The organism is Agrobacterium sp. D14, assembly GCF_001526505.1.
In the GTDB taxonomy this organism is placed as follows: domain Bacteria; phylum Pseudomonadota; class Alphaproteobacteria; order Rhizobiales; family Rhizobiaceae; genus Agrobacterium; species Agrobacterium leguminum.
Genome location: NZ_ASXX01000018.1, coordinates 1 through 56,804 on the forward strand (window position 1 = coordinate 1; position 56,804 = coordinate 56,804).

51 protein-coding genes and 1 pseudogene (1 of these 52 running past the window's edge) are annotated in these 56,804 nt (G+C 61.1%); 25 read left to right on the forward strand and 27 right to left on the reverse strand.

Going from position 1 to position 56,804, the window contains the following annotated elements:
- The first annotated feature begins 204 nt into the window (after positions 1-204).
- Positions 205-1,518 carry an MFS transporter gene (locus L901_RS13135; protein WP_059757366.1) on the forward strand — a complete coding sequence of 438 codons (1,314 nt, stop codon included), beginning with the start codon at positions 205-207 and terminating at the stop codon, positions 1,516-1,518.
- Positions 1,519-1,577: 59 nt separating this feature from the next.
- Here L901_RS13135 and L901_RS13140 read toward each other — a convergent pair whose 3' ends face one another.
- Positions 1,578-2,543 carry an MBL fold metallo-hydrolase gene (locus L901_RS13140; protein WP_059757368.1) on the reverse strand — a complete coding sequence of 322 codons (966 nt, stop codon included), beginning with the start codon at positions 2,541-2,543 and terminating at the stop codon, positions 1,578-1,580.
- A gap of 87 nt (positions 2,544-2,630) precedes the next feature.
- Here L901_RS13140 and L901_RS13145 point away from each other — a divergent pair, with 87 nt between their 5' ends.
- On the forward strand, positions 2,631-3,584 hold the full coding sequence (locus tag L901_RS13145; protein ID WP_020808472.1) for a LysR substrate-binding domain-containing protein: 954 nt from the start codon (positions 2,631-2,633) through the stop codon (positions 3,582-3,584).
- A gap of 323 nt (positions 3,585-3,907) precedes the next feature.
- On the opposite strand, the gene L901_RS13150 is transcribed toward L901_RS13145, so the two are convergent.
- The 5 genes from L901_RS13150 to L901_RS13170 form a co-directional block, all read right to left on the reverse strand.
- Positions 3,908-4,321, reverse strand: coding sequence for a GNAT family N-acetyltransferase (locus tag L901_RS13150; protein ID WP_059757371.1), 414 nt, complete (start codon positions 4,319-4,321; stop codon positions 3,908-3,910).
- Positions 4,322-4,410: 89 nt separating this feature from the next.
- Positions 4,411-6,504 (reverse strand): hypothetical protein, encoded by a 2,094-nt coding sequence (locus tag L901_RS13155; RefSeq protein ID WP_059757373.1) that lies wholly within the window; start codon positions 6,502-6,504, stop codon positions 4,411-4,413.
- Position 6,505: 1 nt separating this feature from the next.
- Positions 6,506-9,316 carry a DUF4159 domain-containing protein gene (locus L901_RS13160; RefSeq protein ID WP_059757374.1) on the reverse strand — a complete coding sequence of 937 codons (2,811 nt, stop codon included), beginning with the start codon at positions 9,314-9,316 and terminating at the stop codon, positions 6,506-6,508.
- Positions 9,313-10,239: a DUF58 domain-containing protein gene (locus L901_RS13165; RefSeq protein ID WP_003523086.1), complete on the reverse strand. Its 927-nt coding sequence runs from the start codon at positions 10,237-10,239 to the stop codon at positions 9,313-9,315. The genes L901_RS13160 and L901_RS13165 overlap by 4 nt, the downstream gene beginning before the upstream one ends.
- Before the next feature lie 25 nt (positions 10,240-10,264).
- On the reverse strand, positions 10,265-11,275 hold the full coding sequence (locus tag L901_RS13170; RefSeq protein ID WP_059757377.1) for a MoxR family ATPase: 1,011 nt from the start codon (positions 11,273-11,275) through the stop codon (positions 10,265-10,267).
- Between the two features lie 175 nt (positions 11,276-11,450).
- On the opposite strand from L901_RS13170, the gene L901_RS13175 reads away from it, so the two are divergent.
- From L901_RS13175 to L901_RS13185, 3 genes are read left to right on the forward strand one after another with little or no spacing between them, the layout of a single operon-like run.
- Positions 11,451-12,080, forward strand: a complete 630-nt coding sequence (locus tag L901_RS13175) for a DUF1285 domain-containing protein (protein ID WP_059757379.1) — start codon at positions 11,451-11,453, stop codon at positions 12,078-12,080.
- Complete coding sequence (locus L901_RS13180) at positions 12,077-12,715, forward strand: CoA pyrophosphatase (protein WP_059757382.1); 639 nt, start codon at positions 12,077-12,079, stop codon at positions 12,713-12,715. The genes L901_RS13175 and L901_RS13180 overlap by 4 nt, the downstream gene beginning before the upstream one ends.
- Positions 12,712-13,968, forward strand: coding sequence for a CCA tRNA nucleotidyltransferase (locus L901_RS13185; protein ID WP_059757384.1), 1,257 nt, complete (start codon positions 12,712-12,714; stop codon positions 13,966-13,968). Before L901_RS13180 ends, L901_RS13185 begins: the two co-directional genes overlap by 4 nt.
- 21 nt (positions 13,969-13,989) lie before the next feature.
- Here the strand turns inward: L901_RS13185 and L901_RS13190 are convergent, their stop codons facing one another.
- From L901_RS13190 to hemF, 3 genes are all read right to left on the reverse strand, one after another.
- Positions 13,990-14,175, reverse strand: a complete 186-nt coding sequence (locus L901_RS13190) for a DUF1059 domain-containing protein (protein WP_003523091.1) — start codon at positions 14,173-14,175, stop codon at positions 13,990-13,992.
- Positions 14,176-14,402: 227 nt separating this feature from the next.
- Positions 14,403-14,669 (reverse strand): hypothetical protein, encoded by a 267-nt coding sequence (locus tag L901_RS13195; RefSeq protein WP_059757387.1) that lies wholly within the window; start codon positions 14,667-14,669, stop codon positions 14,403-14,405.
- A gap of 123 nt (positions 14,670-14,792) precedes the next feature.
- Entirely contained in the window at positions 14,793-15,704 is a 912-nt protein-coding gene (gene hemF, locus L901_RS13200; RefSeq protein WP_059757389.1) for an oxygen-dependent coproporphyrinogen oxidase, read from the reverse strand.
- Positions 15,705-15,833: 129 nt separating this feature from the next.
- On the opposite strand from hemF, the gene L901_RS13205 reads away from it, so the two are divergent.
- The gene (locus L901_RS13205) at positions 15,834-16,109 is read left to right on the forward strand and encodes a hypothetical protein (protein WP_003523094.1); all 276 of its coding nucleotides are present in this window, start codon (positions 15,834-15,836) and stop codon (positions 16,107-16,109) included.
- A gap of 34 nt (positions 16,110-16,143) precedes the next feature.
- Here the strand turns inward: L901_RS13205 and L901_RS13210 are convergent, their stop codons facing one another.
- Together L901_RS13210 and L901_RS13215 are read right to left on the reverse strand one after the other, a co-directional pair.
- The gene (locus L901_RS13210; protein WP_059757393.1) at positions 16,144-17,796 is read right to left on the reverse strand and encodes a Na/Pi cotransporter family protein; all 1,653 of its coding nucleotides are present in this window, start codon (positions 17,794-17,796) and stop codon (positions 16,144-16,146) included.
- A 172-nt stretch (positions 17,797-17,968) separates the two neighbouring features.
- Positions 17,969-18,442 carry a tRNA (cytidine(34)-2'-O)-methyltransferase gene (locus L901_RS13215; RefSeq protein ID WP_082710622.1) on the reverse strand — a complete coding sequence of 158 codons (474 nt, stop codon included), beginning with the start codon at positions 18,440-18,442 and terminating at the stop codon, positions 17,969-17,971.
- 234 nt (positions 18,443-18,676) lie between these two features.
- On the opposite strand from L901_RS13215, the gene L901_RS13220 reads away from it, so the two are divergent.
- The 3 genes from L901_RS13220 (at position 18,677) to L901_RS13230 (ending at position 23,993) form a co-directional block, all read left to right on the forward strand.
- On the forward strand, positions 18,677-19,552 hold the full coding sequence (locus L901_RS13220) for a phosphodiesterase (protein ID WP_059757396.1): 876 nt from the start codon (positions 18,677-18,679) through the stop codon (positions 19,550-19,552).
- A gap of 380 nt (positions 19,553-19,932) precedes the next feature.
- Positions 19,933-21,783: an ABC transporter ATP-binding protein gene (locus L901_RS13225; protein WP_059757400.1), complete on the forward strand. Its 1,851-nt coding sequence runs from the start codon at positions 19,933-19,935 to the stop codon at positions 21,781-21,783.
- 200 nt (positions 21,784-21,983) lie between these two features.
- Positions 21,984-23,993: an ABC transporter ATP-binding protein gene (locus L901_RS13230; protein WP_371259715.1), complete on the forward strand. Its 2,010-nt coding sequence runs from the start codon at positions 21,984-21,986 to the stop codon at positions 23,991-23,993.
- A gap of 9 nt (positions 23,994-24,002) precedes the next feature.
- Here the strand turns inward: L901_RS13230 and L901_RS13235 are convergent, their stop codons facing one another.
- Positions 24,003-24,935 carry an endonuclease/exonuclease/phosphatase family protein gene (locus L901_RS13235; protein WP_059757403.1) on the reverse strand — a complete coding sequence of 311 codons (933 nt, stop codon included), beginning with the start codon at positions 24,933-24,935 and terminating at the stop codon, positions 24,003-24,005.
- A gap of 309 nt (positions 24,936-25,244) precedes the next feature.
- On the opposite strand from L901_RS13235, the gene petA reads away from it, so the two are divergent.
- The 5 genes from petA (at position 25,245) to L901_RS13260 (ending at position 29,189) form a co-directional block, all read left to right on the forward strand.
- Positions 25,245-25,823: a ubiquinol-cytochrome c reductase iron-sulfur subunit gene (petA, locus tag L901_RS13240; protein WP_035239587.1), complete on the forward strand. Its 579-nt coding sequence runs from the start codon at positions 25,245-25,247 to the stop codon at positions 25,821-25,823.
- A 14-nt stretch (positions 25,824-25,837) separates the two neighbouring features.
- Positions 25,838-27,160 carry a cytochrome b N-terminal domain-containing protein gene (locus L901_RS13245; protein ID WP_003523102.1) on the forward strand — a complete coding sequence of 441 codons (1,323 nt, stop codon included), beginning with the start codon at positions 25,838-25,840 and terminating at the stop codon, positions 27,158-27,160.
- Between the two features lie 22 nt (positions 27,161-27,182).
- The gene (locus L901_RS13250) at positions 27,183-28,067 is read left to right on the forward strand and encodes a cytochrome c1 (protein ID WP_003523103.1); all 885 of its coding nucleotides are present in this window, start codon (positions 27,183-27,185) and stop codon (positions 28,065-28,067) included.
- A 94-nt stretch (positions 28,068-28,161) separates the two neighbouring features.
- The gene (locus L901_RS13255) at positions 28,162-28,554 is read left to right on the forward strand and encodes a GFA family protein (RefSeq protein WP_059757503.1); all 393 of its coding nucleotides are present in this window, start codon (positions 28,162-28,164) and stop codon (positions 28,552-28,554) included.
- 92 nt (positions 28,555-28,646) lie between these two features.
- Positions 28,647-29,189, forward strand: a complete 543-nt coding sequence (locus L901_RS13260; RefSeq protein ID WP_003494623.1) for an adenine phosphoribosyltransferase — start codon at positions 28,647-28,649, stop codon at positions 29,187-29,189.
- A gap of 43 nt (positions 29,190-29,232) precedes the next feature.
- Here L901_RS13260 and L901_RS13265 read toward each other — a convergent pair whose 3' ends face one another.
- From L901_RS13265 to ychF, 3 genes are all read right to left on the reverse strand, one after another.
- Positions 29,233-29,700: a MaoC family dehydratase gene (locus L901_RS13265; RefSeq protein ID WP_059757406.1), complete on the reverse strand. Its 468-nt coding sequence runs from the start codon at positions 29,698-29,700 to the stop codon at positions 29,233-29,235.
- A complete protein-coding gene (locus tag L901_RS13270) occupies positions 29,697-30,170 on the reverse strand; it encodes a MaoC family dehydratase (protein WP_059757409.1) in 474 nt (157 codons plus the stop codon). Before L901_RS13270 ends, L901_RS13265 begins: the two co-directional genes overlap by 4 nt.
- A 299-nt stretch (positions 30,171-30,469) precedes the next feature.
- Positions 30,470-31,573 (reverse strand): redox-regulated ATPase YchF, encoded by a 1,104-nt coding sequence (ychF, locus tag L901_RS13275; protein ID WP_035260423.1) that lies wholly within the window; start codon positions 31,571-31,573, stop codon positions 30,470-30,472.
- A gap of 241 nt (positions 31,574-31,814) precedes the next feature.
- Between ychF and clpS the strand changes: the two genes are divergently transcribed.
- Complete coding sequence (gene clpS / locus L901_RS13280) at positions 31,815-32,126, forward strand: ATP-dependent Clp protease adapter ClpS (protein ID WP_035260429.1); 312 nt, start codon at positions 31,815-31,817, stop codon at positions 32,124-32,126.
- A gap of 3 nt (positions 32,127-32,129) precedes the next feature.
- Here the strand turns inward: clpS and L901_RS13285 are convergent, their stop codons facing one another.
- From L901_RS13285 to L901_RS13305, 5 genes and pseudogenes are all read right to left on the reverse strand, one after another.
- A complete protein-coding gene (locus L901_RS13285) occupies positions 32,130-32,582 on the reverse strand; it encodes a GNAT family N-acetyltransferase (protein ID WP_059757412.1) in 453 nt (150 codons plus the stop codon).
- 7 nt (positions 32,583-32,589) lie between these two features.
- A pseudogene (gene pth, locus L901_RS13290) lies at positions 32,590-33,305 on the reverse strand (aminoacyl-tRNA hydrolase).
- Between the two features lie 106 nt (positions 33,306-33,411).
- On the reverse strand, positions 33,412-34,125 hold the full coding sequence (locus L901_RS13295; RefSeq protein ID WP_059757506.1) for an ABC transporter substrate-binding protein: 714 nt from the start codon (positions 34,123-34,125) through the stop codon (positions 33,412-33,414).
- Positions 34,126-34,142: 17 nt separating this feature from the next.
- Positions 34,143-36,530, reverse strand: a complete 2,388-nt coding sequence (locus L901_RS13300) for a bifunctional diguanylate cyclase/phosphodiesterase (RefSeq protein ID WP_059757415.1) — start codon at positions 36,528-36,530, stop codon at positions 34,143-34,145.
- 297 nt (positions 36,531-36,827) lie between these two features.
- Positions 36,828-37,436 (reverse strand): 50S ribosomal protein L25/general stress protein Ctc, encoded by a 609-nt coding sequence (locus L901_RS13305; RefSeq protein ID WP_004430287.1) that lies wholly within the window; start codon positions 37,434-37,436, stop codon positions 36,828-36,830.
- Between the two features lie 305 nt (positions 37,437-37,741).
- Between L901_RS13305 and L901_RS13310 the strand changes: the two genes are divergently transcribed.
- The 3 genes from L901_RS13310 (at position 37,742) to adh (ending at position 42,582) form a co-directional block, all read left to right on the forward strand.
- On the forward strand, positions 37,742-39,826 hold the full coding sequence (locus L901_RS13310) for a bifunctional diguanylate cyclase/phosphodiesterase (protein WP_059757418.1): 2,085 nt from the start codon (positions 37,742-37,744) through the stop codon (positions 39,824-39,826).
- Between the two features lie 105 nt (positions 39,827-39,931).
- Positions 39,932-40,891, forward strand: a complete 960-nt coding sequence (locus tag L901_RS13315; RefSeq protein WP_003522885.1) for a helix-turn-helix domain-containing protein — start codon at positions 39,932-39,934, stop codon at positions 40,889-40,891.
- 173 nt (positions 40,892-41,064) lie between these two features.
- Complete coding sequence (gene adh / locus L901_RS13320; protein WP_059757421.1) at positions 41,065-42,582, forward strand: aldehyde dehydrogenase; 1,518 nt, start codon at positions 41,065-41,067, stop codon at positions 42,580-42,582.
- A gap of 132 nt (positions 42,583-42,714) precedes the next feature.
- Here adh and L901_RS13325 read toward each other — a convergent pair whose 3' ends face one another.
- Positions 42,715-44,979, reverse strand: a complete 2,265-nt coding sequence (locus L901_RS13325) for a methyl-accepting chemotaxis protein (RefSeq protein ID WP_059757424.1) — start codon at positions 44,977-44,979, stop codon at positions 42,715-42,717.
- Positions 44,980-45,168: 189 nt separating this feature from the next.
- Here L901_RS13325 and L901_RS13330 point away from each other — a divergent pair, with 189 nt between their 5' ends.
- Genes L901_RS13330 through L901_RS13345 form a run of 4 tightly spaced genes read left to right on the forward strand, consistent with a single transcriptional unit; the run spans position 45,169 to position 48,637 of the window.
- Positions 45,169-46,008 carry a glycosyltransferase family 2 protein gene (locus tag L901_RS13330; RefSeq protein WP_059757426.1) on the forward strand — a complete coding sequence of 280 codons (840 nt, stop codon included), beginning with the start codon at positions 45,169-45,171 and terminating at the stop codon, positions 46,006-46,008.
- A gap of 20 nt (positions 46,009-46,028) precedes the next feature.
- A complete protein-coding gene (locus L901_RS13335) occupies positions 46,029-46,316 on the forward strand; it encodes a lipid-A-disaccharide synthase N-terminal domain-containing protein (RefSeq protein ID WP_031233742.1) in 288 nt (95 codons plus the stop codon).
- On the forward strand, positions 46,291-47,799 hold the full coding sequence (locus tag L901_RS13340; protein ID WP_059757429.1) for a glycosyltransferase family 39 protein: 1,509 nt from the start codon (positions 46,291-46,293) through the stop codon (positions 47,797-47,799). Before L901_RS13335 ends, L901_RS13340 begins: the two co-directional genes overlap by 26 nt.
- On the forward strand, positions 47,789-48,637 hold the full coding sequence (locus L901_RS13345; protein WP_059757431.1) for a phosphatase PAP2 family protein: 849 nt from the start codon (positions 47,789-47,791) through the stop codon (positions 48,635-48,637). Before L901_RS13340 ends, L901_RS13345 begins: the two co-directional genes overlap by 11 nt.
- Positions 48,638-48,886: 249 nt before the next feature.
- Here the strand turns inward: L901_RS13345 and L901_RS13350 are convergent, their stop codons facing one another.
- The 6 genes from L901_RS13350 to lgt form a co-directional block, all read right to left on the reverse strand.
- On the reverse strand, positions 48,887-49,819 hold the full coding sequence (locus L901_RS13350; RefSeq protein WP_003522877.1) for a ribose-phosphate pyrophosphokinase: 933 nt from the start codon (positions 49,817-49,819) through the stop codon (positions 48,887-48,889).
- Between the two features lie 221 nt (positions 49,820-50,040).
- Positions 50,041-50,790, reverse strand: coding sequence for a hypothetical protein (locus L901_RS13355; protein WP_059757434.1), 750 nt, complete (start codon positions 50,788-50,790; stop codon positions 50,041-50,043).
- A gap of 89 nt (positions 50,791-50,879) precedes the next feature.
- Positions 50,880-52,031: a Xaa-Pro peptidase family protein gene (locus L901_RS13360; RefSeq protein ID WP_059757437.1), complete on the reverse strand. Its 1,152-nt coding sequence runs from the start codon at positions 52,029-52,031 to the stop codon at positions 50,880-50,882.
- A 1-nt stretch (position 52,032) separates the two neighbouring features.
- The gene (gene pgeF, locus L901_RS13365; protein WP_059757440.1) at positions 52,033-52,827 is read right to left on the reverse strand and encodes a peptidoglycan editing factor PgeF; all 795 of its coding nucleotides are present in this window, start codon (positions 52,825-52,827) and stop codon (positions 52,033-52,035) included.
- A 151-nt stretch (positions 52,828-52,978) separates the two neighbouring features.
- Positions 52,979-54,079, reverse strand: coding sequence for a class I SAM-dependent methyltransferase (locus L901_RS13370; RefSeq protein ID WP_059757442.1), 1,101 nt, complete (start codon positions 54,077-54,079; stop codon positions 52,979-52,981).
- A 15-nt stretch (positions 54,080-54,094) separates the two neighbouring features.
- The gene (gene lgt, locus L901_RS13375) at positions 54,095-54,907 is read right to left on the reverse strand and encodes a prolipoprotein diacylglyceryl transferase (RefSeq protein ID WP_059757445.1); all 813 of its coding nucleotides are present in this window, start codon (positions 54,905-54,907) and stop codon (positions 54,095-54,097) included.
- Positions 54,908-55,215: 308 nt separating this feature from the next.
- On the opposite strand from lgt, the gene L901_RS13380 reads away from it, so the two are divergent.
- From L901_RS13380 to proC, 3 genes are all read left to right on the forward strand, one after another.
- Positions 55,216-55,479: an accessory factor UbiK family protein gene (locus L901_RS13380; RefSeq protein ID WP_003522871.1), complete on the forward strand. Its 264-nt coding sequence runs from the start codon at positions 55,216-55,218 to the stop codon at positions 55,477-55,479.
- Between the two features lie 428 nt (positions 55,480-55,907).
- A complete protein-coding gene (locus L901_RS13385; protein ID WP_003522870.1) occupies positions 55,908-56,408 on the forward strand; it encodes a YbjN domain-containing protein in 501 nt (166 codons plus the stop codon).
- 1 nt (position 56,409) lies between these two features.
- Positions 56,410-56,804, forward strand: the start of a protein-coding gene (gene proC, locus L901_RS13390; protein WP_059757448.1) for a pyrroline-5-carboxylate reductase. It continues 424 nt past the right edge of the window; 395 of the gene's 819 nt are visible here — the first part of the coding sequence; its start codon is at positions 56,410-56,412; its stop codon lies off the right edge, out of view.

Consider the following 56,804-nt stretch of genomic DNA (forward strand, 5'->3'; position numbering starts at 1 on the left):
ATACGTCCACACAAGTCCGGCATGACGGAAGGGGCGTTGCGCGCTATGGCAAACATCGAGACTGCCGTGCACGTCTTTTTATGTGGTAAAATCTTCTTCCGATGGTCTGTCTCGAAACAACGCCTCTCCTTCCACAGAATTCAATTCCGTTTCCTCCCCCTATACGATAGCAAGTCAAAGTCGATTTCTGCAAAGGGGCGGGGCATGACGGCTATCACCATGAACGATGCGCTGGAGCGCGCGGGCGCAGGCGCCTATCAGCGGCGGCTGATGGGCATATTCGGCCTCGTCTGGGCCGCGGATGCCATGCAGGTTCTCGCCGTCGGCTTCACCGCCGCCTCGATTGCCGCAACCTTCGGGCTGACGGTGCCGCAGGCGCTGCAGACCGGCACGGCGTTCTTTTTCGGCATGTTGCTTGGTGCTGCCGGTTTCGGGCGGCTGGCGGATCGTTACGGGCGTCGCCGTGTGCTGATCGTCACCGTGGCCTGCGATGCGCTGTTCGGCGTGCTTTCGGTGTTCGCGCCCGATTTCACCATCCTGCTTGTTTTGCGTTTTTTGACCGGGGCCGCCGTGGGCGGCACGCTGCCGGTGGATTATGCGATGATGGCCGAGTTCCTGCCCGCCAAAAATCGCGGCCGCTGGCTGGTTTTTCTCGAGGGTTTCTGGGCTGTCGGAACGCTGATCGTGGCACTGGCTGCCTGGGGCGCCAGCCTTGCCGGTGTCGCCGATGCCTGGCGTTATATTTTCGCCGTGACGGCATTTCCGGCGGTTCTCGGCCTTGGCCTACGCTTTCTGGTGCCGGAATCGCCGCTTTACCTGCTGCGCAGCGGGCGGTTGGAGGAAGCCAAGGCCGTCGTCAACCGCATGCTGGTGACGAATGGGCGTGCGCCGCTCGATGCCGGGACCGGGCTTTTCCAGCCTGACGTGGGCAAGGGGCAGGGGATATTTTCGCCGGCGCTCCGGCAGCGCAGCATCATGATCCTCGCCATCTGGTTCCTTGTTTCCGTTTCTTATTACGGCGTCTTTACGTGGATGCCGGCGAAACTGGCCGGAGACGGGTTCGGTTTCGTGCGCGGTTATGGTTTTCTGGTGCTGGTGGCGCTGGCGCAAATCCCCGGTTATGCGCTTGCCGCCTATGGCGTCGAAAAATGGGGCCGCAAGCCGACGCTGATCGGTTTCTGCCTGCTCTCCGCGCTCGGTTGCCTGCTCTTCACGTTGGCTTCGGCGGGCGCGATGATCGCCGCCTCGCTTCTTATCATGAGTTTTGCGCTGCTCGGCACCTGGGGTGCGCTTTATGCCTATACGCCGGAGCTTTACCCGACGGAATCGCGGGCGACCGGCATGGGGGCCGCAGGCGCCATGGCAAGGCTCGGCGGCCTGCTGGCGCCGTCGCTGCTCGGTTATGCCATAGCGCAGGGTTTTGGCGTCGCAATCGGCATTTTCGCCGGTCTGCTGGTGCTTGCCGCGATTGCGGCGACGATGATCAATGCGGAAACGCGGCAGGTGGCGCTGACCTGACGCGCCCTTCCCGCGCAATGGCCTGACCCTTTGAGGATCAGGCCATGCTATTTACCACCCTACAGCGCCGTGTAGTTGACCGGCAACCAATCGTAATTGGTGCTGTCGGTGCGCACATGGCCGATGCCGGGGAAGGCGATATGCGCGCCGGCCACCAGATATTTGCCCTCTACCGCCTGCCGGAATGCCAGATCGCGCGCGACAACGGCGGCCTTCTGGTCGACGTCGAATTCGATGGCCACGTCAGGCTCATCGAACTGGAGGATATCGCCATGGGTGATATCGCCCCAGAAAACAATTTTCTGGCCGTCGCTTTCGAGAACGACAGCGCTGTGGCCGGGCGTGTGGCCGGCGTAAAGAATAGAGCCAAGGCCGGAAACCGGCGCGGCATTGTCGCCGAATGTCTCGAACTTGCCGGCATCGATATAGGGCTGGATGCTTTCCTTCGCTTCGGCATAACCCTTCTTCAGCGCTTCAGGGGCCGCCTTGGCCTTTGCCGCATCGAGCCAGAAAGCGGCTTCACGCTCGTTGACGTGCAGGGTCGCATTGGCAAAGACGCGTTTGCCATTGGCTGAAAGCCCGCCGGAGTGGTCGGTATGGATATGGGTGAGGATAACGTCATCTATATCCGCGGTTTTATAACCGGAGGCCTCGATATTGGTGACGAGCCTGCCGAGGGATGGGCCGAGATAAGCGCCGGTGCCGGCGTCGATCAGCACCAGCCTGTCGCCGGTGTTGACGAGAAAGGCGTTGACCGAGGTGGGCGTCTCTTCCGGCAGGAAGGCGTCCTGCAAGACTTTCGCCGCATGTTCCGGCGTGGTGTTGGTGTAAATCTTGGCAAGCGGCAGCGCGATGACGCCGTCCGAAAGGGCGGTGACTTCCACCTTGCCGACCGTCAACCGGTAAAAGCCGGGTGCCTGCGTGGCGGCAAACGGCGCCTTGGCGAATGCGACGGTGGGGGCAACGAAAGGGGCGGCGAAGATGGCGCTGGCGGCGCTTTTGAGAAGTGAGCGACGGGACGGCATTGGGAGCTCCTGGGTTGAGGGAATGTCTTGAAACTTTCCGCACTCCAGCTAAGTGTAGGCAGGCCAGCAATCAAATCGATGTGACTTATGCAAACTATCGATCATTTCAATCTCCGCTCCTTCGACCTCAATCTTCTCATCGCTTTCGATGCGATGATGGAGGAGATGAACGTTACGCGCGCCGCGCGGCGGCTGAAAATCCAGCAACCGGCCATGAGCCATAATCTCTCCACCCTGCGCACCCTGTTTCAGGATGAGCTTTTCATCCGCGTGGGGCAGGAGATGAAGCCGACGGCGCGGGCGCTTAATCTGGCCGGCCCGGTGCGGCAGGCGCTCAGGCAGGCGCAGGCGGCGGTGATGACGGCGGATGTGTTCGATCCGGCCACCGAGCGCCGCACATTCCGGCTGGGCATGTCGAGCGAGGTGGAGCTGTTGCTTTTGCCGGATCTGACGGCGCGGCTGCGGGAGATCGCACCCGGCATCCGCATCCTCGCCCGCAGCGGGCAGGAGCAGGAAATTACCGCGATGCTCGATACGGGCGTGATCGACATGGCTGTCGGATGCACCTATTCGAAGGAGCAGCGCCACCATTGCGAGCCGCTTTATTCCTCCAGCGTGCTTTGCTGTTTCAACCCGGCCTTGCTCGATCTGCCCAATCCCGTCGGGCTGGACGCCTATATGGAGGCCAAACATGCGGTCATATCGCAGACGGACAGTCTGCATGGCTGCATCAAGGATGCGCTGGAACTGAGCGGCTTGGAAATCGACGTCGTTGCGGCCGCGCCGGATTTCCTCTCGGTGCTGGCGACGGCGCGATCCTCGGCGGTGCTGGCGACCGTGTCCTCACGCATCGCGCTGCGTTATGCGCCCATGCTGGGACTTGAAATAAGCCCGGTGCCGGTGACGCTGAGTTTCCCGCCCGTCGCCATGGTCTGGACACTACAGACAGATGCGGATGCCGGAGCCGTGTGGCTTCGCCAGCAAATCCGCGAGGCCATGGGCCGAACGGTCGACGGTGGGGTATCGGGGATCGCCGCCTAAAGCATGTCTCCCAAAACTGTGCAGTGGTTTTGGTAGATATGCATAAAAACAAAGAGATAAAGCGCGTCGCATTTAATCTGCTTCCACAGTACACGACAGTTGAAATCATCGACGGCGCTGGGTGTCGTTACCCCCCTCTGTCCTGCCGGACATCTCCCCCTCAAGGGGGGAGATCGGCAAGAGGCTTTCTCGCCGCTTCATTCTCCACCGTCGAAAGGTGCGAGACATCGCCACGGAACAATCTCCCCCCTTGAGGGGGAGATGTCCGGCAGGACAGAGGGGGGTAACGACGTGCGTGATCGTCGACGATTTTCAACAGCCTGCTAGAAGCGTTTCTCCAGCCATGTGATCGTCTGGCCCGTGGAAAGCGGCGCAAGCGAGCCAATCTTCGTGAAACCGTAGCGTTCGTAGGTTCTCAGGGCATCCGGGTTCATCGTGTCGATATAGGCGCCCATGCAGCCGCGCTTTCTCGCTTCCGCCTCCGCCATGGCAAGCAGCTTCGGGCCTGTGCCCTGACCGCGCATGGTTTCCGGCACGAAAAGAAGCTGCACGTAAAGCCAGCCGCGAGCGGTATATCCCACCAGACCGCCGGTGACGGTATTGTCGTCATCGCGAATGGTGATGTTGAGTTCGCGTTTGTCGCTTTCGCCGAAACGGGCGAGATTATAGGCCACCAGCGGATCGCGAATGGCCTTTTCGACTTCCGCATCCGCGACGTCGCTCAAAACGAAATTCATGTTGATCTTCCCGGGCCGCCGGGCGGCGGCCGTTTCCTCGTTTCCAATCCGAGACGTGAAGCGCCTTAAGCTCTTCGCTGGAAACGCCCTTACCGGCCCTCACGCCACCACAGCGCGGAGAAGGCGAGCAGCAGGGCGGCAAGCCCGGCAAAACCGGCAAAACCGGCAAAGAGCGGCAGGGTGTTGACGCCTTTCAGCACCGTCTCGTCGGTCATGCGTATCAGCATGCGATCCTCATCGGCAACCCTGATATCTCCGCGCACCGGCAATATATCGGGCAGCGCGATACGGCCGGAATTGTCGGCGACGCGGTGCACGCTGCCTCTGGTGGCGTCGGCCAGCGGTTTCAGCGTTTCGGTGGTCGAGATCATCGCCTTGAATTCCGGCGCATCCACCGCGCCGACATGGACGAGGGTGGTGAAATCGCCGTTTTTGATCTCGAACAGGCCGGTTTCATCCATGCGGCGTTCGATCCTGTAAAGACCGGGCTCCGTGCTGGTGAAGGCCATGTTCTCGGTCTTGCCGGAAGGGAAACGCACGCTGGCCTGACCGGGATCGTCGCCGATGGTCTGGCGGGTGATCTGCAGGGTGCGGCCATTGGCGCGCGCCGTCAGCGCTTCTTCTTCAAGTTCGGGTTCCTTCATCAGCCAGTGGGCGATGCGGCGGTAAAGCGCCACATGCGGGCCGCCGCCTTCAAAACCGCGCGCCCACAGCCAGCCCTGATCGGACAGCAGCATGGCGACACGGCCTTCGCCCTGACGGTTGAGAACCAGAAGCGGGTCCTGCCCGTCGCCCAGCATCACGGTCTGGCCCTGCGGCGGGTCGACGCTGATGGTGCGGAACCAGCGGCCCCATTGCGGCGGCTCGTTGCCCGAACCTTCCAGCCCGCGGGTGACGGGGTGCTTCTTGCCCGCTTCCGAAAGGCGCGGGTAGAAAGCGGCCTGATGCACCTGACCGGTCGGCTGCGCCGGCAGCACGGAGGCGAGCGGCGTCATGGCGATCGAATCCTGACCGGCATGTTCCGGCCCGGCAGCAATCAAAAGCGCGCCGCCCTTTTCGACATATTGGGCGATGTAATCGTAATAGAGGATCGGCAGCACGCCGCGATGCTGGTAGCGGTCGAAGATGATGAGGTCGAAATCCTCGATCTTTTCGACGAACAATTCACGGGTGGGGAAGGCGATCAGCGAGAGTTCGTTGATCGGCGTGCCATCCTGTTTTTCCGGTGGGCGCAGAATGGTGAAATGCACCAGATCGACCGAGGCGTCGGATTTCAGGAGGTTACGCCACGCCCGTTCACCGGCATGCGGTTCGCCTGAGACCAGCAGCACGCGCAGGTTCTGGCGGATGCCTTCGATCAGGTGGACAGCGCGGTTATTCGCCGCTGTCACTTCGCCCGGAAGCTCGGCGACGGAAAATTCCATGACATTGTTGCCGCCGCGCGGAACCTTGAAATTGAACGGCGTCGGCTGGCCGGGTGTCGCCTGCAGCGTGGCGATTTCTTCGCCGTTCATCTTCACCGTCACTTCCGCCGAACCGCCGCCGGCGGGGCGGCCGTCATCGAAGACACGCAGTGTCAGCTGCTGTTCCTCATTGACGATGCCGAAGCGCGGGGCGCGAACGATCTCGATACGGCGGTCGAATTCATCGGCCTTGCCGGTGATCAGGCCGTGCACGGGCGCGCGGAAGCCCAGCGCCTGTTCGGCGTTGGGCAGGGCATTGGGGATATCATGAATCTGGCCGTCGCTGAGGAAGATCGCGCCGCCGACACGAGAGGGTGAAACATCCGAGACGGCGGAGGAAAGGGCCGAGAACAACTGCGTCGAGGGTGAATCGCTCTCGCCATTGTCGCGCACTTCCACGATGCGCGGTTCGATGCGCGGGAAGCGGGACAGCCGGTCTTTCAGCGTCTCCAGCGCCGTATCGGTCATTTGCGGCCGGTCCTGTACGTCCTGGCTCTGCGAACGGTCGACGATGACGGGCACGATGGTGGAGAGCGGCTCGCGCTCCTCCTGCGTCAGCAGCGGATTGGCAATAGCGGCAAGTAGGGCGGCAAGCGCCAGCCCGCGCAGCCATGCGCCGCGCACGCCGCGCCACAGGCCGATGAAGGAGAGGAGAAGGGCGGCGACGGCCAGAACGGCAATCACGATCCACGGCAGGAAGGGGGCGAAGGTCAATGTCATGTCACTGCCCCAACCGTTCGAGAAGTGCGGGAACGTGGACCTGATCGGCCTTGTAGTTGCCGGTCAGCATATACATCATGATGTTGACGCCGGAGCGGAAGGCATGTTCGCGCTGCATCTCATCCGGCGGCACCGTTGGCAGAACCGGCGCGCCCTGCGGATCGACGGCCCATGCGCCGGCGAAATCATTGCCCGTTATCATGATCGGCGTCACGCCATCGCCGGAGGAGGAGAGGCCGGAGGTGGTCTTCGCCGCCCCCTGCCGCGATTCCACCCAGAGCGGCGAACCATTGTAACGGCCGGGGAAATTGGTGAGCAGATAGAAGGACCGCGTCAGAACGTGGTCTTCCGGCACGGGCTCCAGCGGTGGGATATCGATATTGGCAAGGATCGCCTGCAGGCGTTCGCCGTTAGGGCTGGTCGCACCGGTATCGAGCGAAGAGAATTGGTCGCGCGTGTCGAACAGCACGGTACCGCCGGCGCGCATGTAGGCGTCGATGCGCGAGATGGCGGCGCTTGAGGGCATGGGTGCCGTTGCGGAAACCGGCCAGTAGATGATGGGATAAAAGGACAATTCATCCTTGGAAATATCGAGGCCGACGGGCTGGCCGGGCTCCAGCGTCGTGCGCCAGGTCAGGAATTCGCTTAAACCCTGCAAGCCCTGCTCGGAAATGCGGTCGACATCGTCTTCGCCGGTGCGGACATAGGCGAGATGGGTGGTGTCCAGCCGCTCGAAAATTTGCTCGTCGCCGGGTTTGGGATCGTCGGCGCGGGCGTCGGTTGGCGACATGGCGGCAAAGGCGCTGAGGGCCAGAAGCACGGTGGCGGCGGTCGCGCTGCGGGCTTTCGGCAGGCGTGCGAAGGCGCCGTTCATGAAGAGCACGATCAGGCTGTCGGCGATCAACATCAGGAAGGCGGCGATGAAGAGCGCGGGGCGCAGCGATTTCGCCGTTTCGCCGATCAGCGCTTCGCTGGTGGTGCTGACACCGGCGGCGGACGTGTCGAGGGGGCGAAGTGTGGCACCTGCGGGCAGGAGATTGAGAGCCACGAAACCATCCTCTGTGCCATAGAGGCCGGGGGGATTGTCGAAACCGGTGCGGGGCGGCTGGCCGGCGCGCATTTCCAGCGGCCGGGCAGTGCCGATTTCGGCTGAAAGCGCGCCTTCCGCCGTCAGCAACCGGAAGGGCGGAAGGGCGGCAGCCGGGGCATTGGCGTTGGCGGAAGCGCCGCCCGCCTTCGACAATTGCACGATACGGCGCAGCATATCGACGAAATGACCCGAGATCGGCAGGTCGGACCAGCTTGCCTCGGCGCTGACATGGAAGAGCACGATGCGGCCAGCCTCGACATTACGGGTGGTGACGAGCGGCGTGCCGTCGGCAAGGCTTGCCCAGGTGCGTTCGGCCAGATCCGGTGTCGGTTCGGCCAGAACCTGACGTTTGACGAGGACGCCATCGGCCTTCGGCATGCCGGCAAAGGCGCCGAAATTCGGGAAATCGGCAAGCGGCTGCGGCTCGGCCCAGGAGAGCGCGCCGCCAAGCGCACGTTCGCCCTGTCTGAGTGTTACAGGCACCAGCGGATCGTCGGCCGGGGCTGCGGCAAGGCGCGGTCCGGCAAAACGGATCAGCGTGCCGCCACCGGCGAGCCAGCGTTGCATCGGCTCATAGGTTTCCTGCGGCAGACGGCCGATATCGGCCATGACGATGACCGAAGGATTGGATTGCAGGATTTCCGGGATCGCCTGCGCCAGATCGGCCTGCCGCTGCGGAATGAGATCGGCGAAAGGCTGAAGCGCGCGGCTGATATAATAAAGCGGCTGCAGCAGCGGCTGGAAATCATTGCCGGTTTCGCCGGCCAGCAGCGCCACGCGACGGCGGCGGAAGCCGTCGTCGAGAAGATGCACTGCACCCGCCGTCGACACGCCTTCGAGGGAAAGGCGGGCGAAATCGTTGCGCAGTTCGAAGGGCGCTTCCACCGTCGCCGTGGTTTCGGCCGCGCCGGGCGCGAAGTTCGCGATGCCGTTGGCGAGGATGCGGCCCTGGCTGTCCTGCGCATTGACGGTCAGCCGGGCGGCTTCGGCGGTATCGAGCCGCGACAGTGTGACGCTCATGGCATCGGCATTGTTGGTGGCGCCGGTAATGGCGGTGATCGCCTTGCCGTCGCCCTTCACGATGCGGAATTCGGCGGGGGAGAGGCTGGCAAGCGTTCTCATCGCGCTTTCATCCTGCGCGGTTTGAACACCGTCGGCAATATAGGCGATCGTGCCGGGGGCCGTGCCGTTCAGCGCCTCGGTGATGGCTTCCGCCGTGCGGATACGATCTGGAACGAGCGGCTTCGGTTTTGCTGCGGCGAGCTTTTCCAGTGCAACGGCTGTCGTTCCCGGTACGGCGTCATGTTCCGCATCGGCGGTGAAGCTGATGGAGACGGGGCGGTCGGCCCGTTCCGCGTCGCCGATCAGGGCCTGAGCGGTGGCCACGCGTCTTTCCCAGTCGGGCGCGGAGGCCCAGCTATTGTCGACCATCAGCACCAGCGGGCCGCTGCCGGCAATGCTGTTGTTGCGCGGGTTCACCACCGGATCGGCCAGTGCGAAAATCACGGCGGCGGCAAGCGCCATGCGCAGCAGGGTCAGCCACCACGGACTTTTCGAGGGCGTTTCCTCGCGTTTCAGCACCGTCGCCAATATCTTCAGCGGCGGAAACACTTCCGCCTTGGGGCGCGGCGGGGTGAGCCGCAGCAGCCACCAGATGGCTGGCAGCGCCAAGAGGCCGAAGAGGATATAGGGGCTGGTGAAGACGAAAGGCAATGCGCTCATCTGTGCCCACCGCCTTGCCCACCGCCCTGTGCTGGCGCGCCGGAAAGATACATGTGCATGGCGACGAGCGCTTCGGAAGCGAGATGATCGGTGCGGTGGAACACGAAGTTCCAGCCGAGACGGCGCAGCGACGAGGACAGCGCCTCACGCCTTGCGAGATAGGCGCGGGTGTAATCCTCGCGAATGGTTTCGGCACGGCCGGACACCAGTTTTTCGCCGGTTTCCGGATCGGTGAATTCGGTGCGGCCGGAATAGGGAAAGGTCTCTTCGGCCGGATCGGCAATTTCCACCACATGGCCGCGCAGGCCGCGCCGCGCCAGAGGCGAAATCCGCTCCATCACGGCTTTGGCATCATCGAGAAAATCGCCGATGAGGACGATGTCGCTCGCGCCGCGGATCATGCCCGTTTCCGGCATGCCTGTCGTCAGCGGTGCATGCATGATGGCGGCCGCCAGCCGTTCGGCGGCGTTTCTGGCCGAAACCGGCTCCATGATGCCGGGGCAGCCGATGCGTTCGCCCGAGCGCGCCAGGATTTCCGCCAGCGCCAGCATCAGCACCAGCGCCCGGCTTTCCTTGGAGACGGAGCCGAGCGTGGACTTGAACATCATCGACGGCGACATGTCGGCCCAGAGCCAGATGGTGTGGGCGGCTTCCCATTCCCGGTCGCGCACATAGGTATGGTCGTCGCGAGCCGAGCGCCGCCAGTCGATGCGTGACAGGCTTTCGCCTTCGGCATACGGGCGGAACTGCCAGAAATTTTCGCCGATGCCGCGCTTGCGACGGCCGTGCCAGCCGGCGGTGACGGTGTTGGCGATGCGCTTTGCCTCGACCATGCAGTCCGGCACCAGGGCTGCGCGCTGGCGCGCGCGCGCCAGAACTTCGCTACCCGGCGTCTTGTCTACGATCTGGCCGATGGATGCCACATGCAGTCCTTTCGCGAACGTCGCTTCAGTTCTTCGCCTGCTCCACGAGCGCTGCGATGACATCGCGCACCGACATGCCTTCGGCGCGGGCCGCAAAGGTCAGCGCCATGCGGTGTTCCAGCACCGGTTCGGCCAGTGCATGGACGTCGTCCAGCGACGGGGCTAGCCGGCCTTCGTAGAGCGCACGGGCGCGGGCCGTCAGCATCAGCGACTGGCCGGCGCGCGGACCCGGACCCCAGACAACGTGTTTATCGGTCAATTTATTGCCATGGCCGGGGCGGGCGGAACGGACGAGCGAGAGGATCGCATCCACCACCTTGTCGCTGACCGGCATCTGGCGGATGAGGGACTGGATTTCCATCAGGCGCCCGGCATCGATCACGCCGCGCGCTTCGCCCGAGGCGGTGCTCGTCGTGTCGAGCAGAATCTGGCGTTCGGCGGCAAGTTCGGGATAACCGACATCGACCTGCAGCAGGAAGCGGTCGAGCTGGGCTTCGGGCAGCGGATAGGTGCCTTCCTGCTCCAGCGGGTTCTGGGTGGCGAGAACATGGAACGGCTTCGGCAGCTCATAGGTCTGGCCGGCCATGGTGATGTGATATTCCTGCATGGCCTGCAGAAGGGCGGACTGCGTGCGCGGGCTGGCGCGGTTGATTTCATCGGCCATCAGCAGCTGGCCGAAAATCGGACCCTTGATGAAACGGAAGGAACGGCGGCCGTTTTCGTCCTGATCCATGACTTCGGAACCGAGGATGTCCGACGGCATCAGATCCGGCGTGAACTGGATGCGGTTGGCATCGAGGCCGAGCACGGTGCCGAGCGTGGTGACGAGCTTGGTCTTGGCAAGGCCGGGAACGCCGACGAGCAGCGCATGGCCACCGGAGAGGATGGCGAGAAGCGTGTTCTGCACCACTTTTTCCTGGCCGAAAATGACCTTGGAGACTTCCGTGCGGATCGCCGCGATGTCGGAAAGCGCCTTTTCAGCCGCGGCGACGATGGCCTTTTCATCGAGGGTTTCGCCGGTATTCATCACGCCCATGTCGCTCTCCTCATACCTTCGCCGCTGTCACAGTCGCATCCCGGTTTTGCTGGCAGTCGGCCGGGACGGATTTTGCGCTGCATATAGCTTATTGCTCTCTTGGCCGCTGACAAGCGCCATTCGAATGACTATGTCGTGACTTAGTATTTCCTTATCGGCAAAGCGAGACTCGAATATGGCAGCGGAGACGATAAATTCGGCTGATGATGCGGCGGGGCTTGCGGCGATGATTTCCCGCGCCGCCGAACAGACCGGCGACGCCAAACGCGGGCCGGCCCCGGTGGAACGCTGGAATCCGCCCTTTTGCGGCGATCTCGACATGGAAATCCGCGCCGATGGCACCTGGTTCTACCTCGGCACCCCCATCGGCAGGGCGCCGCTGGTGCGGCTGTTTTCCACGGTTCTGCGCAAGGATGAGGATGGTAAAACCTATCTCGTAACTCCTGTGGAAAAAGTCGGCATCCGCGTCGTGGATGCGCCTTTCGTCGCCGTGGAAATGAAGCTGACGGCGGGTGAGGATGATGGCGAGCCGCTGCTGACCTTCCGCACCAATGTCGGCGATGTGGTAGAGGCGGGGCCGGAGCATCCGCTGCGGTTCGAGGTTTTCGGTGAGAACCGGGAATTGAAGCCCTATCTTCTGGTGCGCGGCCGGCTGGAAGCGCTCGTGTCGCGGGCGGTGATGTATGATCTCATCGCGCTTGGCGAGGTGATCGAAGTGGAGGGCGTCGACATGTTCGCCGTGCGCTCGGGCGGGGTCGTCTTTCCGGTCATGCCCGCCAATGAACTGGAACGGCTTTCGCAATGACGATGACGACTATAGATTTTAAGGCTTTTACCGCCGCCGACTTCCGCCGCCGGGTGTTGAGGCAAGGCGAGGGTGTGGCCGAGCGGGAGCACGGGGACCATGTGCTCAATCCGGGCGTGGTTCTCTCGGGAAACGGCATCAGGCTGAAGGATGCCGCCGTGCTGGTGCCTGTTATCGATGACGGCAACGACGCGCGGGTGATCTTCACCCAGCGCACCGCAACCCTGCGCAAACATTCCGGCCAGATTTCTTTTCCGGGCGGCGGCATCGATGCCGAGGATCGCACACCGGAAGAGGCGGCGCTGCGCGAGACGGAAGAGGAGATCGGCCTTTCCCGGTCTTTCGTGGAAACGGTCGGGCGTCTGCCGGACTATATTTCCGGGACGGGCTTTCGCATCAAGCCGGTGCTGTCGGTCGTCCGCCCCGGCTTTGCGCTGACGCTCAACCCGACGGAAGTCGACGAGGTTTTCGAGGTGCCGCTGTCCTTCCTTATGGACCCGGCCAATCACGGGCGCGGCAGCCGCATCTTTCAGGGGAAGGAGCGGTTTTTCTACGAAATGCCCTATGGCGAGCGCTACATTTGGGGCATTACGGCGGGCATCGTGCGGACGATTTACGAGAGGTTTTATTCATGAACAGCCTTGCCGGGCGGGACTGGTTTAAAAAGCCGGCGCTGAAGCGCATCTTCGCGCTTCTGAATGCCGATGGCGGCGAGGTGCGGATCGTCGGCGGCGCGGTGCGCAACGCGCTGATGGACCTGCCGGTTGTCGATGTCGACATGGCGACGACGCTTACCCCCGATGTGGTGGTGGAGCGGGCGAAGGCGGCGGGTATCAAGTCGGTGCCGACAGGCATCGAGCACGGCACCGTGACGCTGGTGATCGATGGCGAGGGTTTCGAAGTCACGACGTTGCGCCGCGATGTCGAAACCAACGGCCGCCACGCACAGGTCGCCTTCGGCACCGACTGGCAGACCGATGCCGAGCGGCGGGATCTCACCATCAACGCCCTTTATGCCGATGAGAAGGGCGAGATCATCGACCTGATCGATGGCCTGCCCGACATCGAGACCGGGACGGTGCGCTTCATCGGCGATGCGGCGATGCGGATTTCGGAAGATTATCTTCGTATTCTCAGGTTTTTCCGCTTTTTTGCCCATTATGGTTCCGGCCGCCCCGATGCCGATGGTCTGCGCGCCAGTGCACGCGCCAAGGACAAGCTGGGGACGCTTTCGGCCGAGCGGGTGTGGAGCGAGCTGAAAAAGCTGCTTGCCGCGCGTGATCCTTCCCGCGCTCTCTTATGGATGCGGCAATCGGGCGTTCTGACGGAAATTCTTCCCGAGACGGAAAAATGGGGTATCGACGCCATTCACGGGCTGGTGGCGACGGAGCAGGCTCTCGGCTGGGCCGTGGACCCGATGTTGCGGCTTGCCGCCATCGTGCCGCCGGACAGGGAGAGGCTGGCTGCCCTTGCCGCGCGCCTCCGGCTGTCGAAAGCCGAAGCGGGTTATCTCGCCCATTGGGCTTCGGCTCCGGCGGCTGACCCCGAGCTGAAGGAGACGGCGCTCGACCGGCTGCTTTATCGTCAGGGCGTCGAGGGCGTGAAGACGCGGCTGAAACTGGCGCTTGCTTCGGCCCGTGCCGATCTCTCTGCCGGCGACACGGCCATGCAGAAAGTGGCGCGGCTTTCGACTTTGCTGATGAGGGCGGAAAAATTCCAAAAACCGGGCTTTCCGCTGAGCGGTGCGGATGTGATGGCTGCGGGCGTCGAAGCTGGCCCGAAGGTGGGCGAAGTGCTGAAAAGCCTTGAGGAAAAGTGGATCGACGTCAATTTCTCACTCGACCGGGCAGCGTTGACCGCCCGGCTGAAGGATATGCTGGAAAATTGAGGTCAGCGACGGCGTTGCGGCTTAGGCCGCATTTGCCTCGTCGCGAATGCGGGATTTGATGTTTTCGATCATGTTCTCGCGGATGACGGTTTCGCCGTGCGCCGATCGCATATGTTCCACGGTGCGACGCACAACTTCGGCGTCGTCATCTGCGCGCGTGTGCCAGGCACAGCCGGGCACGAGCGTTCCACATTCAAACAGTCTCATGGTCTTGCCTCCCTGTTTTAGAGCGCCATGCGTCCGTTCGGACGCATAAAGGACGCTCTAACATTTTGAGTCTGCACATTCTCCCTGTCGAAAACCGGAATCGATTTTCGACAGGGAGAATGTGCGAGAGTGAGGGACAGCATTCAATTGCCTGCTGTCCCTCCGACAAGAAACGAATGTTCACCGCTTATGTTCCAGAGCGGCGTCCTTCGACCTTATTCAGGCCCCTATTCGGGCATCGCCCAGCACTGGAAAACAGAGGATGTGCCGGCTGCCGGAATTTTTGTACGAGGCATTTCGTCATTGTCCGCCCGCTTCACCGTTTTTCCGGCCAGCGTGCGTTTTACCTGTTCGACATAAAAGGAATGCGGCAGTTCGCGATCACCCGTGGCGCGCATTTCCGCTGCCAGGCGATCGATCAAATCAGGGGTATCGATGGATTGCGGCGCTCCCTCGGGGGAAGCAGAGATAGGCATGCTGTTCGAAGTAATCATGACGATAGCTCCTCCAGTACGTCTGCGGGGAGGAGACTATCATTGCCTTGATTTTTCCATAAGTCCTAATTTGCGCTATTTGCGACAAATTGGCTGATGAGCGTCAAATTTACGTGAGGTTTTTTAGGGCCAGCGCACTACCGGCGGTAGAGAGGAGAGAATCGATTCGACATTGCCGCCGGTCTTGAGGCCGAAGATCGTGCCGCGATCGTAGAGCAGGTTGAATTCCACATAGCGGCCACGGCGGATAAGCTGTTCGTCGCGGTCCTCTTCCGTCCAGTTCTGGTTGAAATTGGCGCGGACGATTTTCGGATAGACCAGATTGAAGGCGCGGCCGACATCCTGCACGAAGGCGAAATTGGCGTCCCAGCCGCCATTTTCCTCCTGCGGGTGCAGCCAGTCGAAAAAGATGCCGCCGATGCCGCGGGCTTCGTTACGGTGCTTCAGGAAGAAATACTCGTCGCACCATGTCTTGTAGCGCGGATAATCGGCAACCGGATGGCGGTTGCAGGTGATTTCGAAGGCGCGGTGGAAAAGCTGGCTGTCCGGGTCTTCCTGCGTCCTTCTGCGCCCCAGCACCGGCGTCAGATCCGCGCCGCCGCCGAACCAGTGGCTGGTGGTGACGACCATGCGTGTGTTCATGTGCACCGCCGGCACATTGGGGTTGACGGGATGGGCGATGAGCGAGAGGCCGGAGGCCCAGAAACGCGGGTCTTCTTCCGCTCCCGGTATCTGCTTGCGGAATTCCGGCGAGAATTCGCCATAGACGGTGGAGGTGTGGACGCCGACCTTCTCGAAGACGCGGCCTTCCATCATCGACATCTTGCCGCCGCCGCCCTCGCCATTGTCGCGCAGCCAGTCTTTCTGGACGAAACGGCCGGGCTCCTGATCGGAAAGAGGGCCGGTCAGGTCGTTTTCGAGGGTCTCGAAGGAGTTAACGATGGTGTCGCGCAGATGCTGGAACCAGGCTTGGGCAAGGGCCTTCTTGTCCTCGATGTCGTCGGGCAAGCCCTTCGGCAAGATTGGCCGTTCCATGCGTATTCTCCTTTGGTGAAGTCGATTCCCTGTCGCGTCTAGCAGGTGTAGGCCCCGCGCACAAATTCGACTCGCCAAGTTCACATGCGGGCACTATCTTTATCGATGTAGGTGCCAGAGGTGAATATCATGACGAAATTTACCGGACCGCCGCCCCTGGACGGGCTGAAGCGCAGGATCGCCAATCACCGCAAGGCGCGTGAAGGCTCGGGCGACGACAAGACGCGCAATGGCATGTTCGTGCGGCAGACCTTCTGTCTCGGACGCGAGGAAGCCCGCGCCAAGGCGCGCGAATGGTTCGACAGCTTTCCGAAAGCGGCCTACTGGACGGAAGTGGAAAGCTGGCGGCAGCTGGAAGGCGACCGCATCGAATTCACCATGCGGCGGCTTCCTTCGGCCGATTGAAATTTAGAGCGTTTTCGCCTTTCCCGGAATGCTTTTAGGCGCGGGGCTCGGCATAACGCAGGCGGCTTTCGATCAGCACACCGCTTTCATCCAGAATGGGATGCGCCACCGTGACGATGTGGGCGTTGATGCGCTTCAGATCCCGCAGCATGTCGAGATGCAGCGAACTGGTCTGCATGCTTTCCGCAAGCCCGTCGCGCAGGCGCTCGAGATGGCGGTTCGAAGACTGTTTTTCGAGCCGGCGTATATCCACCTTGCTTTCCATCAGCCGGCGGGCAAGATCGAAATCGCCGGTCACCAGAATGCTCTGGGCGGCACGCAGATTTTCGATGGTCATGTCGAACAGGGTCTTCAGCTCCTCATAGCCGTCGTCGGAAAATTTGAAGCTGTTCAGCACCTTCTTGCGAATCTGCTCGCAAATGCCCTTTTCGATGATGTCGCCGATATGTTCGAGGTTGATGGCGTAGTCGATGATGGCGATCGAACGACGCGCTTCTTCGTCGGAAAGCCCCTTGCGTCCCAGTTGCGACAGATAGACCTTCACCTCCTGCTGGCGGCGGTCGACCTTCTTTTCGAGCAGGGAAACCTCCTGAAGCGGCGCCAGATCATTATGCTTGAAGGCGTTTTCGGCGCGGATCAGCATCCGCTCGATGCTGTCGCCGACGCTCAAGACCTCGCGGGTGGCGTTGGCGAGCGCCACGACCGGCATGTCCAGCGCCTGCTGATCGAGGAAATTCGGCCCGTCTTCGGCTTTCGGATCGCCCGGCACCAGCCTTGCCATCAGGTCGGACAGGAGGCCGGAGAAGGGCCAGGCCAGCGCCGCCAGAATGACGTTGAAGATCAGATGGGCGTCGACCGGCAATTTTACCGGCGAGAGCGGCAATTGCTGCAGGAATTCCGCGCCATAGGAGGCGAGCGGCAGGGCGATGAGGCAGCCAATGGTGCGCACCAGAAGGTTGCCCATGGTGATGCGCCGCGCTGAGGCGGGGCCGGAAAGCGTGGCGATGACCGGCGGAATGGCACCGCCGAGGTTGGCGCCGAGAATGAGCACGATGATGAGGCCGGTGGAAAGCGTGCCGGTGGCGGCGAGCGACAGGATGAGCACCACGACGGCGAGGCTGGAAGACGAAACGAAGGCGAGCACGGCGGAAAAGATCAGCGCGACGGGCCATGCCCCGTCAAGCAGGCCGATAAAGACGCCGAGAGCCGGCGAGGCGCGCATCGGTTCGGTCGCGCCGCTCAACAGATGCAGCGACAGAAGCATGAGGCCGATGCCGATCAGCGCCGTTCCGCCGCCCTGCCGGGCATTGGAACTGCCCTTTTTCAAAATAATGCCCGCAAGGATCAGCAGCGGCGACAGCCATTCCACCCCGGCCGCGACGATCCATGCGGTAACGGCGGTGCCGACATTGGCGCCCAGCAGCACCACCTGCGCCATGCGTGGCCTGATGAGGTCTCGTTCAGCAAAGGAGGCGACGGTGAGCGCCGTCGCCGTCGAACTTTGCAGCGCGACGGTGGCGAAGAAGCCGGAAAAGAAGGAGCGCGGACCGTTCTGGGTGCCGGTGGCCAGCACGCTTCGCAGTTTCATGCCGAAGGCGCGGGTGACCCCGTCCTTCACTTGGGCAAGGCCGAAGAGCAGCAGCGCGACTGCGCCGAGAAGGTTGACGATGACAATGGTGGATTGCATGCGACGTCTCCTCACACCCGCCGGCGGATGGTTCCGGCGAGCACGATTTTTATTGTCCGGCTAATCAGTATAGGAGCCTCGATGCCCTCGGTACAGGCCGGGTTGCGACAGTTTTGAAGTAAAAACGGTCAAATTTTGTATTTGCCCGAAAAATTGGCGTTAAAAATGACGCCTAGGCCCATGCCACCTGGCGCAAAGCCTCGCCGGCGATCATCGCCGCCGACATGGCGACGTTGATGGAGCGCTGTCCCGCCACCATGGGGATGATGATTCGCTCCTCTGCCTTTTCATGCACATGGTCCGGTACGCCCGCACTTTCGCGGCCGAAAAGCAGGATGTCATCCGTGCGGTAGGCGATCTTCGTATAGGGCAGGGCGGCTTTGGTGGAGGCGAGAACGAGACGGCGGCCGGTAGTTGCCCGCCATTCCTCGAAACGGTCCCAGCTGACATGGCGCGTCAGCGCCGCCGCCGCGATATAATCCATGCCCGCCCGTTTCAGATTACGGTCGGAAATATCGAAACCGGCCGGCTCGATGATGTCGACGCCAAGGCCGAGACAGGCGGCCAGCCGCAGGATGGTGCCGGTGTTGCCGGGAATATCGGGCTGGTAAAGGGCGATCCTGATTTCGGGCATGGTATCGGGCATGGACGTCTCACTACGGTTGGCGTGCCCGTCCGATTATCACGGGCAGGGGTCGGGCGACAGCTATGCTGTGAAAAGTCCCTTTGAGGTGTTGTTCCCGGCTGGATGTTCATTCGCGTGACACACAGGGCGGCTACCCATTCACCAACGCATCGTCGGGTTTGCCCGGACTATCGTAAATGGTCGGGACAGGCCGTTTCGAGCCGGATTTTCTGCACGCAACAACAGGAGGACACCATGTCCGAACGGGTGAATTTCGTCCATCTGACCGATCTGCATGTGGGCAATCCGCAGGTGCAGGACGATGATCTTTATTCCGAGACCTCGGCCACGCTTTCCGCGACGCTTGCGCAGATCAAGGCGCTCGTGCCGCCACCTGAATTCATCGTCGCCAGCGGCGATCTGACCAACAGGGGCGATGCCGGCAGCTATGAGGAACTCAAGCGGCTGATGGCGGAAGCGGAACTCGATATGCCGGTGCTCTTCGCGCTCGGCAATCACGACCGCCGCGACGGTTTTTATCCGGTCATGCTCGACCGCCATGAGGATCTGGACGAGCCCTATGACCATGCCGAGGTCATTGCCGGCATCCACATCATCGTCATGGATACCAGCGTTCCGGGCAAGGTCGGCGGCGCTTTCGAGCCGGGGCAGATCGAATGGCTGGAGGATGAGCTGGAAAACCACCCCGAACTGCCGAAGCTGCTGGTGATGCACCATGCGCCGGCGCTCGATTTCGCCCGCCCGGATGCGGAGTGGGAATCGCTTTCCTTCGCGGATACCGAGGCGCTGGACGAGGTGCTGTTCGAGCATGATGTCATCGGCATTCTTGCGGGCCACATCCATTACGACCGCATGTCGCATTGGCAGGGCATTCCCGTCGTGGTCGGCATCGGCCAGCATTTCGCCACCGATCCGCTTTGGCTGCATGAGGGCGTGCGCATGTTGACCGGTGCGTCCTTCGCCATCGGTACGATAAGGGACACGGGGCTGACCGTCACCTTCGCGCCGCAGCCCAGTGATCGCCGGGAATTGAAGCGGCATACGCAGGCCGCAATGGTTGAGTTGATTGCGAGCTATGAAAGCGCAGAGGCGCAGGACGCGGCCGAATAGGGCGATGTCCGCATCGCTTAACGGGCGGAGACCTCGCGGGGTCATCTCCGCCCGTTCGCCTTTGGGCGGCACCTGCATGTTTTCTCGCGTATTCGGTGTCTTTCCGACTGGTCATTGACTAAATTTTGCGCTACAAGGCCATATCTTCAACACCAGCCAAGGGAGGTTCTCATGCTAAATGATGTTCGTATTCGCCTCCCGGCCCCAGTCGTGCCGCTGCTGGCTTAGGTGTTACTCCGCGGTTCGCCCGCGTTTCCCATTTTTCGATTCGTCATGTGGCTGTCACGGCCATATCCAAAGACTTTTCCGTTCCGTCGTGAGCCATATTTGTGTCCGCTCACCATGTCACGATGGAGCGATTGATTGCCGGAGCTTGGCCTATGTTTGGCTGGTTTGAAAAACGCCTCGATCCTTTTCCCTCTTCGGCGCCCTCCGTGCCGCCAAAGAAGCTTTTGCCGTTCCTGTGGCATTATGTGAAGCCCGCATGGCCATGGCTCCTGCTGCTTGGCCTGATGTCCATGGGCATCGCGATTGCGGAAGCCATGCTCTACAAATTCCTCGGCAATATCGTCGACTGGCTTTCCACGGCCAATCGCGAGACATTTTTTGCCGATGAGGGCTGGCATCTGATCGGCATGGCGGCGCTGGTGCTATTCCTGCTGCCGCTGATGGGCGCGATCCACACCATGACGATGCACCAGACGCTTGCCGGCAATTTCGGCATGATCGCGCGCTGGAAGATGCACCGTTTCCTGCTGCGCCATTCCATGAACTTCTTCGCCAACGAGTTTGCCGGCCGCGTTTCGACCAAGGTGATGCAGACGGCGCTGGCGATCCGCGAAGTGGCGCTGAAGGTGATCGACGTCTTCGTTTATGCGATCAGCTTCGTCGTCTCGATGCTGTTCATGGTCGCGGCGGCGGACTGGAGACTGGTCATTCCGCTGCTGGTCTGGCTCGGTATCTATATGGCCATCCTCGCTTATTTCGTGCCGAAGCTCGGCCGGCTGGCGCAGGAGCAGGCCGATGCACGCTCGATGATGACGGGCCGGATCGTCGACAGTTACACCAATATCTCGACGATCAAGCTGTTTTCCCATGCGGGGCGCGAGGAAAGATATGCGCGTGAGGGCATGAACGTGTTTCTCGGCACGGTTCACCGCCAGATGCGCAAGATTTCCGGCTTCAATATCCTGATCGACCTCAACAACGCCCTGGTGCTGTTTTCCACGGCGGCGCTCGGTCTTTATTTCTGGATGCAGGGTTCGGTCACGGCCGGTTCGGTCGCCATCGCCATCAGCCTTGCCATGCGCGTCAACGGCATGTCGCAGTGGATCATGTGGGAAGTCACCTCGCTGTTCGAAAATATCGGCACGGTCTATGACGGCATGTCGATGATGACGAAACCGCACGACATCGTCGACGTTCCGAAGGCGCCTGAGCTTGCGGCCCCGCAGGGCGCGATCCGTTACGACAATGTCCGTTTCCACTACGGCAAGAACAAGGGCGTGATCGACGGGCTGACGCTCGACATCAAACCGGGCGAAAAGGTCGGTCTGGTCGGGCGTTCGGGTGCGGGCAAGACGACGCTGATGAACCTGCTTCTGCGTTTCTACGATCTGGAAGCGGGCAGGATCACCATCGACGGGCAGGACATTTCCAAGGTGTCGCAGGACAGCCTGCGCGAGCTGATCGGCGTCGTGACGCAGGATACCTCGCTGCTGCACCGGTCGATCCGCGACAACATCGCCTATGGTCACCCCGAGGCCACGGACGAGCAGGTGATCGCGGCGGCGAAGCGGGCGAATGCCTGGGACTTCATCGAAACGCTTGTCGACATGCATGGTCGTCAGGGCCTCGATGCGCAGGTGGGCGAACGCGGCGTGAAGCTCTCCGGCGGCCAGCGCCAGCGTATCGCAATCGCCCGCGTCTTCCTCAAGAATGCACCGATCCTGGTGCTGGACGAGGCGACTTCGGCGCTCGACTCGGAAGTCGAGGCGGCGATCCAGGAAAACCTGTTCTCGCTGATGGAAGGCAAGACGGTGATCGCGATCGCCCACCGCCTTTCGACGCTGACAGAAATGGACCGGCTCATCATTCTCGACAAGGGCCGGATCGTGGAGGCGGGCAGCCATGCGGAACTGGTGGCGATGGGCGGTATCTATGCCGACCTGTGGCGACGCCAGTCCGGCGGCTTCATCGCCGACCATGAGGCGGAAGTGGCGGCGGAGTAAGGAGAAGCGAGAGGGCGGCAAGCATGGTTTCCCGCCCTCTCGCCTATGATATGTGCGCTAACCTCTCCTCCGTCATGCCGGCCTTGAGCCGGCATCCAGCCACGGCGCGTCTGCGCCGTGAGAGGAGTCTTTTGCGATCAAGGACTTGATCGCGCTGGACCCCGGATCTAGTCCGGGGTGACGGTGTGGGGATGCAGCCGATGCGCAAAATATCGCTGGGTCGATTTAAGGACGGGGAACGTTTCCCGCCCTTTTTCATTCCCCGAATGTTACCGAAATATAATCTCTTCCCGAAGCCTTCGCGGCTGTTCCCGCTCCGGGAATCCGCCTATATCCGGATCATGGTTATTACCCGCATCTTCGAGTTTTTCGAGAACTGGATAAAGCCCTTCGCCCGCAAGGACGATTTGCGGCCGCCTGAAAGCACGTTCGCCTTTATCTGGTTCTACATCTCGCAGGCCAAGGCGCCGTTTTTCGCCATGCTGGTGCTGGGCGGTTTGACGGCCGCCATCGAGGCGGCGCTGTTCTGGTTCGTCGGGCGGCTGGTGGATATTCTCTCCACCGTGAAGCCGGAAGAGGGCTGGGCGGGGCTGCTTGCGGCCCATGGCGGCGAGCTGGTGGGCATGCTGGTGCTGATCGGCGTCGTGCGTTTTATCGTCACCATGGTAACGGCGCTGGTGGATCAGCAGATCATCACGCCCGGGTTTTACAATCTGGTGCGCTGGCAATCCTATATGCATGTGGCGCGGCAATCGCTGACCTTCTTCCAGAACGATTTTTCCGGCCGCATCGTCACCAAGGTCTGGTCGGGCGGGCAGGCGGCGGGCGATCTCGTCACCTCCCTGATGGAAAGCGTGTGGTTCGTCGGCATTTATTCCGTTTCCATGCTGTTCCTGATCGGCGGGCTGGACTGGCGGCTTGCGGTCGTCGTCGTCGTCTGGGTGGGGATATTCTCGCTGCTGGCGCGGTATTTCGTGCCGCGTATCCGCTACCATTCCAAGGAAACGGCGGAAGCCGCCTCGATGCTCTCCGGCCGCATGGTGGATGCCTATAGCAATATCCAGACGCTCCGGCTGTTCGGGCGCGACGACGCCAATGACCGCTACATGCGGCAGGGTTTCGACATTTTCCAGCATGCGACGATGACATTCACCCGGTTCATCACCGGCGTGCGCGCCTCCATGGCGCTTCTGTCCGGCGTGATGATCACCTCCATGGCCGCGCTCTGCATCGATCTGTGGCTTTCCGGCAAGATCAGTTCCGGTGCGGTGGCCTTCACGCTGGCGCTGGTGCTGCGCCTCAATTTCCTGCTTGGCCGGCTGATGACGCAGTTCAACGGCATCATGCGCAATTTCGGCACGGTGCAGAATGCCGCCGAGCTGATTTCGCAGCCGATCGGTCTCGTCGATGCGCCGGAGGCGACGGTGCTGGAGGTCAGGAAGCCGGGCATTCGTTTCGAAAATGTCAGCTTCCATTACGGGCGGGCGAACGGCGTCATCGACCATCTCAATCTCGAAATCAGGGCAGGCGAGAAGGTTGGCATCGTCGGACGTTCCGGGGCGGGAAAATCCACTCTCGTCAATCTGCTCCTGCGTTTTTACGATGTCGAAAAAGGCCGCATCCTGATCGACGGGCAGGATATCGCCAGGGTGACGCAGGAATCGCTGCGCGCCCATATCGGCATGGTCACACAGGATACGTCGCTGCTGCATCGCTCCATTCGCGACAACATCCTGTTCGGCCGCACCGACGCCACCGAAGCGCAATTGCAGGAGGCGACGCGCCGGGCCAAGGCGGATGACTTCATCGCCAGGCTCGAGGATCAGCGCGGCCGCAAGGGGTTCGACGCACATGTGGGCGAACGCGGCGTGAAATTGTCCGGCGGCCAGCGCCAACGCATCGCAATCGCCCGCGTGATGCTGAAGGACGCACCGATCCTCGTGCTCGATGAGGCGACGTCGGCGCTCGATTCGGAGGTGGAGGCGGCAATCCAGAGCAATCTGGATGAGTTGATGCAGGGCAAGACGGTTCTGGCCATCGCCCATCGCCTGTCGACGATTGCCGCTCTCGACCGGCTGATCGTGATGGACCAGGGGCGCATCGTCGAACAGGGCAGCCATTCCGATCTGGTCATGCAGGGCGGTCTTTATTCGGAACTCTGGGCGCGGCAGTCGGGCGGTTTTCTTGCCGCGGACGAAGCGGCGCAATAAGGCCTTCGGCTATTTCCCGATCATGAAGTCCGCCATCAGGCCGTAATGATTGGAACCGAGGCTGTCGGGCAGACGGGTGGTTTTCATCAGCGTCGCCGGTTCGCGGGCGAAGATATGGTCGATGGCGATGCCGAAGCGGCCGGCCTCTGTCGGCCATGTGGCGGGTTCGAAGGTCGCTTTCTTCAGATCGTTGGCGGCGAGGAAAGCGCGCATGTCAGGGGCGATGCTGGCCGAATTGAAATCTCCGGCCAGAATGAGCGGCCCGGTGACGCGAAAGAGAACTTCACTCACTTCATCGAGTTCATCGCGATGATAATCGTCGAAATAGGGCTTGGTGATATGCCCGGCGGCGAGCGTCAGTTCCGTGCCGTCGAGATCGATATGGGCTATGGCGAACCGATCCCGCCGAAGATCGCTGAGGCTGTGGAAACGGGCTTCCAGCAACGGTCTTTTTGACAGGATGACCAGATCGCATCCGGGCGTTCCGGTGTAACAGCCAAGCCTGTGCGGATAGGTTTGCTGCAGTCGCGGCAGGGCCGATTTCAGCGCCGCCGCCTCGAAGAGATAGACGGCATCCGCGCCCGATTCGAGAATCGTGTCGGCAATTGCATCCGCATTGGCGGCATTGTCCATCAGCACGTTGAAGGACAGCAGCCGGAAGGGTTTGGCGCCCGGCGCGGGGGTGGCGGATGTGGAAAATTCCAGAAGCATGGCAATGGCATGGATGGCGAGCGCAAACGACCAGACGACGAGGAGTGCCGAAACCGCGTCGCGCGTCAGCCAGAAAATGAGGCATGCCAGCAGGATACAGACGATGGCGATGTGCAGCTGGAAACTGGTGACGAAGGCGAGAAGCCAGAAATCCGTCACATAACGCAGGCTGGCGACGAAAAGAACGGCAGCCACCGCCGTGGAGACCATGCAAGAGAGCTTCGCCGTCATCCGAATCCCTGCTTTCCGCGCTCTCCCTTGAAGTCTCCTAACATGGTGCATGGATGCGCACAATGTTGCCCGCCTGCCAAGGACGGCGAAAAAATGCGAGCCAAATCGGCCCCCTCCGGCAGAATTACGGCAGCTTTGTGTGCTTTGCTCTTGCCAAGTCAGTCAATATTTTGCGATCAAACACATGACGCGGTTTCTCAAATGCCGCGAGAATGACCAGGACGATGGGACGGAGTTTGTCTTGGATCAAATCATAGCGGGAGGACTCATGCGATTTACGGCAAAAACAGCGCAGAGGATGGTGTAGCGGTGAGCGAGCACGTAACCAATCACGACGCTTCGGGTGAACCGACCCGTCGCGATTTTCTTTACCTAGTGACGGGAATGGCGGGCGCTGTCGGTGCCGCCGCAGTTGCATGGCCCTTTATCGACCAGATGCGTCCCGATGCATCGACGCTGGCGCTCGCCTCCATCGAGGTGGATGTCACGGCCGTCGAGCCGGGCATGTCGCTTACCGTGAAGTGGCGCGGCAAGCCGATTTTCATCCGCAACCGCACGGAGAAGGAAATCGAGGAAGCCAAGGCCGTCGCTCTCGGCGATCTGAAGGATCCCGTGGCGCGCAATGCCAACATCGCCGCCGACGCGCAGGCGACGGATATCGACCGCTCCGCCGGCGAGGGCAAGGAAAACTGGATCGTCATGGTCGGTTCCTGTACCCATCTCGGTTGCATTCCGCTCGGCCAGGCCGGCGATTTCGGCGGGTGGTTCTGTCCCTGCCATGGCTCGCACTACGATACGGCGGGCCGCATACGTAAGGGTCCGGCGCCGCAGAACCTCGCCATCCCGACATTTGCATTCACATCCGATACCGTGATCAAGATCGGATAAGGGGACAGATATTCATGAGTGGTCATTCCAGTTATCAGCCGTCCACCGGCATCGAAAGGTGGATCGATTCGCGGCTTCCCTTGCCGCGCATGATCTATGACAGCTTCGTTGCCTATCCTGTCCCGCGTAACCTGAACTACGCCTACACCTTCGGCGCGATGCTTTCCGTCATGCTGCTGGTGCAAATCCTCACCGGCGTCGTGCTGGCCATGCATTATGCGGCCGAAACGACGGTCGCCTTCAATTCCGTCGAAAAGATCATGCGCGACGTCAACCACGGCTGGCTGCTGCGCTACATGCATGCCAACGGTGCGTCGTTCTTCTTCATCGCGGTTTATCTGCATATCGCCCGTGGCCTTTATTACGGCTCCTACAAGGCGCCGCGCGAAATCCTCTGGATTCTCGGCTGCGTGATCTTCCTGCTGATGATGGCGACGGGCTTCATGGGCTACGTTCTGCCCTGGGGCCAGATGTCCTTCTGGGGCGCAACCGTTATCACCGGTTTCTTCACGGCTTTCCCGGCCATCGGCGAATGGATCCAGCAGTTTCTGCTCGGCGGCTTTGCCGTTGATCAGCCGACGCTGAACCGCTTCTTTGCGCTTCACTATCTGCTGCCCTTCATGATCGCAGGCGTCGTGATCCTGCACATCTGGGCGCTGCATGTGACCGGCCAGACCAACCCGACCGGCGTTGAAGTGAAGAGCAAGACCGACACGGTTCCCTTCACGCCCTATGCGACGCTGAAGGATGCGCTCGGTGTTTCCGTGTTCCTGATCGGTTATGCCTGGTTCGTGTTCTACATGCCGAACTTCCTTGGCCACCCCGACAACTACATCATGGCCGATCCGCTGAAGACGCCGGCGCATATCGTTCCGGAATGGTACTTCCTGCCATTCTACGCCATGCTGCGCGCCATCACCTTCAACATCTGGATCATCGATTCCAAGCTGGGCGGCGTTCTCGTGATGTTCGGCGCGATCGTCGTGCTGTTCTTCCTGCCCTGGCTCGATACGTCGAAGGTGCGTTCCGCCGTCTATCGTCCCTGGTACAAGATGTTTTTCTGGCTGTTCGTGGTCAATGCCATCATGCTCGGCTGGCTGGGTTCACGCCCGGCGGAAGGAACTGGCCTGATCGGCCTGCTCACCGGCGATCTGAAAGGCAATTATGTCGGCTATTCGCAGCTCGGCACGCTTTATTATTTCGGTTTCTTCCTCGTCATCATGCCGATCCTCGGTCTGGTCGAAACGCCCCGGCGTATTCCGAATTCGATTACCGAGGCCGTTCTCGAAAAGAACGCCGCCAAGACGGGTGCCGCATCTGCGGCTGCCGAAGTCTGAGCGCGAAGGAAGGATGACGACAATGAAGAAGCTTGTAACGAGCATCGCGCTTTTCGCCGCCATCGGCTGTTCCGCCGCCGCCTTCGCGGCGGAGGAGAGCCATGATCTCGCCGCCCAGACGGAGCACGCGATTGCCGGGGGTCACTTCCCGGTCATCAAGCCCGAGGAGCAGAGCTGGTCCTTTGCCGGACCCTTCGGCAAATACGACAAGGGCCAGCTTCAGCGCGGCCTGAAGGTCTATAAGGAAGTCTGCTCCGCCTGCCATTCCATGAGCCTCGTTTCCTTCCGCACGCTGGAGGATCTCGGCTATTCGGACGAGCAGGTGAAGGCTTTCGCCGCGGAATATGAAGTGCAGGACGGGCCGAACGCCGATGGTGAAATGTATAATCGCAAGGCCGTGCCTTCCGATCATTTCCCTTCGCCTTTCCCGAACCATGAGGCGGCGGCTGCCGCCAACGGTGGGGCGGCCCCGCCCGACATGTCGCTGCTCGCCAAGGCGCGCGGCGTGGAGCGCGGCTTTCCGCAATTCCTCATCGACATGATCCCGATCGTCGGCGGTTATCAGGAAGGCGGCCCGGACTACATCCATGCGCTGCTGACCGGATATCAGGATCCGCCGGCCGGCGTTGAAGTGTCGGAAGGCACGCATTTCAACCCGTATTTCGTCAGCGCAGCCGCGCTGAAGATGGCGCCGCCGATCAGTGCCGATCAGGTAACCTATGACGACGGCGCGCCGCAGACCGTGGACCAATATTCCAAGGACGTTGCTGCGTTCCTGATGTGGGCGGCAGAACCGCATCTGGAAGAGCGCAAGCGCACCGGCTTCATGGTCATGGTGTTCCTGTTCATCTTCACGGCGCTGATCTATCTCACCAAGAAATCGGTCTACGCCAACAAGGAACATTGATCGGCATCCAGAGATGCCTGTCAGTCATTGGCCCCCACGGTCTTCCGTGGGGGCCTTTTCATGTGTCGAGTATGTGTCGAGAGGGATGGTGGAAATGACGAAAATTCGTAACGGCGGCTGCCTGTGCGGCTCCATCCGCTTTGAAGCGAAGGGCGAGCCCGGTAATCCGCACACTTGCTCCTGCGATATCTGCCAGCGGCATTCCGGTGCGCCCAGCCTTGCCTGGGTGGAGTTCGAGAAGGATGCGGTGACGTGGACGGGAGAGGGCGGCGCGCCTTCGACTTTCCGATCCTCCGATTATTCCAGCCGGGCTTTCTGCCCGATCTGCGGCAGCACGCTTGGCGCCATCGACGACGCGCCGACGGTTGCGTTGGTCTCGGGAAGTTTCGATGACAGGGAAGATGAGGCGCTGCGGCCCCTGTCGCATTCCTTCGAGGATGTCTGCCCGGTCTGGGCGCGGATCGAGGGAATGTCGCCGGCGGAATGAGCGCCGGCCCTTTTTAGTTGGTCCGCAGCCGTCAAGTTGATAGGGTGGCCCGAACCTTCTGATCCATTTCCCTTATCTCAACTGGAAATACCATGACCGTTATCGCTTCGGAGCTTTCCGCTGCCATCCGTTCCATTCCCGACTATCCGAAGCCGGGCATCATCTTCCGGGACATCACGACACTGCTCGGCAACCCCCGCGCTTTTCGCCGTGCCGTGGACGAACTCGTGCAGCCCTATGCCGGAACGAAGATCGACAAGATCGCCGGCATGGAAGCACGCGGTTTCATTCTGGGCGGTGCGGTGGCGCATCAGCTATCGGCCGGTTTCGTGCCGATCCGCAAGAAGGGCAAGCTGCCGCACACCACCGTCCGCGTCGCCTACAGCCTTGAATACGGCGTCGACGAAATGGAAATGCATGTGGATGCGGTCCAGCCGGGCGAAAAGGTCATTCTGGTCGATGACCTGATTGCCACCGGCGGCACTGCCGAAGGCGCGGTCAAGCTTTTGCGGCAGATGGGCGCGGAGATCGTTTCCGCCTGTTTCGTTATCGACCTGCCCGATCTCGGTGGCCGCAAGAAGCTGGAAGACCTCGGTGTCGAGGTGCGGACGCTGGTGGAGTTCTCCGGCCACTGAGATGGTAACGGGGCAATGGTGACGCTGTTGCCCCGACGCTTTTCTATTCGAATTCCAGAACCCCGCTCTGGAAGGTCATCACTGTTTCTCCCGACTGGTTGACGCCCTCGTTAAATGTGGTGTTCAGCCAGACGCCGGCTCTGGATTCCAGCGCTCGGGTCTCGAGCAGGGTCACGAAATAGGTGACATCGTCTCCGGCGAAGACCGGTTTTTTCCATTTGAGTTCGCGAAAGCCGGGGGAGGGGCCGAGTTTGGGCGGCTCAAGGCCCTGTAGCTTCAATCTTTTCACCTCTTTGGCCCAGTGAGAGAGGAAGCATTTCATCCAGCCTGCGCCGGTGTGCCAGCCGGAAGCGCAGAGAGCGCCGAAAACGCTGTTCTTTGCGGCTTCCGCGTCGAGATGAAAGGGCTGCGGATCGAAATCGCGGGCAAAACGGATGATGTCTTCGGCGGAAAAATGCAGCGTATCGAGGGTGACACGTTCGCCGATGGGAGAAAGTTCTGCCAGTTTCATGCTGCAACGCCTCCATTGCCGCGCATCAGGAACATCACGGTGTTTTCGCCGTGCGATACCAGAACGCCGCGCTGGTTATAAAGCTCGTGGCGTAATTTCACGAGGCCGATGCCGGGGCGCGAGGCGGAGGGCCGCTGTTCCAGCACGATGGATTTTCCGACAAGCGTATCGCCCGCCAGAACCGGCTTTTTCCAGTCGACGAAATCGATGCCGGGGCTGCCCTGCGAGGTCGAGTTCGAGATGTAGCTGTCCGCCATCATCCGCATCAGCAGGCTGCAGGTGTGCCAGCCGGAAGCCGCCAGTCCGCCGAGAATGCTCTGGCGGCCAGCCTCTTCGGAAAGATGCATCGGCTGTGGGTCGAATTCGCTGGCGAAGGTGATGATCTGCTCTGCGGAAATTGATTGCGGGCCCAAAGGAAATTCCCGACCGACGGAAAAATCCTCATAGGCATATGTCGCGACCGGCGTCATGGTTTCCTCCCTTCGCACAGTCAATATCGGCGGCATCTAAAATGATTTTTCCCTTTACGTAAAGGTCAAATCGGGGATGCAATGTAGAGGAATGGGGCGAGCGGGTGCTGCTTGTTTCTTCTCCCCGAGGGGGAGAAGGTCGCGGCAGCGGGATGAGGGGGCGAGGGTAGAGATAAACCGAGAGCTAGCCCCCTCATCCGACCCTTCGGGCCACCTTCTCCCCGGCGGGGAGAAGAAACCGCGCCGCAATGTTCGGTTACCCTTCTTGGCGGACCTTATCGAAGTCGCCAAAGGCCAGATCAGGTATTGAAGCGGAAGTGGATGACGTCGCCGTCCTGAACCACATATTCCTTGCCTTCGTCGCGAGCCTTGCCGGCTTCCTTCGCGCCGACTTCGCCCTTGAAGGCGACATAGTCGTTATAAGCGATGGTGTTGGCGCGGATGAAGCCGCGTTCGAAATCGGAGTGGATGACGCCGGCGGCCTGCGGGGCCTTGGTGCCGCGCTCGATGGTCCAGGCGCGGCATTCCTTCGGGCCGACGGTGAAATAGGTGATGAGATCGAGCAGCTTGTAGCCGGCGCGGATCAGGCGGTCGAGGCCTGCTTCCTCAAGCCCCAGGGCCGAGAGGAATTCCTTCGCCTCTTCATCGGGAAGCTGCGCGACTTCGGATTCGATCGCCGCGGAGATGACGACGGATTCCGCACCCTGGGCCTTAGCCATTTCGGCAACGGCCTTGGTATGTTCGTTGCCGTCGACGGCGTCGCTTTCGGCGACGTTGCAGACGTAAAGAACCGGGTGCGCGGTCAGGAGGTTGAGGCCCTGAAGGATGCGCAGTTCCTCGGCATCCAGCGTGGAGAGCAGGGTGCGGACCGGCTTGCCTTCGTTCAGAAGCTTCAGTGAGGCTTCCATCAGCGGCAGCTGCGCCAGCGATTCCTTGTCCTTGCCGGTGGCTCGCTTGCGGGTCTGTTCCGTGCGGCGCTCAAGGCTTTCGAGATCGGAAAGCATCAGCTCGGTCTCGATGGTTTCGGCATCGGCCACCGGATTGATGCGGCCTTCGACGTGGGTGATGTCGTCATCTTCGAAGCAGCGCAGAACGTGAACCACGGCGTCCACTTCGCGGATATTGGCGAGGAACTGGTTGCCGAGGCCTTCGCCCTTCGATGCGCCGCGCACCAGGCCGGCAATATCCACGAAGGAGATGCGGGTGGGGATGATTTCCTTCGAGCCGGCAATGTCGGCGAGGATTTTCATGCGCGCATCCGGAACCGCCACTTCGCCGGTGTTCGGCTCGATGGTGCAGAAGGGATAGTTGGCCGCCTGCGCCGCTGCCGTTTTCGTCAGCGCGTTGAAGAGAGTGGACTTGCCGACATTTGGCAATCCAACGATACCGCATTTGAAGCCCATGGCTTGAAACCTGTCCGTTTGAAAGAATTCGTTGAGGAGCCTTTTGCGGAAAGGGCAGGGCAAGGTCAAGCCCGCGGGCCGATTTGTGCGGGCAAAGCACCTTTAATGGTGCGGAATTTCGGGCAGGGTTGCCGATGCCGCGGTTGCGGCGCAATATGAGCGGGTCAAGCGATCGATCTTTCGTCATCAACGGGGTTTTCCCATGAACAACCGCGATGAGCGACAGGCACGAGCGACCATGATGAGTGACAGTCCTGTCGATCTCAAGCCGAAACCGAAAGTCAAACCGAAGCTGGAGCGGCCGAAGCTCTACAAGGTCATTCTGCTGAATGACGACTATACGCCGCGTGAGTTCGTTACCGTGGTGCTGAAAGCCGTCTTCCGCATGAGCGAGGAAACCGGCCACCGGGTGATGATGACGGCGCACCGCTTCGGCAGCGCGGTCGTCGTTGTCTGCGAGCGCGATATCGCCGAGACCAAGGCCAAGGAAGCGACCGATCTCGGCAAGGAAGCGGGATTTCCGCTGATGTTCACCACCGAGCCGGAGGAGTGAGCGTTAATCCTGCCGGATCTGGAAACCCGTCTTGTTCTGTACGAAGCCGCAGCTTTCGTAAAAGGCGTGAACCTCCGGACGCTGCCGACCGGTCAGCAGCATCACCTTGTAGCAGTTCGCCGCAAAAGCCGCTTCGACGGCATGGCGCACCACCGCGCGGCCATATCCGCGGCCGCGACGGTTTTCCAGCGTCACCACGTTTTCGATAAGGGCATAGGGGCGGGCGGCGCGCGTCAGGTTCGGAACGATCTGCAGCGTGGCGGTGGCGACCGCTTCTTCGCCTTCGGTCGCAAGAAACACGGTCAGGCCCGGCTGGGCGAGCATGGCCGCGAAAGCGGTGTTCGCTTCTTCTGCCGTCATTTCAGGGTCGGACGGATTGAGCGCCCGGTAAAGGTCAAGCAATCCGGCCAGATCGCCGGCTGCGGCTGCGCGCGGGACGGTGGGCTCCGAAGACATTCGCGATCTAGTCCTTCTTGCTGAACATGCGTTTCAGCATTTCGGCCATCGGGCCGGTTTCCGGCAGCTTTTTCGGCTGGGCGCTGTTGCGTGCCTGATGGATGTGGGACTGTGCGGCGGGCTTGGCTGCCTTGGCCGGCTTTTCGGCTTCCGGCTTGCTGCCCGTGGCCAGCGCCACTTGTTCATCAATTGTGAATCCTCGGCTTTCACCAGCATGGCGGCATTGTCGGCAATGGCGTCCAGAAGCGGATCGAGCCAGACCCGGTCTGCCTTGGCGAAATCTCCGAGCACGTGGCCGTGCACCCGTTCCTTGTCCCCGGGATGGCCGATGCCGAGACGCAGGCGGCGATAGTCCTTGCCGCAATGGGCGTCGAGCGATTTCAGGCCGTTATGGCCGCCATGGCCGCCACCGGTCTTGATGCGGGCGCGGCCGGCCGGCAAGTCCAGTTCGTCATGGATGGCGATGATGTCTGCCGGCGCAAGCTTGAAGAAGCGCATGGCTTCGCCGACGGACTCACCCGAAAGGTTCATATAGGTCAGCGGCTTCATCAGCAGGACCTTCTCGCCGCCGATCTCGCCTTCGGAAATCTCCGCCTTGAATTTTTTCGACCAGGGCGCAAAGGACGGCAGGCGCTGCAGCGCATCGACGGTCATGAAGCCGATATTGTGACGGTTTACCGCATATTGCGCGCCGGGATTACCAAGTCCTGCGATGATCTTCATGGGGCATGTCCGCGTTTTGCCTGATGATGCTGTTGTCACCACCCCGAAAACCGCCGGCTGTCAATCTTTTTATGGATTTGGGGCTTTTATGGAGTTTCGGATGGGCTCAGGGGCTGACGAGATTATAGCGGTCGAATATCCGTTGCTGCGTTCCGTCGGCGATCAGCCTGTCCAGCCGGGCCTGTAATTTCGCGATGACCTCGTCGGGTACGCTTTTGTTGCAGGCAAGCCCAAGCTGCTGCCGCGAGAGAGTTATCACTTCGCTGAAAGTGTCGGCGGGCAGGCTTTTGAAGGTGCTTTCAGACATGGGCATCAGGTCGATGCGGCCGGCCTTCAGCTTGTGAAGCGTGATCTCGAAATCCGCGCCGACATCCACCTGCGGGAAACCGAGCTTTTCCAGAAGCGCTTCGGTGTAATCTCCACGCTGGGTTCCCACCCGATATTTCTTGGCTTCCTCAAGGCTGGAGGCTTCGATATTCGCGTTGCGGCGCGCCACGAGAATGTTGCGGTCGATATGGATCGGCGAGACCCATTTGAACTGCTTTTCCCGCTCCGGCGTTCTCGCAGCGGCGAAGACGCAGTGCATGGCCTGCGTTCTGGCCAGTGCGATGGCCCGCGCCCAGGGCATGACGGCGACCTCGTAACTGGTGCCGGTGTCCTCGAGCACGGTTCTGAGCTGGTCGAAATAGACACCCCGCACGCTGCCGTCTCTGGCCTGCAGATTATAGGGCGGATAGACCTCGGTGGTCAGGAAGAGCTTGGCCGCGCTGGCCGGAGTGGCGAGCGCAAGAAAGATCAGGCAAAAGCGGATCAATCCCATGGCTGCCCCCTGCCGGTTCATGCTTGCCGCGCCGCGGCGCGGTTTTGCCCGGACGCCGTGTCGAGTGAGGTGATCAGCCTTTCGACCGGCTGCGGACGCGCGAAGAAATAACCCTGCCCGAAATCCGCGCCTATATCGGTCAGAAGCGCTTTCTGTTCCTCCGTCTCGACGCCCTCGGCAATGACGGCGCAGTTCATCTTGTGCGAGATGGCCGCGATGCCTTCGACCAGCATGCGATTGCGCTGCCTGATGTCCATCCTGTCGTCGCAGATCGAGCGGGTGAAGGACTGGTCGATCTTGACGATATCGACCGGAAAACGGCTGAGATAGCTGAGCGAAGAATAACCCGTGCCGAAATCGTCCAGCGCGATGCGGCAGCCGAGCTGGTGGATGGCATTGAGGATCGCCCGGATTTGCGGATCGTCCTTCATGATAACGGCTTCGGTGATCTCGATGACCAGCCGTCTGGGAAGAATGCCGTGGCGGTGCAGAACGCCGGCGATGCGCGTCGGCAATCCCGGTTCGAATTGCAGGGGCGAGAAATTCACCGCCACATAGGTCTGGTCCATGCCGGGCAGGCGCGACAGCCTGGCGAGATTGGCGATCGACTGATCGAGAATGACATTGCCGATGCGGTGGATAGTGCCGTTTTCTTCCGCAAGGCTGACGATTGCGGCCGGAGAAAGCAGGCCCTTGTCCGGGTGGTTGAGACGCAGCAGCGCCTCGAAACCCGCCGTCTGGCCGGTGGCGAGGTTTTGAATCGGCTGGAAATAGGCCTCGAACCAGTCTTCGGAAAGCGCCTGCGCGATATCCCGTTCCAGCTCCGCATGTTCGCGCGCCCGGTCCATGATCGAGCTGTCGAAGACCTGCGAGCCGTTCTTGCCCGTGCGCTTGCGGGTATACATCGCCATGTCGGCATTCTGCAAAAGCTCGGAAGCGCTCGCGGCGTGCAGGGGATAGACCGCCATGCCGATGCTGGCGCTGAGGCGGATGCTGTTGCTTTCGATCTCGAAGGGCGTGTCGAGCATGGCGCAGATGCGCTCGCAGAATTGCAGGGCGCGCTCTTCCACCTTGTCGCCGGCCAGAAGAATGGCGAATTCGTCGCCGCCAAGCCGCGATGCGCTGTCCAGCGGCGTCAGTAGCGGTTCGAGCTTCAGCGTGAATTGTTTGAGAACGGCGTCGCCCGCGGCATGGCCGAGATTGTCGTTGATCGCCTTGAACCGGTCGAGGTCGATGAACAGGCAGGCCAGCTCGCTGCCGTTGCGGTCCGCATCGCGGATTTGCAGGTCGAGAATGGCCTCGAAGCCCTGGCGGTTGAAAAGGCCGGTCAGGTGGTCGGAAATGGCCTGCTGGCGGTTGCGCTTTTCCGACTGGCGCAGTTCGGTCACGTCCGTCATGACGCAGAGGCAGGTGCTCTGATGGGCCGCATCGCCGGAATCGAGAGCCTTTTCGAGGATGAGCGCGTCCATCACGCTGCCATCCATGCAATGGAAGCGGACCGTAATGCCGCTATGCGAAGCGTCGGGCAAGGGATGAGCCGTCTTGCGCTGCTGAAAAAGAAGCCGGTCATCGGGATGGATGAGATCGGCGAAATTCAGGCCGAGTATACGGGTGCGGTCGTAACCGGTCGCCTGCACCCAATAGTCACTGACGGCGGCAATGCGGTCGTGCCTGTCGAGCGAAAACAGCATGGCGGGCGTGCGGTTGTAGATTTCCGTCTTACGCTCATGCGCGTTCTTGATCTCCAGCTCTTCCTTTTCGAGCTGGGTCTGCATTTCGTTGAAGCTTTTCGCCAGCCGGCCGATTTCGTCCTTCGAGCGCCAGTCGACGTGGTGGCGCGAGCCGAGACGCCGCGTTGCCTCGATGGCGGCCGCGAGCCGCATCAGCGGGCGGATGACCATGAAGCGGTTGCCGGCGATGGCGGCAAGAACGATGGTAAGGACGGCGAGGATGAAAATCGTGATGAAGGCCAGTTCGGTGCGGCTCAAAGAGGTCAGAAGGCTGACATTGTCGTAATAGATCGTCAGTTGCCCGACGGTGACGGAGCCCTTCGTGGTCTTGTAGGTCACTTCGCGCGTCGCCGAGGCTGCATCCTGAATGATGTCGCTGCCGGCCGTCTGGACGATATCGAGCTGGCCGGAGGTATCCCTGACCTCGACCATCCTGATCACGGGGTCGGAGATTAGGGTGCCGGTAATCTGGTTTATGGTGTCGTCATCAAGGTCCCACAGAGGCCGGGCAAGCGCCTGCGCATTGGTCGACAGCAGAATCTCAAGGTGGTTACGCTGGCTGCGAATGGCTTCGTGGTAGGAGAGCGTCAGCAAAAGCGTGAAGAGCGGGGCGACCACTGTAAGAAGTGCGCCGGAAACAATCGCGATAAAGCGACTTTCGACGGAATGAGCCATGTTCGATTGCAGCTACCCTTTGCCCCAGACTTGCTGCGCCCCGTTTCGTCCGCCCGGAGGGTTTTGCGAGGGTTTTCGGCAAAAGCCTGTTTTCCCACGCATTTCCTCAGCCCGGCCGGTGTTCCACGACAGCGCGAGGGTATCGTTTCATGGAAGTGTTAATCGACACTGAAACGGGTTCCGTATCAGGTGAGGATGGCAAGCTTTCTGGTTTTAAAGTTCATAAAAACTAAAAGGCCCGTTCCGAAAACGGAACGGGCCTCATTGTTCAAAGCTGTCCGGCCTTGCGGCCGCCGATTATTCCTCGGAAGCTTCTTCGGTCGTTTCTTCTGCAACGCCGCCAGCCGGAGCGACGATCGTTGCGATCGTGAAGTCACGGTCGGCGATAACCGGCGTGATGTTCTTCGGCAGCTTCACATTCGAAATGTGAACGTTGTCGCCGATCTTCAGACCAGCGAGATCGACCGTGATGAATTCCGGAATGTCGTTGGCCGGGCAGTGGAATTCCACCGTGTGGCGAACGATGTTCAGAACGCCGCCGATCTTGATGTCCGACTTTTCTTCGTTGACGAAGTGAACCGGAACTTCGACGTTGACGAGCGTGTTGCCCGAAACGCGCAGGAAGTCGACGTGCATGGTGAAGTCGCGGACCGGATCAAGCTGGTAGTCCTTCGGGAGAACCTTGATCTTCTTGCCGTCGACGTCGATGATCGCAACCGTCGTCATGAAACCGCCGGCGTGGATACGCTTGGTGACTTCATTGGTCGACAGGGCGATGGAAATGGGGGCCTGCTTGTCACCATAGATGACAGCGGGAATCAAACCGTTGCGGCGAAGTTCACGAGAGGACCCCTTACCAACTCGTTCGCGCGCCTCGGCCTTGAGCTCATACGATTCTTTGCTCATGGCAATTCCTTTCGAGGTTATATGGAGAGTTCACGCCGAACGAAGCGGCCTGAACCGGAGAGGCCAAAGGCCATCCCGCCCGCGTTGCCTCCAAGGGTGTCTACACGGGTGCGGGCGCTATAATACAAACGGGGCATAAAGACAAGAGCGGCCCGTTTTTCAGGGGTGCCGCTTTATAATTTTATTAGTTATCACTAATTCACTCGTTTGTTGCAACCTTTAATATATGCTTATCCATGCACATAAACCGGGTGAAAACTTGGCGAATGATAAGGCTACGCAAAATTCCAATTGCGTAGATGACAATGCTCAAAGTTCTCCAGTGCCTCACCATCGATCACGACTATCGATACACCGCCGCAGCCGTCTTCGTCTGCATGCTGGGCAGTTTCGTTTCGATGCGCCTTTTTTCGAAAGCCCGTCTGGCGACGGGCGTGCAGAAGGTCAACTGGCTGTTTCTGGCGGGCGTCAATGGCGGGGCGGCGATATGGACCACCCATTTCGTCGCGATGTTGGGCTATGTCGCGGCGGGTGATGTCGGATACGATCCCTATCTGACCGGGCTGTCGCTTTTGATCGCCATTACCACGACGACTGCCGGTTTCGGCATTTCCGCCTATGGCGGGCGCAGCGTGCTGGTGGAAGCTGGTGGCATCGTCCTCGGCCTCGGCATTGCGGCCATGCATTACACGGGCATGGCTGCCTATAATGTTCAGGGCATGCTTTTCTGGGATCAGGCTTATGTCATCGCCTCGCTGATATTGGGGGCGGTGCTGGGCGCCATTGCGGTCAATCGCATTGCCCGGCCTCTCAACCGTTTCTGCCAGTATAGCGCGGTGGCGTTTCTCATTCTGGCCATTGCCTCGATGCACTATACCGGCATGGCGTCGATGTCCTTCGCCTTCGACCCGCGCATCGTCATTCCGGAAAACCTGCTGCCGCCGGCCATCATGGGCGGAGGCGCCATTGCGGTGACGCTTCTGCTTCTGGCGCTCGGGCTCTCCACCTATGTCATCGACGCCCAGTCCACCCAGCAGGCGGTTGCCCGCTATCGCCATCTTTCGTTGCACGATCCGCTGACGGGTATTCCCAACCGGGCGGCATTCATCGAGCATCTCAATCGCCGCACACGCCATGTCTCGATGGGCGCGCATACGGCGCTTCTGTCCATCGATCTCGACCGTTTCAAGGAAATCAACGACGTGCATGGCCATGCGGCAGGCGACGCCGTGCTGCGCGCCATCGCTGACCGCGCGAGTTCCGTGCTGAAGACCGGAGAGTTTCTGGCCCGCATGGGCGGCGATGAATTCGTGGCGATGACCCATTCCTATTACACCCGCGCCGACGGCGCGGAATTCGCCCAGCGATTGATCGAACAGATCAGCAAGCCGGTTGAATGGAACGGACAGACATTTTCGGTCGGCGCAAGCGTCGGCATATCGGTTCGCAATACCGGCTCCATCGATGCCGATACGCTGATGGCCCAGGCGGATGTCGCCATGTACCGGGCGAAAAGCGGTACTTCGGACACCATATGCTTTTACGACAAATCCATGGACGAGGCCGCGCGTGAGCGCAACGTGCTGGCCGTCGCCATGCGCAGCGGCCTCGCCAATAACGAGTTCGAGCTTTATTACCAGCAGCAGAACGACACCAAGAGCGGCAGTATCGTCGGTTTCGAAGCGCTTTTGCGCTGGAACCACCCCGAACGCGGCATGGTCTCCCCCGCCGAATTCATTCCGATTGCCGAACAGACCGGCTTTATCGTCGAACTGGGCGAATGGGTTTTGAGAGAAGCCTGCGCGCAGGCCGCTCAGTGGAAAAAATCGCTCGCCATTGCCGTAAACGTCGCGCCGCAGCAGCTTGCGGATAATGATTTCCCCGACAAGGTTGAGAAAATTCTTGCCGAGACGGGGCTTGCGCCGGAAAGGCTAGAGCTGGAAATCACCGAAGGCAGCATTATTGCCGACCATCGCCACGCCCTCGTCACCATCCGCAAACTCAAGTCGCTCGGCGTCAAGATCGCCATGGATGACTACGGCACGGGCTATTCCTCGCTTTCGACGCTGCAGAGCTTCCCCTTCGACAAGATCAAGATCGACCGCGCCTTCATCGATGGCCTGTCGACCAACGTGCAGTCGGAGGCGATCGTTCGCTCGACGCTCATTCTGGCGCACAGCCTCAATATTCCGGTGCTTGCGGAAGGCGTCGAAACCAAGGCCCATATCGAGTTCCTGCGGCGTGAAGGCTGCCTGCAGGTGCAGGGCTTCTTTTTCGGCAAGCCCGGTCCGCTGACCTCCATCGCCAATCTCGTGGACGATACGTTCCTTTCGGCCGAGGATGAAACGGACGTGACCGCCGGCCGGCGTTATTTCAAGGCGGTCCGATAGTCTGGCGCCGCCCGCGGCTGCGCCCGGCAAGGCCGGTCGCGAAATTTTTTGTTGAAACATGGCCGCTTCCAGCGCACCATCGCCGAAAAGCTTTGGGAGGAGCGTATGCCGACAGACATCGCCCATGCGGAACGCGTGTATGAAACCGCGCGCCATCGTTCCGCCGCCGCAAGTTCTCCGATTGTCGCCTCCTGGCGTCGCTGCATGGTCAAACATCATCTTGCACCGGAGGAAAACCGCAAGCCGATCTTTCTCAGCGAATACGAATTCCGCCGCGCTCGCGAAAGTGCGGCTGGCCTGATTGCCGAAAGCACGGATGAACTCGACCGCATTTTCCAAAGCGTCGGCAAATCCGGCTGCTGCCTGCTTTTGACCGATGCGCAGGGCGTTGCGCTGGAGCGGCGCGGCGCTTCGGGCGATGATCGTGATTTCCGGGCGCTTGGCCTCTGGTCCGGGGCGGTCTGGAGCGAAGAAAGCGTGGGCACCAACGGTATCGGCACGGCGCTGGTGGATGAGCGCTCGGTGGTGGTCTACCGCGATCAGCATTTCTTTACGTCGAATACCGAACTCTGCTGCACCACGGCTCCCATCCGCGATCACACCGGCCGGGTGACGGGCGCGCTCGATATTTCCACCTGCCGCGACGACATCAACGAGATGACTTTCTCCTTCGTCACCCAGGCGGTGAAGGATGCGGCACAGCGCATCGAAGGCAATCTTTTCCGCCGCGCCTTTCCGGGTGCGCGCATCGTCGTTGTGCCGAGCGGGTTCGGCGCGGCGCTGTCGCTGCTGGCCGTGGATCAGGACGATCTCGTGCTGGGTGCGACCCGTGCCGCACGCCTTGCACTGAAGCTGGACGATGCCCGGATCGCGCAGGGTTTGCCCGCCGCCGATGTTCTTCAGGAACAGCGCCACGATGGCGGTTCCGACCTTGCGGAAGCGGAACGCTCGGCGCTGCGGCGCGTGTTGTCGCGCACCAACGGCAATGTCACGCAGGCCGCTTCGCTGCTCGGCATCAGCCGCGCCACGCTTCACCGCAAGATGAAGAAATTCGACGTGCATTAAGGTGTATGCGGGTGCGATCCGGCCAATCGTGCCGGATCGAGGCGCCTTTGTCGCAGATGTGAGACAATGTGCGCTGCGGAACCGCGCCGCCCCTCTACCGAACCGCGCCATCTAGGCCCACCTTCCTCCCATGCGATCCGCTGCGGATCGTTTTCATCAGGGAGGATGAAATCATGAACATTCAGGTTCAGCAGAAAGCGGGCGAAGCGCCCTTCAAGCTGAAATACGGCAATTACATCGGCGGCAAATGGGTGGAGCCGAAATCCGGCCGCTACATGGATAATCTTTCGCCGGTCACCGGCCACAAGATCTGCGAAGTGCCGCGCTCGGACGCATCCGACATCGAGTTCGCGCTGGATGCCGCCCACAAGGCCCGCGATAAATGGGGCAAGACGAGCGTGACGGAGCGCTCCAACATCCTGCTCAAGATCGCCCAGCGGATCGAGGACAATCTCGATCTCATCGCCCGGGCAGAGACCTGGGATAACGGCAAGCCGCTGCGCGAGACCACCAATGCGGATATTCCGCTCGCCATCGACCATTTCCGTTATTTCGCGGGCTGCATCCGCGCCCAGGAAGGCACGATCGGCGAAATCGACAACGATACGGTCGCCTATCACTTCCATGAGCCGCTCGGCGTCGTCGGCCAGATCATTCCCTGGAACTTCCCGATCCTGATGGCCGCGTGGAAGCTTGCACCGGCGCTTGCTGCGGGCAATTGCGTGGTGCTGAAGCCGGCCGAACAGACACCGGCCTCGATTCTCATCGTGATGGAGCTGATCGAAGACCTGCTGCCGCCCGGCGTCCTCAACATCGTCAACGGTACGGGCCTCGAAGCCGGCAAGCCGCTGGCGCAGAGCAACCGCATCGCCAAGATCGCCTTTACCGGCTCCACCTCGGTCGGCAAGGAAATCATGCGTTATGCGGCCGACAACGTCACCAACATCACGCTGGAGCTGGGCGGCAAGTCGCCGAACATCTTCTTTGCCGACGTGATGAACGAAGACGACGCCTTCCTCGACAAGGCGCTCGAAGGTTTCGCCTTCTTCGCGCTCAACCAGGGCGAAGTCTGCACATGCCCCTCGCGTGCGCTGGTGCATGAATCGATCTATGACCGCTTCATGGAAAAGGCGATCAAGCGGGTGCAGGCCATCAGCCAGGACGATCCGCTCAATCCGTCGACCATGCTGGGCGCGCAGGCCTCGCAGGAACAGTTCGACAAGATCATGAGCTATCTGGAGATCGGCAAGAAGGAAGGCGCCAGGGTTCTGACCGGCGGCGACCGCAAGACGCTCACGGGCGATCTGAAGGACGGTTATTACATCCAGCCGACCGTCTTCGAAGGCAACAACAAGATGCGGATTTTCCAGGAGGAAATCTTCGGACCGGTTGTCTCCGTCACCACCTTCAAGACGGTGGAAGAGGCGCTCGAAATCGCCAATGACACGGTTTACGGTCTGGGCGCAGGCGTCTGGAGCCGCGATACCAACATTGCCTATCGGGCCGGCCGTGGCATTGAAGCGGGCCGCGTATGGACGAATTGCTATCACGTCTATCCGGCGGGCGCTGCCTTTGGAGGTTACAAGCAGTCGGGCATCGGTCGCGAGACCCACAAGATGATGCTCGATCACTACCAGCAGACCAAGAACCTGCTCGTTTCCTACAGCCCGAACAAGGTCGGTTTCTTCTGAGGTCCTCCCCGGAAGCCGGCGAGGGGCTGTGGTGCCAGATCGCCGGCGTGTTCCCAGGGGCTTTGGCCCCTGGGAGCCCGGCTTCAAACAGAAAGGCCGGAGGTTTCGCCTCCGGCCTTTTTTCGTTGCGGTTTATGCCGCGTAACGCTGGTCCCGTTGGCGGGCGCCACCGACCGAGAATTGCCCCACCTGTTCGGTCAGGCCGTCCGCCTCGCTGGATAGCGAGAAGGCGGCCGCCGTCGTTTCCTCCACCATGGCCGCGTTCTGCTGCGTTACATGGTCGAGTTCGTTGACGGAGGCGTTGATTTCGCTGAGGCGGCCGGACTGTTCGCGCGATGCGGTGGCGATCTCGCCGATCTGGTCGTTGACCGACTGGATGCGTTTCTGAATCTGCTCGAGGCTTTCACCCGTCTTCAGCACCAGCGCCACGCCGCTTTCCACATCGCCCGCCGAGGTGGCGATCAGCGTCGTGATGTCCCGGGCGGCGGCTGCCGATTTCTGGGCAAGCTCGCGAACTTCCTGCGCCACAACGGCAAAGCCCTTGCCGGCTTCGCCGGCGCGGGCGGCTTCCACACCGGCATTCAGCGCCAGCAGATTGGTCTGGAAGGCGATCTGGTCGATGACGTCGATGATCTGGCGGATCTTGGCCGACGAGGTTTCGATGCGTTCCATCGCGACGATCGCTTCTTTAACGACGGCCGTGGACTTGTGCGCATCCTGCATCGTGCCCGCCGTCGCCTCGACGGCGACATTGCAGCGCGACAGTGAGAGATTGACGGCCTGCGTCATGTCTCCGAGTGCCGCTGCCGCTTCCTCAAGGGCTGCGGCCTGACGTTCGGTGCGCCGCGACAGGTCTTCCGATGCGCTTTTCAGTTCGCCGGAGCCGGAGCGGATGGCATTGGCGCTTTCGCCGATATTGGAGATGGTCGCTTCCAGGCCCGCCATGGAGTTGTTGAAGTCGATGCGCAGATGATCGAGCGACGGCACGAAGGATTTGTCGATGCGGAGATCGAGCCTGCCGGCGGCAAGATTGGCAAGACCGGTGGCAAGCGCGTCGACAGCCTCTTCCAGTTCTTTCGCGCTTCTTGCCTTTTCCATTTCCCGCTGGGCGCGTTCCTCGTCCAGTTCTTCGCTCTTGCGATGGGATTCGGCTTCCATGCGCTGCTTGTCCAGAATGCCCTGACGGAAGGATTCCAGCGCGCGCGCCATGGTGCCGATCTCATCGCCACGGGAAACGGCCTTGATCTCGATGTTGTTTTCACCGCCGTTCAGGCGCTCCATCAGCCCCGCAAGGCCGGTCAGCGGCTTGGTCAGGCTTGCGGAAACGAAAATGCCGATCAGCGTCATGATCGCAAGCACGGCCAGTGTCGCGACCGTCGCCCAGAAGGCGAGATCGTTGGCGGCGGCGAGAACCTTGCTTTCCTGCTGGCCGATGGCCAGAAGATGTTTCTGTCCGAAGACGGAGACCGGGCGATAGGCATAGAAGATGTTGCCCGCAGGTGTCTGCGCCATCACCGTTCCGGCGTTGTTTGCGTTGGAAAGGGCGGCGAGGCTTGCTGAAACGGCAGCATCAGCGCCGCCCGAGAGTACGCCGGCCCGACGTTTGCCGTCGGCGCTCAGGAGAACGGCGTCATCGATGGTCTTGCCGGTTTCCTCGGGCGTCACCACCGCGCCGATGCGATCGGCGGCGATGCGCATGATGACGGCGCCCTTGCGCTGAAGCTGGCCCCAGTTGGAGACGGCGAGCGGCATGCCGATCATGGCCGAATCATTTTCGCCGCCGCTGAAACCGGTGGTGCTGACGACGCCGTCCTTGCCGGCTTCGATGCGGTCGAACAGGTCCTTGATCGCGGCGTTTTGCGGTTCCGTCACGCTGGTGAGGAAGTTCTTCCCCTTCGTCACGGTGTAAATAATGAGGCCGGTCTTGTCGATCACATAGATGTCGCTGACGCGGGTGTTGCGCCAGACGCTGGCGATGGTGGCGTTGATGGTGGCGTGGCGAATGGCGTAAAGCAGTCGCAGGCCTTCGCCATTGAAGGAGGCGCGCTCCTCTTCGGAGACGCCCTCGCGGCGGAAAGCCTGGATGATCGCATCCCTTTCCGTCGGCACAACGGTGGTCATCGTTTCCAGCGCCTGTGCGACCGCGGCGTTTTGCGACAGCTCGGAAATGCTCTGTTCGACGCGCAAAGTATAGGCGTCAAGCTGCTTGGACTGGTTGCCTGCAACCGTTTCGAGCCTGATTTCGCTGGCGTCGATCAGTCCCGACTTCCCCATCTCGTAGGACAACAACCCCACGGAAAGACATGAAACCAGCGTCGCGCCCGTGACGAGCGCTGCGAATTTGGCCTTTATCGACAATGATTTAGCTTTGACAGCAGTCGGATTTACACCCGGCATCCTGTTTCCTCCCCCCAAAAAACGTGGCCATACCGTGGCAAAAATTGTTTACGGTCGCGTTAAAAGCGCTGGGAATTGTACGATTATTTCCCGCATGCCGTGAAAAAATAGCCGGCCGCCACTGACGCGTTTCCCGTAATAAAACTGCAATAGAACGGGCGCATATCGAGTGAAGTTCAACGGCTGTTCATGTTCATGCAAGCTTTCCGCGCTCCTTCTCTCGCCACTATCAATGATGTCTGCGGACTGAATGCGGACGGATATGACGGAGCCAGCGTGAAACCGAGGCCGGATTTCGCCGTTGTCGTGCCCATGCACAATGAGCAAGCGAGTGTGGAAACGCTCGTGGCGGAGATTTTTGCCGCCTGCCAGCCCGTCGGCGCCTTCGAGATCGTGGTGGTGGACGACGCATCTTCGGACGGCACGGTCGATGCGGCGCTTGCGCTTGGCGATCGTTACCCGATGCTGCGGCTGGTCCGCCATGATCGTCAGGGCGGACAGTCTGCGGCGATCCACAGCGGTGTGCAGGCGGCGCGTGCGCCGGTCATCTGCATGCTGGATGGAGACGGGCAGAACCCGCCGGACAATCTGCCGGCTCTTCTCGCGCCGCTTCTTTCCGCCAGCGCTCCCAGCCGGCTCGGCCTTGTGGCCGGCCAGCGTGTCGGCCGGCGCGATACGCTTGGAAAACGCCTCTCCTCCCGCTTCGCCAACGGGCTTCGGGCGCGGATATTAAAGGACGGCACGCGCGACACCGGCTGCGGGCTCAAGGCCTTCCGCCGCGACGCCTATCTCGCCTTGCCCTATTTCGATCATCACCATCGCTATTTCCCGGCGCTGTTCAACCGCGACGGCTGGCAGGTCACCCATGTCGACGTCACGCACCGGGCGCGGCTGCACGGGAATTCCCATTACACCAATATCGGCCGCGCGCTTGTCGGCATCCACGATCTGATCGGCGTCGCCTGGCTGCTGCGCCGGCGCAAGCGGTCAAGCTGGGCTGAAACTTTCAAAACGGAGACATTGCCGTGAACGCACCGGCTTTATGGTCCATGCTGCATGTGAACAGCTGGAAGGAATTTCTGTGGGTCTGCACCGGCTTCATGGGCCAGATGCTGTTTACCATGCGTTTTCTGGTTCAATGGATTTCGTCGGAACGGGCAAACCGCTCGGTCATTCCGGTGGCCTTCTGGTATTTTTCCGTTCTCGGCGGTCTGGTGCTGCTTTCCTACGCCATCTGGCGGCGCGATCCGGTCTTCATTCTGGGTCAGGCGTCCGGCCTTTTCATCTATGCCCGAAATCTCTGGTTGATTCATGCAGAACGCCGCCAGCATGCATGAGGCGGCGACCCTGCCTTATGCGCAGGCAGGCGATGAGCGCCGATGGCTGACATTTGCATTCGTGGCGATCGTCCTCGTAACCGCGCTGCGCGTCGTTGGGCTGGCCTTCAACCGTACCGACCTTTTCGTCGATGAGGCGCAATATTGGCTATGGGGCAGGGAGATGGCGCTCGGCGCCTATTCCAAGCCGCCCCTGATCGGCTGGCTCATTCGCGCGGCAACCGTTCTGGGCGGCGGCGAGGGCACGTTTCAGGTTCGGCTGGCCGCACCCGTGGTGCATGGTGTAGCGGCGGCGGCCATCCTTGCGCTCGGCCGCATGATCTACGATGTCAGGCTGGCATCCCTGGCCGCCCTTATCTATCTGACCCTGCCGGCCGTAACGCTCGGCAGCCTGCTGATCTCGACCGATACGCCGATGATGCTGTTCATCGTGCTGTCGATGATCTCCGTGCGGAAGCTTGCGCTCGCCCGCAGCGAGGGCAGGGCGGCGTTGGGCTGGAGCATCGCCCTCGGTCTCTGCTTCGGCCTCGGGCTGATGTCGAAATATGCGATGATCTATTTTCTGCCCTGCTTCATCGCCGCCGGCTGGCTCTGTGAGGCATGGCGCATCCGGCTGCGTGACGCGGCGATTGCTGCGCTGGTCTGCGCTGCCGTCATCGCGCCCAATCTGTGGTGGAACGCGGCGCATGATTTCATGACCGCACGCCATACGGCGGATAATGCGAATTGGCATGGCGTCCAGCTGAAGATCGGTTCCGCGCTGGAATTCTTCTTCTCCCAGGCGGGTGTGGTCGGACCATTCGTTTTCGTCGGCATGATCGTCGCAACAATTCGTGCGAAGAATGCCGAAACCCGGGCGCTGGTCGCTCTTTCGGTGCCGATCGTTCTTCTGATTACCGCGCAGGGTTTGATGTCACGGGCGCTCGCCAACTGGGCGGTCGGGGCCTATGCGGCGGGCGTGCTGCTGGCGGTGCCGGTCCTGGCGTCGCGGCGTTGGCTCACCGTGTCCACGCTTGTGCTCGGCGGCATCGTGGCCGTCGCGCTGCCGCTGATGACCATTGTCGGAACGCAATTGCGCCTGCCGAAAGGTGAACTGGCGATGGCGCGGTATCTCGGGCGCGCCGAGCTGGTGTCGACCGGCCTGTTACGGGCGCGCGAGGCGGGTGCGGACGCCATCGTCGCTACCGACCGCTCGATACTTGCCGAGCTTTTTTATCAGCTTCGGGATGAGAAGCAGGTGATGACGCGCGCGCTGCCCGAGACCGGCGTGCCTTCCAGTCACTATGCGCTTCTTTACCCGCTGAAACCCGGCGAGGCGAAAAATCCCCTGTTCCTGGCAAGTGCGGACGGCCTGCCGGCCTGCCTTGCCGGCGAGGCGCCGGTCGCTCGCTGGACCGCCGGGCCGGGTTTCCTCGAAGGCAGGGAAATCGGACTCTGGCGCCTGCTGCCGCGATGCATGCCGGAGGGCAGCAATGGACAATGATCTTTCGCATATGCGGATCACGATCTGGGTGACACTCGCCACATTGGCGCTCGTCATCCTGTTCGCGACCTTTCCCTCCATCGATCTCAGATTCTCCGCCCTGTTTTTCTCGCCCGTCGAGCAGCCATGGTCCGGCCGTGAGCCGTTTCCCGAATGGTTGCGGGATACGCTGCGCGAAGGTACGGAGCTTGCCACCCTTCTGGCTTTCGTGATCCTTGTCGGTAATCTTCGGCTGGGTACGCTGCAAAGAACCGGCTGGCGGGTCTGGGCCTTCCTGTGCGGGCCGGTGATCCTCTGCGCCGGGCTTCTGGTCAATGGTGTGCTGAAGGCGACCATCGGCCGCGCGCGCCCATTCAGCGTCACCGAATTCGGCGGGCAGCAGCTTTTCACGCCGCCTTTCCAGTACAGTGCGCAATGTTATTCGAACTGCTCGTTTTCTTCCGGCGAAACCGCGCTGATCGCCAGTTTCTTCCTGCCGCTCTGCGTGCTCGTCTGGCCCCGGCTGCAACGGCGCGGACGGTTGGCGATGGGAAGCATCGCTGCCGGCATGATCGTCCTCATGTCCGGTTTGCGCATCGCGGCCGGCGGGCATTTCCTCAGCGATGTGGTGATGTCCATCCTGTTTTCCGCCCTCACGACCCTGTTTCTCTACCGGGCGCTGGTGATCGGACGTCATCGGCATCTGTTTACCGGCGATGCGGTTACAGCCGATACGGTCAGTATCTGGCGTAACGGTCGCCATGCTGTTCTAACCCGGGTTCGGCGCTGGTGGCCGAAAATCAAGGCCGCAGCCTCACGTCTGCAACGGCCGCCGGATGCGGGCACGGCATCGTCTTAAGAGGAACTTCGAAGTTCGCTTCAATGAGGTGAATGGCGAAGCGCGCCAGACACTCCTGCGTCATCCTCGGACTTGTCTCGAGGATCTGCGACCTGTTGATTTATTTAACATGACTAGGTCCTCGGCACAGGGCCGAGGATGACATCGAGGGAACCAGCGATTTCAAGATAGACCGCAGCCTGCCCGGAAATCTAAACCGGGCGGCAATTCGCCAGACCCTAGAATGATTGCCGAGGTTTCCGCGGCTGCTCAGTCGAACAGGCCGGAAACCGACTGTTCCTGTGCAGTGCGGTTGATCGCTTCGCCGAGCAGGCCTGCGGTGCTGACCACGCGGATATTATGCGCGGACTGGACACCGGTTGTCGGCTGGATGCTGTCGGTGATGACGAGTTCGCGCAGCTTCGAGGAGGCCACGCGGGCAACCGCGCCGCCGGAAAGCACGCCGTGGGTGATATAGGCGGTGACGCTGGTGGCGCCCTTTTTCAGCAGCGCCTCAGCGGCGTTGCAGAGTGTGCCGCCGGAATCGACGATGTCGTCGATGAGGATGCAGTCCTTGCCGGAGACATCGCCGATGACGTTCATGACTTCGGATTCGCCCGGACGGTCACGGCGCTTGTCAACGATGGCCAGAAGACAGTCGAGACGCTTGGCGAGTGCACGGGCGCGGACCACGCCGCCGACATCGGGCGAAACGACCATGACATTGTTGGTGTCGTAATGGTCCTTCACGTCGCGGGCCAGAATGGGCGCTGCGAAGAGATTGTCGGTGGGAATATCGAAGAAGCCCTGGATCTGGCCGGCATGGAGATCAAGGGTGAGAACGCGGTCGGCGCCGGCTTCGGTGATCAGATTGGCGACGAGCTTGGCGGAAATCGGGGTGCGGGGGCCGGCCTTGCGGTCCTGGCGGGCGTAACCGAAATAGGGAAGCACCGCGGTAATGCGCTTGGCAGAGGAGCGGCGCATGGCGTCGATCATGATGAGCAGTTCCATCAGATGATCATTTGCCGGGAAGGAGGTGGACTGGACGATGAAAACGTCTTCGCCGCGCACGTTCTCGCTGATTTCTACGAATATTTCCTGGTCAGCAAACCGCTTTACAGTGGCATTTCCGAGAGGAACGTTAAGATACTTGCAGATCGCTTCGGCAAGGTGCCGGTTCGAATTGCCTGCGAAAACCTTCATTGCGGCCGCCTGTTTCCATGCCATCGCCTTGCATCACGGGGCTCAATCCACCGTAACCAAGCGTCGTTCAAGGGGAGGAACATCCGGCTGAAAAGCCTTTGCCGGATACGCCTTGTTGCCATGCGCGCCTTAATAGCGCTGTTGCTTCCGATTGCAAGAGGACTCCGCGCTTTCGCAATGATTTTCGTGAAATCTCTGTGACTTCTCCCGCCGTTTTCACCTCATCCCTGTTGAGACTGCTTCCATGACGAATAGTCGTTGAGCGTTTTTGCAGCGATATCCTGCATGACCCTGTCGGTCACGGCGGCCCATGGATCGCTGCCTTTTGCCGCCACCGTTTCCTGCCCCTGCAGGCGGTGAAGCCGCACGCCATTGGCGTCCAGAATGTCCCAGACGTAAACGACATTGACCTTGGCGCCATCGGCAAAGGCGGAGAAATATCCCTTCAGGATGTTTTCGGCCGAATTGTCGTTGGAGGCCCGGATGGTCAGCCCCTTCGCCCGCGCCTCGGCCCCGAGCTGACGCGACAGCGGTGTCACCGCCTGAACCGGCGCTCCGATGATCGGCAGGAAGCGGATGGAGTTTGCGGAAGAGGCGGGCGCAAGCGATGCTGTCTGCTGTGCGGGTGCGGGTTGAGCGGCGGCGGGTGGCTGGGCTGCGGTCTGGCTCTGGCGAAGCGGCTCGCCATACTGGCTGCCGTTTGACAGCGCCTGTGCCTGCGCCTGCAACGAGTTTTGCGGTGCATAGGCGGGAACGGATGTTGCGGTTGCCGGAGCGCCCGTGGGGGCGCGGTCGGCGGCGGCGGCCATCTGGTCGAGATCGCCCTGGGTCACGGGTGTCGATTGCGAGGCATTGTGGCCGACATCCACCTGCGGTGTCAGCGCTTCCGTCGTGTTGCAGCCTGACAGGGCCAGCATCATCGCGGGAACAATGATGGCCGGAAAAAGGGGGGTGAACCCCGTCCGGCTCATGCGATTTTCCCTCTCATGTTCCGCTCCTTCTTGCCCAAGGTGGCGCAATGTAAGGGCGGTTTTCCCGCTCTGTCAAACCCGGCGGCGATTTAAGCTGTGAGAAGATCGAGGTTGTGGCGCGAGAGCGGCTCCGGTGCGGCCTCCGTGGTCAGATAGGTCTGGCCGAGCGTCATGGCCGTGCCGGAATCGGAATCCATCACGATCATATGCACGAAGAGCGTCATGTCGGCGGTGATCTCCTGCGGATTGCCGGCGTGGAACATCTGATGCTCCATCCAGGACGGCGAGAAGCGCGCGCCCAGCGAATAACCGCAGGAGTTCAGCCGATGACGGGTCAATCCGCGTTCATCCATCACGCGGGCATGGACGTCGAAGACATCGCCGAAGGTCTTGCCCGGTCGCAGCACTTCCTCGATGGCGGTGAGGTTTTGCAGGCAGGCGCTGTAAAGCTCCTTCTGGCGGAAGTCCTGTTCGCCGATCACCACCGTGCGCATCATGGCGGCATGGTAGTGGGCGCTGACACCGGCCCATTCCAGCGTCAGCTGATCCTTGGCGTCGAGCCTGCGGCGGCCGGCCTTGTAACGGCACAGCAGCGCATCCGCGCCGGAACCGACGATGAATTCATTGGCGGGGTAATCGCCGCCGCCGGCCAGAACCGCTTCCTGCATCGCCGCGAGGATCACGGCCTCGTCCGCGCCGGGCCTGATGAGCGGCAGCGCCGCATCCAGCGCCGCATCGGCCAGTTGGCCCGCCTTGCGCGCATAGGCGATCTCGGCCGGGCTTTTGACGAGCCGCAGGGTGCTGATCAGATAGGAAGCGTCGCTCATCTGGCAGAAGCTGGCGAGCTGATTGTCCAGCAGGCGGGCGACGCGGCCGGTCATGCCGTGGGTGTCGTATTCGACGCCGATCTTTGCCCCCAGCAGGTCGAGATCGCTCAGCAGGTTCTTGAGATCGAGCGTTGGGTCGGCATTGGGCCGGTCGACCCATATCAGGATATTCTCGATGATGGAGGTATTGCGGGCCTGGCGCAGATCCGCCGAGCGGGTCAGAAGCGTCATGGAGCCGTCCGATTTGACCACCAGCGTCTGGAAGAAGCAGTAGCCGAACGTGTCATAGCCGGTCAGCCAATACATGCTTTCCTGCGCGAAAAGCAGAAGGGCGTCCAGCTTCTCCTCGGCCATTTTGGCGAGCAGCCGCTCGCGGCGGGCATCGAATTCCGAAAGCTCGAAATGCAGGGCCATGTCAGTCCTCCAGAATTGCGATTGCGGAAATCTGCCGGCCATAATCGGGTTCGGCGCGGTGGGTGGTGCGGCGGTAGGAATAAAAGCGATGTTCGTCGGGATAGGTGCAGAGGCCGAGATTTTCCGCCTTCACACCGGCTTTCGTCAGCCGGTCGATGGTGAATTGCTTGAGGTCGAACAATGCGTGACCTTGCCTTTCCGTGCCTGCAAAATAATCCGCATAGGCCGGATCGATATCGGTGAAACGCGCCACATATTCCGGACCGACCTCATAGTTGTTCTGGCTGATCGAAGGGCCGAGCGAGGCGGCGATGCGCTCCCGGCTGGCGCCGAGCGTAGTCATGGTCTCGATGGTGTTTTCGAGTACGCCGAACAGCGCCCCTTTCCAGCCGGCATGGGCCGCACCCACGACGCCGGCTTCCGCATCGGCAAACAGGATCGGGCCGCAATCGGCGCTCAGCACGCCAAGCACGAAACCCGGTGTCGCGGTTACCATGGCGTCGGCCTGCGGGCGGCTGCCGTCATAGGTTTCATCGACCACGAGAACATCGGGGGAATGGATCTGGTGCACGGTGGCGAGGCGCTCCGCCGACAGGCCGAACCATTGCGTCACGCGCCGACGGTTTTCCTGCACCCGTTCCGGTTCGTCATGCGAGCCGAGGCCGACATTGAGGCCCTGATAAAGCCCTTCCGACACCCCGCCCTGCCGGGTGAAAAAACCGTGATGGATACGGTTTTTGCTATAGTCGGCGAGCAGGGGACTCTGGATGGGGAGCGGCAGCGTTGCGTTCTGCATGGTGCGGGAGTTCCTTGGAGAATATCGCTGTTGGCCAGTGAGCTACGGTTAAGCGAGATGTTTCCGGTTGCCGCGGCGTTGCGCGGCGTGTGTGATGCAGTGTGCCTGCTTCGTGTGTCGCGGCGATGTTGGCCCAGAGGTGATTGCGCTGTCAATCCACCGCGCGAAACGGCAGGAGATGAAGCGCGGGACTTGAAACGGCGATGACCTTGAAAAGTTCCCCCATCTTGCCGGCGCCTTCGCCGGCGAGGCGGTTGACCGCTTCGGCGATTTCCAGCGTCTGGTCGGGCGTGGCCTTGGCGGCAAGTGCGGCCGCACGCTCCTTGAGACCGAGACCATAGAGAAAGTCGCCCTGTCTCAGGGTGCCGTTGACGTGTACGCCGGTTGCTTCGGCCGTTTTCACGAGGCTTTCGAAATCGACATGGCTGGTGAGATCGGCTTCGCCGGGATGCGCAAGCGCCGGGTCGAAGGCATGGTTGCGCATGGCCTGCAACGTATCGCCATAACCGGCGACCAGATGGCCGTAATCGATGGCGAGCGCCGTGCCGCCATGGGCCGAGAGGCGCTGGCAGATCGCGGTCATCACGGCTTCGCGGGCAGGCGAAATCTCGAATATGGCGCCAATCGGCTGCCGTTCCGGCTGCGGCGGCAGCAAAGCCGGATCTATGCCGGCAAGCCCGGTCGAGAACACAAGTTCGTCATTGGCATCGAGGCTGACGACCCGTTCGCGAAAACCCTGCGGCGTCTTTATGAATTGCCGGATCGGAATGGCGTCGAAAAGCTCGTTGGCGACGAGGAGCAGGAAACCTTCCGGCACGTCGTCGAAACTGTCATGCCAGGTCAGCCTGTCTGCATGTGCGACCAGCGTTTCCTTCTGGATGGCGGAAAGGCGGGGGCTGGTTTCCACCAGATGCACCCGCATCGTCTCGTAAAGCGGCGGTGCGATGCGGCGGATGACGCGCAGCATGTCCGACATCATGGTGCCGCGGCCGGGGCCGATTTCCACCAGCTGCGTTTCCATGGGGGCGCCGTGCCTCTGCCAGGCGTGGACCACGAAAACGCCGAGCATTTCGCCGAAAAGCTGGCTGACTTCAGGTGCGGTGATGAAATCGCCCGAACGGCCGAAGGGCTCGCGGCTTCTGTAATAACCGTGCTCCGGATCGGCGAGGCAGAGCGAGAAGAAGTCGGTAACGCTAAGCGGACCGTTGAGCCGGATAAGTGATTTGATGCGTTGCGCGAGCGGTGTCGTCATGGCGGGTCATACCGTTCAGGCGCTTTTTGCCGCGCTGCGCGCCCGCAGAACCGCCCAGAGGCCGAGAGCGAACATGGGCGTGGAGAGCACCATGCCCATGGTCAGCCAGTTGCCGGCGAGATAACCGATCTGGGCGTCCGGTTCGCGGAAGAATTCCACGAAGATGCGCGACAGCGCGTAACCGCAGACGAAGATGCCGGTGACGACGCCGGGCGTCTTCAGCGCCCTGAAGGCATAGATGGCGATTGCCAGAATGATGACGAGCACGAGGCCTTCGAGGCCGGCTTCATAGAGCTGGCTCGGGTGTCGCGCGAAGGGGCCGCCGGTCGGGAAGACGACCGCCCATGGCACGTCGGCGATGCGCCCCCACAATTCGCCATTGATGAAATTGGCGATGCGTCCGAACAGCAGGCCGATGGGTGCCACGGCCGCGACGACGTCGAACATGCTCCAGACCGGAATGCCGTTCTTGCGGGCGAAGAGGATCATGGCGACGGTGGTGCCGATCAGGCCGCCATGGAACGACATGCCGCCATTCCATATCTCGATTGCCCTGATGGGATTGGCGGCGACGGCGGCGAGATCGTAAAACAGGATGTAGCCGATGCGCCCGCCGAGCACGATGCCGCCGGCTGCCCAAAGGATGAAATCGTCAAGATGCTGCGCCGAGATCGGCGACGTCTCGTTCGGCCACAGGCGATCCGTGCGGGCGAGGCGGCGGGCGTAAAACCAGCCGAGCATGATGCCCGCGACATAGGCGATGCCGTACCAGTGGATCGAGAGCGGGCCAAGGGACAGCGCCACCGGATCGATATTGGGGAAGGGCATGATGGCGAGTTGGGTGGGAGCGGCTAACAATCCGTATATTCCGTCATCGTTGCGGGGTGGACAACGGAACGAGCCATTGCCTCAAGGGGCCGGGCGATGATGCTCACCGGTCTCCCTGACGCCAAGGAAAATGGCGATTGCGATGGCGGCGGTCAAGGTGATTCTTCAAGCTCCGGTTCAAGATACCGTAGGCCATGCAAGCTCTTGCGATTTTTCGATTTCGCTTGCAAGGCGGCGATGGAGTGCCTACCTGAAGGCTAGCAACAGCGGGCAAGACGATGCCCCTGAACCGACGAAGGATGAGCGCCATGAGCACGACAGGCACCAACCGTTTTCTGGATGAATTCGCCAAGCTGATGACCGATGCGGCCGGCGCGGCGCAGGGTGTGCGCAAGGAAGCCGAAGCCGCTTTTCATGCGCAGGCGGATCGCTGGCTGAACAGTCTGGACGTCGTCCGGCGCGAGGAATTCGATGCCGTTCGCGAAATGGCCATTCAGGCGCGTGATGAAAACGACGCGCTGCGCGCCCGCATCGAGGCTCTGGAAGCGAAGCTTTCCGCCGCCAAGGACTGATTTTTCAACGCTTTTTTCGATGGGTCCCGGATCGCTTGCGATTCCGGGACTTTTTGTTTTCGGCCTATTCCGCCCGAAATGACTCCCGGTTGTTAAAAACGTCTCTCCGGCACGAATTTTTTGGGGCCTGTGGACACTTCCAAAAAACGCAATCGGCAGAGTCGCTTATGTATCTCGCCTGAGGTGATGGGGGAGGAGATATCCACTGTTCAAAAAGCAAAAATGGCGGGGAAGGGGTGGCAGCAGGACTCGGCCATTATACACTGATTTTAAATGATGATTCGAAAAGACCTGGTAAGCTCCAGACAGGGTGAATGCGTAATTCTGGTGGTGTCGGGCAATCGTCTCAAATGTTTATCCCGGTTTGTATGTGCGTTTTGTGCCCGGCGTTCAAAACAGGACATCCCTACCGGCTGAGAAGGTGCCGCATGAGTCTGATAGAATTTGAAATTGAGCGCCAGTCCAATCCCGTGGACATGATCGAGATCGTCGCCGCCTCGAACGACTGGTCGTTCGAACGTTCGGGCGAAGATGAGATCGCCATGACGGTCGCCGGTCACTGGGCCGATTATCACGTCTCCTTTTCATGGATGGAAGAATTCGAGGCGTTGCATCTTGCCTGCGCCTTCGACATCAAGGTGCCGGACCAGCGCGTCAACGAAGTCATTCGTCTGCTCTCCCAGGTCAACGGTCAAGTGTTGATGGGGCATTTCGATCTGTGGCGGCAGGAAGATGTGGTGATCTTCCGCCAATCCCTGCTTCTGGCCGGCGGCGCCGAACCGAACAACCAGCAGGTGGAAGTGCTGCTTTCCAGCGCTCTGGAGGCCTGCGAACAATATTATCAGGCATTCCAGTTCGTCGTCTGGTCGGGGCTGGATGCGAAAAGTGCAATCGAAGCGGTCATGTTCGAGACCGTCGGAGAAGCGTAAGATGGTGTATAAGGCTTCCGGGCCGCTCGTCCTGGTGGGCGCCGGCAATATGGGCGGCGCTCTGCTTTCAGGCTGGCTGAAAAAGGGCGTGCCGGGATCGCAGGTCATCGTCATCGATCCGCGCCCTTCCGACGCCATGCGGACGACGATTGCAGAAGCCGGAGCCACCCATAGCGAAAGCGTGCCCGAGGGCGTCAAGGCCGGTATTCTTTTTGTGGCGGTGAAGCCGCAGATGATGGAAGCCGTGCTGCCCTCACTGAAACCCCTGCTGGGCCCGGATACGGTCGTCGTTTCGATTGCGGCGGGCACCACCATCGGCACGTTCGTTTCGCATTTCGGCAAGGTTGCCGCCGTGCGGGCCATGCCCAACACACCGGCCATGGTCGGCCGTGGCGT

Coding starts and splice junctions, on each gene's coding strand:
- L901_RS13135 (WP_059757366.1), top strand. CDS start 205: ATGACGGCTATCACCATGAACGATGCGCTGGAGCGCGCGGGCGCAGGC.
- L901_RS13215 (WP_082710622.1), bottom strand. CDS start 18,442: ATGCCCGATACCATGCCCGAAATCAGGATCGCCCTTTACCAGCCCGAT.
- lgt (WP_059757445.1), bottom strand. CDS start 54,907: ATGCCCTTCCCCAATATCGATCCGGTGGCGCTGTCCCTTGGCCCGCTC.
- ychF (WP_035260423.1), bottom strand. CDS start 31,573: ATGGGCTTCAAATGCGGTATCGTTGGATTGCCAAATGTCGGCAAGTCC.
- L901_RS13295 (WP_059757506.1), bottom strand. CDS start 34,125: ATGGGATTGATCCGCTTTTGCCTGATCTTTCTTGCGCTCGCCACTCCG.
- L901_RS13330 (WP_059757426.1), top strand. CDS start 45,169: ATGTTCATGCAAGCTTTCCGCGCTCCTTCTCTCGCCACTATCAATGAT.
- L901_RS13305 (WP_004430287.1), bottom strand. CDS start 37,436: ATGAGCAAAGAATCGTATGAGCTCAAGGCCGAGGCGCGCGAACGAGTT.
- L901_RS13300 (WP_059757415.1), bottom strand. CDS start 36,530: ATGGCTCATTCCGTCGAAAGTCGCTTTATCGCGATTGTTTCCGGCGCA.
- L901_RS13155 (WP_059757373.1), bottom strand. CDS start 6,504: ATGACATTGACCTTCGCCCCCTTCCTGCCGTGGATCGTGATTGCCGTT.
- L901_RS13180 (WP_059757382.1), top strand. CDS start 12,077: ATGACGATGACGACTATAGATTTTAAGGCTTTTACCGCCGCCGACTTC.
- L901_RS13360 (WP_059757437.1), bottom strand. CDS start 52,031: ATGGCCCTGCATTTCGAGCTTTCGGAATTCGATGCCCGCCGCGAGCGG.
- L901_RS13265 (WP_059757406.1), bottom strand. CDS start 29,700: ATGAAACTGGCAGAACTTTCTCCCATCGGCGAACGTGTCACCCTCGAT.
- L901_RS13150 (WP_059757371.1), bottom strand. CDS start 4,321: ATGAATTTCGTTTTGAGCGACGTCGCGGATGCGGAAGTCGAAAAGGCC.
- L901_RS13205 (WP_003523094.1), top strand. CDS start 15,834: ATGACGAAATTTACCGGACCGCCGCCCCTGGACGGGCTGAAGCGCAGG.
- L901_RS13250 (WP_003523103.1), top strand. CDS start 27,183: ATGAAGAAGCTTGTAACGAGCATCGCGCTTTTCGCCGCCATCGGCTGT.
- clpS (WP_035260429.1), top strand. CDS start 31,815: ATGAGTGACAGTCCTGTCGATCTCAAGCCGAAACCGAAAGTCAAACCG.
- L901_RS13185 (WP_059757384.1), top strand. CDS start 12,712: ATGAACAGCCTTGCCGGGCGGGACTGGTTTAAAAAGCCGGCGCTGAAG.
- L901_RS13385 (WP_003522870.1), top strand. CDS start 55,908: ATGAGTCTGATAGAATTTGAAATTGAGCGCCAGTCCAATCCCGTGGAC.
- L901_RS13340 (WP_059757429.1), top strand. CDS start 46,291: ATGCAGAACGCCGCCAGCATGCATGAGGCGGCGACCCTGCCTTATGCG.
- L901_RS13160 (WP_059757374.1), bottom strand. CDS start 9,316: ATGAGCGCATTGCCTTTCGTCTTCACCAGCCCCTATATCCTCTTCGGC.
- L901_RS13145 (WP_020808472.1), top strand. CDS start 2,631: ATGCAAACTATCGATCATTTCAATCTCCGCTCCTTCGACCTCAATCTT.
- L901_RS13195 (WP_059757387.1), bottom strand. CDS start 14,669: ATGATTACTTCGAACAGCATGCCTATCTCTGCTTCCCCCGAGGGAGCG.
- L901_RS13310 (WP_059757418.1), top strand. CDS start 37,742: ATGCTCAAAGTTCTCCAGTGCCTCACCATCGATCACGACTATCGATAC.
- L901_RS13245 (WP_003523102.1), top strand. CDS start 25,838: ATGAGTGGTCATTCCAGTTATCAGCCGTCCACCGGCATCGAAAGGTGG.
- L901_RS13285 (WP_059757412.1), bottom strand. CDS start 32,582: ATGTCTTCGGAGCCCACCGTCCCGCGCGCAGCCGCAGCCGGCGATCTG.
- hemF (WP_059757389.1), bottom strand. CDS start 15,704: ATGGAACGGCCAATCTTGCCGAAGGGCTTGCCCGACGACATCGAGGAC.
- L901_RS13355 (WP_059757434.1), bottom strand. CDS start 50,790: ATGAGCCGGACGGGGTTCACCCCCCTTTTTCCGGCCATCATTGTTCCC.
- L901_RS13170 (WP_059757377.1), bottom strand. CDS start 11,275: ATGGGCGTGATGAATACCGGCGAAACCCTCGATGAAAAGGCCATCGTC.
- L901_RS13190 (WP_003523091.1), bottom strand. CDS start 14,175: ATGAGACTGTTTGAATGTGGAACGCTCGTGCCCGGCTGTGCCTGGCAC.
- L901_RS13220 (WP_059757396.1), top strand. CDS start 18,677: ATGTCCGAACGGGTGAATTTCGTCCATCTGACCGATCTGCATGTGGGC.
- L901_RS13380 (WP_003522871.1), top strand. CDS start 55,216: ATGAGCACGACAGGCACCAACCGTTTTCTGGATGAATTCGCCAAGCTG.
- L901_RS13350 (WP_003522877.1), bottom strand. CDS start 49,819: ATGAAGGTTTTCGCAGGCAATTCGAACCGGCACCTTGCCGAAGCGATC.
- L901_RS13315 (WP_003522885.1), top strand. CDS start 39,932: ATGCCGACAGACATCGCCCATGCGGAACGCGTGTATGAAACCGCGCGC.
- pgeF (WP_059757440.1), bottom strand. CDS start 52,827: ATGCAGAACGCAACGCTGCCGCTCCCCATCCAGAGTCCCCTGCTCGCC.
- L901_RS13270 (WP_059757409.1), bottom strand. CDS start 30,170: ATGACGCCGGTCGCGACATATGCCTATGAGGATTTTTCCGTCGGTCGG.
- L901_RS13225 (WP_059757400.1), top strand. CDS start 19,933: ATGTTTGGCTGGTTTGAAAAACGCCTCGATCCTTTTCCCTCTTCGGCG.
- L901_RS13210 (WP_059757393.1), bottom strand. CDS start 17,796: ATGCAATCCACCATTGTCATCGTCAACCTTCTCGGCGCAGTCGCGCTG.
- L901_RS13175 (WP_059757379.1), top strand. CDS start 11,451: ATGGCAGCGGAGACGATAAATTCGGCTGATGATGCGGCGGGGCTTGCG.
- L901_RS13370 (WP_059757442.1), bottom strand. CDS start 54,079: ATGACGACACCGCTCGCGCAACGCATCAAATCACTTATCCGGCTCAAC.
- L901_RS13235 (WP_059757403.1), bottom strand. CDS start 24,935: ATGACGGCGAAGCTCTCTTGCATGGTCTCCACGGCGGTGGCTGCCGTT.
- L901_RS13325 (WP_059757424.1), bottom strand. CDS start 44,979: ATGCCGGGTGTAAATCCGACTGCTGTCAAAGCTAAATCATTGTCGATA.
- L901_RS13255 (WP_059757503.1), top strand. CDS start 28,162: ATGACGAAAATTCGTAACGGCGGCTGCCTGTGCGGCTCCATCCGCTTT.
- L901_RS13345 (WP_059757431.1), top strand. CDS start 47,789: ATGGACAATGATCTTTCGCATATGCGGATCACGATCTGGGTGACACTC.
- L901_RS13230 (WP_371259715.1), top strand. CDS start 21,984: ATGCGCAAAATATCGCTGGGTCGATTTAAGGACGGGGAACGTTTCCCG.
- L901_RS13335 (WP_031233742.1), top strand. CDS start 46,029: ATGCTGCATGTGAACAGCTGGAAGGAATTTCTGTGGGTCTGCACCGGC.
- L901_RS13260 (WP_003494623.1), top strand. CDS start 28,647: ATGACCGTTATCGCTTCGGAGCTTTCCGCTGCCATCCGTTCCATTCCC.
- L901_RS13140 (WP_059757368.1), bottom strand. CDS start 2,543: ATGCCGTCCCGTCGCTCACTTCTCAAAAGCGCCGCCAGCGCCATCTTC.
- adh (WP_059757421.1), top strand. CDS start 41,065: ATGAACATTCAGGTTCAGCAGAAAGCGGGCGAAGCGCCCTTCAAGCTG.